Source organism: Microcystis sp. LEGE 00066, assembly GCF_015207925.1.
GTDB classification, from domain to species: Bacteria; Cyanobacteriota; Cyanobacteriia; order Cyanobacteriales; family Microcystaceae; genus Microcystis; species Microcystis ichthyoblabe_A.
The window spans coordinates 1-57,671 of record NZ_JADEVX010000005.1; the positions used below are offsets into that span (position 1 = coordinate 1).

A 57,671-nucleotide genomic window follows, 5' to 3' on the forward strand; every position below is an offset into this window, starting at 1 on the left:
CCCACACCCTACACCCCACTTCCCACTTCATAATTCATCCCTTGACTGACCCCAGCAATGGCAGCCAAGAGAAGCCAAACAATAGTATTAATCTTGACGTCGGAGAGGGTGACATCGACGAGATTAAATAAAACGCAAGCACCAAAGGCCACCAGATAGGTAAAGATAATTAACTCACCCCCGGCTTTTTGTTGCCGTAGAAAGATAAATAAACGCCACCCTTGGGCATAAATCCAACCCACCCAAACAGACAATAAAATTAAGCCAATAATTCCCGTTTCTGCCATTAACATCAAATATAAATTATGGGGATGACCTAACCATAATCCCTGACTTTTTTCGTAGAGAGGTGTAAAACTGCGTAATCCCCAACCGAATAGGGGTCTTTCTTGGGTCATTTCTAGAGTAAAACGCCATTGAGTTGATCTGAGAGTCGCTAGAGGACGATTGGGGAACATTTCATCGGATAATCGCTCCCAAATCGCCCTAGGAACCAAAAAACGCAGACTATCCCTGAAAGGATTTGGTCCCCAAGAAGCAAGAGAAATCACCCCCCCCAAGAGGACAAAACCAGCGACTAAGGCATTCCAACCCAGATAAAGGGCGAAAATTAGGCAACCTAAAAAGGCTAAGGCCCAAGCATTGCGAGAATTGCTTAAAAATAGCCCTACACTATCGATAAATATAGTTAAAGTTAAAAACCCGACTTTGAGATTTAAAAGCTTATTTCTTTGTCTGTGCCACTGCCGCCAAGTTAGAATTAATAAACCGATCGCTAAAATCAGAGTTATGAGTAAATAAGCCCCTAAAAGATTAGCATACATAAAAACCGAAGACATTCGCCCTAAAGGTTCGCCCCCCGCTCCGTAGGGCCAGGTAAAAATCCCTTTTAATGCTTCCGGTTTTTGCCAACCGAGAAAAATTTGTCCCCATCCCATCACCACTACCCAAACCGAGGGAATAACCATCACCCAAGCTAGTTGACGCAATTGAGAGGGTTTTTTAATTAATTGCCGAATATTGCTAAAAAAGAAGAAAAAAGGCAGAAAATTTCCTAAACCAATCCAAGCATCCCCCAGAGTTGGGGAAAGACTGGCACTAATCATTAACCAAAGAGTGACGATACCGAGACCTTGATTGAGACGTGACCGAATAATTGCCCGAAAATTGCCAGTAAAAACCCTAATTAAGACGATAATAATGCCGATACCCGCCAACTCCGGCAGAACCATGGCGATAAAAACTGAAAAAAGTATTAAATTCCACTCCCACCCTTGACAAAAAATCTTTTTCATGTTATGCAGGTTGCCAACAATCCTCACGAGTCAGACGAATTTGGGCAAGGGCAAAAATAGTCGGGATAATCCGGCCGTAATCGGTGGCGATCGCCTTCCAACCGAGATCAGCAATAAACCAACCCCATAAAGCCGGTCCTAGCAAGCTTAACGCGGTTCTGACGGCTCCGTAGCGGGCTGCCGCCCTCGTCATGCCCTGTTTAGCCGTTTGTAGGGCAATTTGATTAACAATTGTCCCACCCTGGACTAGGGCAGTTTTTGCCCCTTGATAGCGGGCAAAATGGAGAGCGAACTGCCCGGCGATATGTTTGAGCAGAATCGGTTTCAGGATAGAATTAACGGCGATGACGCTACTGCCTTTGAAGACTATATCAAGGGGATTGTGTTGTAAGTGAACCGGTAAGGGTTGGGGAGTGTGGCAATCCGCAAGCGCCTTTTGAATTTGAATCGAGAGGGATTTTTGTTCCGATGGGGGGAGACGTTTCCAAGCTTTGTTAACGAGGTGAAGATAGATTTCCGCTTCAATTTCCGTTGTCGGCATTTTTTGGGAGTAGGGAACCTTGAGGAAATGACAGACACGAACTAGAATTTGACGATAACTAACTTTTTCCGTTTGACCTTTTAACACTGTCACACCATCGGCAGCCAAATAACGAAAACGATCCTCGACGCTATCTAACCAACTATCCCAATCTTGACTTTGAACGGCGATTGCGTCCGGCGCTCGTAGATAATCGAGAGGGTTAAAACGACGGCAAAAGAGGATGTTAGTGATTTGCTGTAGTTCCTCCTCGGTGGCTAACTCCAAAGCTGTGCGTAATTCGTCCAATGTGGTTTGTCCTCCTCAGCCCCAATAATCAAATCAGTTTCGCTAGTGCTGATTACTAATAATATTAACTCAAGGGTTTACAGGATTAGGAAGGCTAGTGACAAATTTTTCGATTAAGGTTGGGATCATTGGTGCGGGTTTAGCCGGGTTAACCTGCGCTCGTCAGTTGTGCGATCGAGGTTATACTGTTAAGCTATTTGATAAGTCTAGAGGCATTGGTGGTCGTTTAGCCACGCGACGGGTTAATCGAGCTAATCAAGAGATGGCTGTGGATCATGGTTTGCCTTTTTTGACTGTTCAGGGCGAAAAAACGGCGGCTTTAATTGATAATCTCCTGAGAGAGAATATAGTTACTTCTTGGTTTGATTCTAGCTATGTTGCTCCTTCTGGCATCAACAGCGTGGCGAAATTTTTAGCTCAAGGTTTAGAAATTGAACGAGATTTTCTGGTTACTCGTCTGGAAAATCGTCAAGGAAAATGGGTTTTAAACAATAACGGTCAAATTCGGGGGGAGTTTTCCGTGATTGTCCTGGCTATTCCCGCCCCGCAAGCGGCGTTATTGTTAGAAAACTCTTGTATAACTACTATGCCAGAATTGCGATCAATCGTTTACGATCCCTGTTTAACGGTAATGGCGGGTTATGGCGATTCTTTACCCGCAGTTACTCCCTCTACCGCCATCGCTTGGTTAGGACTTGATAGCAGTAAACGGCAATCATCCCCTGATTATGTCTTTGTTGTGCATAGTAGTGGAGATTTTGCAGTTAAATATCTCGATAGCGAGGATTTAGAAGCAGTTAAGCTAGATTTGCTCGCTCGTGCTTCTTTGCCTCTCCCGGATTGGTCTCAGATGCACCGTTGGCGTTATGCTTTAGTCCGTCAGGGTTTAGCTGTACCCTGTTTAAGTGTTAATAGTCCTTTACCTCTAGTTGCCTGTGGTGATTGGTGTCAAGGGGGAGATTTATCGAGAAATTCTTCCCTAGAAACGGCCTTAACTTCTGGGATAGCGGCAGCTAATCAAGTTCAGCAGCTACTCTCTTAAGAATCTAGGGACAGGTTTAAATTCTTAGGTTAAGCCTAAGTTAACAAAAGTTTAAATATATAATAATGTAGATATCCTATACTGGGGGGTCGGTAACAATGGAAAAATTCAATTCTAAAGATAACTTTCTCTACCCTAAAACCAGCTACAGGGGTTTATTCACGCCACAAAATTTAGTTTTTAACGCTAATTTGCAGGAATTCGCCCTGAGAGTCTCTTTTATCGCTGGTTTACACAGTGGGGGAAAGCTTACCTCCACGGAAGCTTACGAGAAAATTAACCAGCTTTGGCAAGAGTTGAATACCAGTCAAAAATTCCTACTAGCTAATCATTTTGAGGATCACGGAGATTGAGAGATGGGGTTTTTCAGTGACCAGTAAACAGCATCTAGACTGCCACAGTAACAAAAGTGGGTCAAGTAGTTCTTAGTTATGTCAGAGCTTTCTGACCATAGCTGGCTTTCATCTTCTAGATAAAAATGTTATCAAAAGACAAAAGCGGGTAATTCTGCCGCTACAATATGATAGCGAGTTGTCAAGAGAACAGTAAAAGAACTGCCAATTGGATCTAGATGCCTCAATATACTACTAAACAAGCAACGGAAAACCCTGTTGTGTCCGACCAGTCCGCCAATAATCCCTTTTCACTATTTGGTCAATTTTGGGAAAGCCTAAAAATTGTCGCTCAACCCTATTGGTATCCAACGGAGTTAAATGGACGTGCCTTTGGAGATGTGATCATTTCTTGGGGAATGTCAGCTTTGATCCTTTTAAGTATCTTGGCAACAGTCGGGGTAGAAGCTTTTAGTAGCTACTGGAATCGTTATGTACTCGATATTATTATTGAAGATAGAGATCTTTCTAAATATCTAAATACGCTTTGGTTATCCAGTTTGTTGATTATAGGAACAACGGGGTTATTTGCTTTTTCTCAATTTATTCGTCGCAAAGTAGCCTTAGATTGGTATAAGTGGTTAACCAAACAAACCGTTAAAAAATATCTCAATTATCGCGCTTATTATAACATTGATTTTACCTCAGCTTTAAAAAATCCCGATCAAAGATTATCTCAAGAAATTGAACCAATTACGACCATGACCCTAAGGTTGTTAATTACCTTCGTGGAAAAAGGGTTGCAAATGATTACTTTTGCGATTATTCTTTGGACAATTTCTCGGCAAATTGCGGTTTATCTAATAATTTATACGATCGCAGGAAATTTCATAGCAATTTATCTAACTCAAGAATTAAACAAAATTAATCAATCGGAGCTTAATAATAAAGCTGATTATAATTATGCTTTAACCCATGTGCGTAACCACGCCGAATCAATTGCTTTTTTTCAGGGAGAAGAGCAGGAAGAAAAAATCATTGAAGACCGTTTTCAACGGGTTATTGAAAGCTCGGAAAAACTGATCAATTGGGAACGGTTTAATAATCTTTTTAATCGAGGTTATCAGTCAGCGATTAGTGTATTTTCAATGTTTATTTTGACCCCGATGTTTATTAAAAACGAAATCGATTATGGGGAAATTAGTCAAGCGAGTTTATGCTGTTTCCTTTTTTCTAATGCCTTGGGACAATTAATTACTGAATGGGGAACATCGGGTAAAGTTTCAAGTTATATTGAACGGTTAGCTACCTTGACAGATGCCTTAAAAGTTGCCAGTGAAGAGCCGAAAAACTTAAGTCGTATTACCACCCTGGAAGATAATCGTCTAGCTTTTGAAAATTTTACCCTACAAACTCCCGATTATGAAAAGGTAATTGTGGAAAATTTATCGGTTTCTGTCCCTTTGGGAGAAAGCTTACTGATTATTGGCCCCAGTGGTCGAGGAAAAAGTTCCTTGTTACGAGCAATCGCCGGTTTATGGAAAGCAGGTAGCGGCCGTTTAGTGCGTCCTCCTTTAGCTAAAATGTTATTTTTACCCCAACGTCCTTATATTATCCTTGGCACTTTACGCCAGCAATTACTTTATCCCCATACCAATGAGCAGGTGAGCGATGAAGAATTAGAAAACATCTTAAAAAAAGTCAACCTGCAACATTTATTAACTGACAAAAATACCTTAGATAAGCAAGTCAATTGGGAACAGATTTTATCCCTCGGAGAACAACAAAGATTAGCTTTTGCTCGACTATTAATCACTAAACCCACTTTTACTATCTTAGATGAAGCAACCAGCGCTTTAGATTTGGCCAATGAAGCCAGTTTATATCGGCAATTACAGGAAAGTGAAACCACTTTTATTAGTGTTGGTCATCGGGAAAGTTTATTTAATTATCATCGATGGGTCTTAGAGTTAACAGAAAATTCCCATTGGCAGCTGTCAACTGTAGAAGATTATCAGCGCAAGAAAGTTAATGACATGGTGATGATGTCAAAAAAATTAGAAGATTTTTCGGCGGTAAAAATAGAGCCTTTGTTTGAGGTTAAAACTGAGCATGATGCGGAAATTGCCGGAGTTTCTGAAATAGCAGAAGGTTTGTCCCATCAACAAATGCAGTCCCTAACTGATTATTCTTTAAGTAACGTCCGGAGTCGTGCCAGTTTAGGTAAAATTATTACTGCTAAAGATGGTTTTAATTATCGTTACGATAAAGACCCAAAAGCCTTAAAATGGGTGAGAATATAGCTAGGGGCTGCTGAAAAAGTTTTTCGTGGGGGTAGGGTGTGGGGTGTAGGGTGTGGGGAGTTTTCTCAGTGAACTGATAACTGATAACTGATAACTGATAACTGATAACTGGTATAGGAGTTTTATCAAATGAAAGCACTGGAAAAACTGGTGACGGAACGATTATATTTAGTCCCCTTAAAGCTTGAACTTCTCAAGGCCGCAATTATAGGTATCGATGAATTAGCAACAATTTTGGGGATAAAAGTTGCAGCTGACTGGGCCGAACAAGAATTGATTCAAGCTTTCCCTGATATTGCGAATATTTTGCTGCAATTCCCCTTACAAAATGAATGGGGATGGGGGAGTTTAATTATTCATCAAACAGAAAATACCCTTATTGGTCATGTGATGATCAAAATTATTCCTGATGTCACAGGTTTACCCACAGATGCTGTAGAAATTGGCTATCAAGTAGCGCCGTTATATCGACGACAAGGCTACGCATCCGAGGCGACAAAAGCAATGATGGACTGGACACTTTCTCAACCTGGTATGCAAACAGTGACCGCTGGCTGCGCTCCCGATAATATAGCTTCAAAGCGAGTTTTAGAAAAAATAGGCATGGATCTGATAGAAGTACGAGAGAAAGTCTTGGTCTGGAAATTAAGTAGGGTTTGCTGAAAAAGTTTGTTGGTGGGGTTAGGAGTCAGTTATCAGTTATCAGTTATCAGTTATCAGTTCACTGAGAAAACTCCCCACTTCCCCACTTCCCACACCCTACACCCCACACCCCACACCCTACACCCTCTTTCAAGTCAGTAGTCGGGGGGGAAATCTGGAGTCAGAGCCTCGTCGATGCGATAAAATACTCTGGCTCTGTTTTTGTCGGTTTATGAGTTGACGAGGACTTCAGCGATCGCCTGGGAGATGGGAAAATAAGGAGGATAAAGTTCTAGCCAGAAAAACTCGCCAACGGGATTAATTTCTAAAAAGATATAACGTTCATCTGGTGTGACAATCATATCAATTGCACCATAATTAAGACCGAAATATTTCACTAATTCAAGTAGTTGTTTTTCAATAGTTTTCGGTAAATCGTAGGGTTGCCATTGTTGATGGAGCGCTCTTCCCTCTTTTCGCCAATCGTAGATAGCACCGTCTAATTGTTGGGAATTAATCGCCGCCGTAAATATTTGTTCACCGACGATAGTGATGCGTAATTCCAAAGCTTTAGGAATGTTTTCCTGAAAAGTCATTGGACAAAATTGCAAACCTTCCAAATTATCTAAGTCTTCCTTAGTAACAGGACTGGTAAAAACAACCATTTCCTCTTGCTTGTCTCCATAAATAGCAAATTGAGACAGCATTTTAGTCACAATTCCCGTCGCTTCAAACTCCTGAGCAAATTGCTTGACAGCTTCAGGATTATTAGAAGTTAAAGTCCCCGGAATTAATAAACCTAATTGTTGCGCCACTTGTAACTGCAATTGTTTATGATTGGCATGATCTACCTTAGCAATTGGATCAAGATGAAAGCCAGATAAACTAGCAATCATTCCTCGAATACTTAACCGACATTCCTTAAGAGAAGCTTCGCGAAATTGACTATCCATTCCATCGGGTAATTTTTGTCCGTATCTCATGCGTCGATACCAGACAGCAGAAACTTCTTTTAGCTCTAATTTTTGTTCTCCATCGGTAATAATTCCGCCTTTTTTATACCCTGAGTAAAGATCAACTTTTACCTCTGTCGGGAAGAGATCGGTATCAAAACGGAAGGCTTTTTTACCCATGGCTTCTATGGCTTTGATTACCAGAGGAATACTTTCATTATCGTTGCTAAAAGTAACAAGTAAAACGGTCATAAATCTCCTTGAAAACTTAGGATTAACAATTTTTTGAGCGCAAGCTTTGCCGATCAACCGAAGACTAAAAAATCGGCGATCGCATGAGAAATAGGTAAATCTAAATCCCGTTCTAACATTCCCCACTCACCGACAGGATTAACTTCTAAAAAAACGTATTCTCCTGCGGGAGTTAAGATAAAATCAAAGACCCCAAAATTTAACCCTAAATTAGCCATAAAAATCTGAAGTTGCTGCAATAGTGAATCGGGTAAAGTATGATGTTGCCAAGCACCCGGATCAATACCCGGTCTTCGCCAATCTACGGCTGAATGATTATACTGAGAAGATTCTAAAGCACCCACAAATGTCTGTCCATTAACCACGACAACTCTCAATTCTAATTGTTTGGGAATTTCCGCTTGAAAAACCATAGGACAATAGCGTAAAGATTCCGCTTCCTCAAGGTCTTCTGCTTTCACCCTACTGGTATAAAGAAAAAATTCCGGCGACTCCATACTTCGGGCGATCGCAGTTAACAATTTACTCACCATTCGTCCCTGAACCTGGGAAAAAAACTCCCGGGCAGCATCAGGATTATTGGTCACTAAAGTGGGGGGAATAATCAAGCCAACTTCTGAGGCCAAACGAAGTTGTAATAACTTATTTTTAGCCTTCTCAATTTGCGCTAAATTATCTAACCAACGCGCTGACCTTAAACTATCCCAAAAACCAGCCAAAGTCGTCTGGGATTCTCGTACACAAACCTCCCGAAACTGAGGATCTAAATCCCCTGTTAGTTCAGGTTGCCAAATACGTCTTGTCCAAACAGATTGCACCTGTTGACTATCAATAGATTGATGGTTATAGGTTAATTGATAAAAACTTTTTTTACCATTAAATTGGGCTGCTAATTGAACCTCTAAGGGAAATTTATCGGTATCTAAGCGAAAAGGTGTGGCTCCTTTTTTTTCTATCGCCTCAGCCACGCGGTCAATCGTGAAAAAATCGCCGCTATGGGTCAACAATAAAACAACTTTAGGCGATTCTTTCATGTCAGTGGGAAATTCCTGTATTTAAATTTCTTTTTGTCTCTTTTAAGTGGCGACTAATTTCGGTTTAGTGGTCAGAATCGAATATTCGCAAGACTGGGGATTGTCCATCCGCTCCTGAGCATTGAGGATTTCTAACCCCACCACGTTCCCCGACTGATCATAGTCGAGAATCACCCCCGGACTCTGCTCGTCGCTTTCTGCAATTGGCACATTACTTAAGGTGATTTTGAGAGCATCAACGACCAGATCATAGGTCACTTTCATGGCGTTCTCCTTAGTACAAACGCTTACGGGGGCGATAATTAGCCACGGATTCCACTAAACCCAAGGCGATAAAATTGGTTAATAAAGATGAACGTCCATAACTTAACCAGGGTAGAGGAATCCCTGTAATCGGGGCTAATCCCACGGTCATGCTAATATTAAGAATTGCCTGAAAAGCGATCATCGAGAGAACACCGATCGCTATTAAAGAACCGAAGTTTTCTTTAGCAGTATTAGCAATGACTAACAAACGCCAACAAACTAACCAGAAAGCTATTAAAACTAGAATACTGCCGACAAAACCGAATTCTTCCCCGACTACGGAGAAGATAAAATCCGTGTGTTGTTCGGGAATAAAATTTAATTGGGTTTGGGTGCCTTGGTGTAATCCCCTTCCCAATAATTCTCCCGATCCGATGGCAATGCGGGATTGAATTAATTGATAACCTCCCCCCAAAGGATTCTTTTCTGGGTGAAGAAATAGGGTTAAACGATCTTTTTGATATTCTTTTAATAAACCCCAAAAAACCTCGCCTAATTTACCCACTGCCAGATTAGTTGCCACCACGATGAAAGTAGATAAAAAACGGTAGGGAAGGGTAAACCAAGCAAGTACAGCGATGATAATTGCTAAAACAATCCAAGCAGGAAAAAGTAAATTAAACAGAAAAACCGATGGGAGGGGAGATAAGAGGATAATCATCCAAGGTAGTTTCGCATTAGCCCAGTAAATCATGCCTAGGGTAATTGCCCCAAAGACTAATCCTGTCCCCAGGTCCGGCTGCGCCATAATTAACACCCAGGGGATGGCAGTGACGACAAAGACACGAGCGATCGCAAAAAGGTTATCGGCGGGACGATGATGTAGGAGGGCTGCTAGGGTGATAATTAAACCTACCTTGGCAAATTCCGACGGTTGCACGTTAAAACTGCCGATATTAATCCAACTTTGCGCCCCATTCGCCGTCACCCCTAGGACAATTACCGCAATTAGGGAGAGATTGGTAAGAAGATAGGTTAACCAGTGCCATTTGAGCAGACTTTCGTAACGACAACGGGCCAGAAATAAAGCGATCGCCACTCCCACGGCCCCGAATAACCAGTGTTGCCACCAATCGAGAGCAGTGGTATGTCTTTCGGCACTACGAATCATTAAACCACCGAAAACGGTTAAAACCGTCACCAAAACGAACAAAAGCCAATCAATTTGGGCTATATCACGGAAAATGAAGCTAAACTGCTCACCAAAACCGCTTAGTTTCCTACTAACAAGGGACTGTCTTCTCACCATTTCTTTCCCCACATTTACTAACTAACTAGGGTTTGCTCAATAAATCTAAAAACATTGTTCGATAATACTTTTAGACCTTTTTGAAATCCAAAAGTACCAGCCTTTGGAGTGATCGGGGAGAAAATTTAGGGACTTTTTCCCTGAAAATTGGTAAAACCCTACACCCTACACCCCACACCCTGCCCCTAGGGAAAACTTTTTGCCGCAAACCCTAACTATAGGCTGCTACGGATACTTTCGCCGCCACCTGACGAGCGATCGCTATCAGGGCTTTAGCTGAGGCCGATTCTGGTTGCCCTAAAACTACTGGTACACCAGTATCACCGCCCTCCCGTAGGGATATCTCCAGAGGTACACATCCCAGTAAAGGAATGCCCAATTCTTGCGAGGTTTTTTCCCCACCACCGGACCCAAATAGATCATAGGAGCGATCGGGCTGATCGGGGGGGATAAAATAACTCATATTTTCCACGATACCCAAAACCCGCGCCCCTAGCTGTTGGAACATTTTTAAACCCCGGCGAGCATCAATTAAAGAAACCGTCTGGGGAGTGGTGACAATCACCGCACCCGCTAGGGGGACCGATTGAATTAAAGTTAATTGTGCATCCCCGGTACCGGGAGGCATATCGACGATTAAATAGTCTAAATCGCCCCAATTGACTTGATAGAGAAACTGACGGATAATGCCGTTTAACATCGGACCGCGCCAGATTACCGGTTGATCGGGGTTGATCAAAAAGCCCATGGAAACCATTTTGATGCCATGGTTGAAAGCGGGTTCCAATATCTCGCCATTTGCGCCCTGTACGGTCACTTGTGCGTCATTTAAGCCCAACATTGTCGGGGCGTTGGGGCCGTAGATGTCCGCGTCTAATAGCCCCACTTTTGCCCCTAAATGAGCCAAGGCGACGGCGATATTGACAGCCACGGTACTTTTTCCCACACCGCCCTTACCACTGGAAACGGCGATAATATTTTTAACCCCCTCCACGCCTTGGCGATCGGGTAAAGCTTTTTGTTGCGGGGTTTCGGCAGTTACATCCACGGCGACACTTTCCACCCCGGGCAGCTGTTTAACGGCTTTTTGGCAGTCTTCCACGATAAATTCGCGCAAAGGACAGGCAGGAGTGGTCAAAACTAGGGTAAAGCTAACTTTTCCGCCATCGATCGCCACATTGCGGATCATGTTCAATTCCACTAGGCTTTTTTGCAGTTCTGGATCTTGAACGGGACGTAATACTTCTAAAATCGATGCGGTATCAAGGGGCATGGTTTCAGTGTCTCTAGTCAAGTATTGTTCTTATGGTTATTTATCTTAACCTTGTGGGGGTTGGGTGTTGGGGTTTTAGGGTTTTAGTTGAAATTCCCCCATTCCCCTATCTCCCTAGATATCTAGATCTCTAGATTACGGTAATAGGATCGCCGACTTTAATTGTACCTGTCTTTTCGGGGATGACATTTTCTCCGAACATAATGCCCCCGGGGAAACGGCGAAAAGTGCTTAAGGTTTTTAAAGGTTCTTGCTGGGGATTTCTCCTACCTGTTTCTTGATCGGTGGTGGTGATAATACAGCGACTACAGGGTTTAACTAGGGCATAATTTATCTCTCCAATTGTGATCTTTTGCCAACTACTTTCGCTAAAAGCTCGATCGCTACTAATAACAATATTAGGCCGAAAACGATTCATCGGCACTGGTGTGACTAAACGCCGATTTAAGTCCGCTAAAGAAGCAGTATTAGTTAATAGAATTGGATAACCATCGGCAAAACTGACGGGAGTATGATCGTTCCCTGCATAGCGAGGATTCGCAGGACGTGGATAATCGGGAGATTGTCGCACTAAACGACAAGGAATGTCGAGAATTTTCTCAAACCATTCGGCGATTTCATCTCCTTGATCCATGGCTATGGTTTGGGATTCCCAGATTTGAACCGCTCTTTTTTCTCCTGTGAAATTAGGCTGAAAAGTCAGGGAATCTTGAGATGTTTTCAGAGAAAAGTTATCCTCTGTTATGGTGACAGAAACGGTGGCTAATTGCGGATATTCCCTTTGGGTGATAAATTTACCCTTACCATCCACTAACATCATTTCTCGATCCCAGAGTAACCCTTTAGAAGTCACTTCAGCTTGGGATAATTGAATACCTCGACAGGATTTAATCGGGTAGATATAGAGATCAGTAACCTGCATTTTCTTTCAGTAGTTCTACATATTTTTTAGCCACATCTTCCCACGTCCAGAAATTAATTTTATTGGGAATATCTTCGGGTAACAAGCGAGGAATTGGATTGAGGATAAATTGTTCTAAACAATTGGCTAAACTGTCCGCATCTCCCCTAGGATAGAATTGCACTCTTTCGGGACAATTATATAATTCTACCTGTTCTTGAAACACTTCTAAATCGGAAGCAATAACGGGAATACCTTGTAAAATTGCTTCTGCTATTGCTAATCCAAAACCTTCGTATTTTGAGGGAAATACCACACAGGAACAGATTTGATAATAAAACTGTAAGGTTTCATAGTCTTGATAACCTAATCCCTTGATGTGACTCTGGAAAATTTCTTTATTTTCCTGATAAAGTTGGGTACATTCTTTGAGATAGTCTTGGTATTCTTGGGTTTGGGACTGTTGAGACAATTGCAGATTTCCATTAACTAGATTATCGGTTTCTTTACCAATAAAAACTATTTGAAATTTTAAACCTTTTTTCGCTAGTGTAATGGATGCTTTAAGCAAAGTTGTATGATCTTTGTAGATACCAAAAGAGGAGGGAAAATAAAAAGTAACTAGCTCACTTTTGACTAAATCGCTCTTGGGATTAGACTCCTCGATAAATCCAGCTAAAAGTACAGCTTTTAATTTACTAGCATAGGTAACATTAGGAAAAATTTTTAAAACATCTTCTTTAGTTTTTTGGGAAATTGTGAACAGTAGATCAGCCCGATCTAACCATTCTTTTAACGCTTCATTGTAGGGTTCTTGATAAGATTCTGAGTAAGTTAAGGGAGCAAATTGCCAAAAAACATCATAAATAATGCCACTTAAAGTAACCTTGACATTAGGAGGAGAAATCCGATTATTCATTCCATACAAACAGTGATCAGCTTGGTAACGCTTGATAATCTGATTAATTCTTGCTTCGATGCGTAAAAGTCCAATTCTACGAGAGAAAATATGATGAATAGAAGTTAGTCTTAGGGTTTTATAAAAATTCGCTAAAAGACCATAAAAATAGATTAATTTTGTTTCAAAACTATGGGGATAAAAATCAAAATTCTCGTAGATAAGTTTATCGGAATCGGGCATTAAAGATCTAAAATATTCAATTTCCTTACGAGGGAGGAGGATAATAATCTGTTCGACGTATTCTAATAAGCTAGGTATCAAAGAGATAATGACTCTTTCTACTCCTCCTTTGCTATAAAATAGGATCGGGATGACAATTTTCATAGATTTCCTTGCAGATAGATGGCAATAAAAAGATTGATTCTTGACTCGAACCTAATTATATTATAGGCTCGAATTGTTCTAATGAGTCGAGAAATCGAGTTAAATTCAAAAAAATAAGACCCTATCAACCATTGAAAAGTAGTCTCCGAGCCAGTAGTCAGCATTCAGAGAAGAAAAAACGAATAGATTGTTTACTTAGACTAGAAAAATGACCTTTTTGCCTATATGTCCTTAAATTAGGGATTTTAGGATTAAGTGCGCCCTTAAGATCTCACTTATGCGGGATATATATGAGCATTTCCTCTAAAACCCTGGCTACCCTTAGGATTAAGTCTTCGCGATCGGGTGCGGCGATGATTTGCAAACCTAAAGGTAGCTGGGATGGACGTTTAATCGGCAAAGAAAGGGCAGGTAAACCGATAAAAGAAAAAGGTTGGGTAAATCTGCCTAAATTGGGTCTAATTAATAGCTCTTGCCCGTCAATAATCATTTTTTCTACTCCTAATGGTGGCGCAATACAGGGAATCGTCGGGGTGAGGATAATATCGACTTCGGCGAAAATCTCTCGCAGACGATCGCGATACCAACGGCGAAAACGTTGAGCCTGTAAATACCAGCTAGAGGGAATTAATGCCCCTGCCAAGAAGCGATCCCGGGTTGCGGGGTCAAAATCCTCTAATCTGGTCTGTAAACGCGGTAAATGCCAATTTGCGCCCTCGGAAGCGGTAATTATATAGGCGGCTGCCCTGGCGCGGGCGGTTTCGGGAATGGTGATTTTTTGGCTCACTCCTAAACGTTCAGCGATCGCTGTCACTGCCTCGAATACTTCCGGTTCGGCTCCCTGCTGAAAATAATCATCGGCAAGGGCTATTTTTACGACCTCTAAGCCATTTAAAGGAGCTTTAAGGTTATTTTTGGCAAAAAGACTCCAAATAGCCGCCATATCCGCCACATTGTCGCTAAAAAATCCCGGATGATCCAAACTACTGACGAACAAAAATAGGCCCTGACGGGATACGCGCCCAAAGGTGGGTTTTAGCCCCACCACGCCACAGCAAGCGGCGGGAACCCTCACGGAACCATTAGTGTCGGAACCGAGGGCGAGAGGCGCTAAATTAGCGGCAACGGCAGCGGCGGAACCGCCAGAGGATCCCCCCGATATACGACTAGGATCGCGGGGGTTGGGAGTGGCTCGATAATGGGCATTTTCGGTGACAAAACCGTAGGCGTACTCATCCATATTGGTCGCCCCCACCAAAACTGCCCCGGCTGCTTCTAGGGTTTGAATAGCGATCGCATCTTGTCTGGCGGCAGGGTGATCTCGATTGATTTTGGAACCGGCAAGGGTGACAATACCCTCGATATCAAAGAGATTTTTGACGGCGAAGGGGACTCCTGCTAAGACACCGACGGGTTCACCGTTGGCGATCGCTTGATCGATTTTTTGGGCTTGAGCGAGCGCTCTAGGCTGTAAAATGTCGGTAAAGCAATTTAAATGGGGATTTTTTGCCTCTATCTCCGCCAGAGTCTGGCTAATAACTTCTAAGGCTCTAGTTTGACGATTTTGGATCGATCGAGCTAAATTGATCGCAGAAATAGTCATGGTTCAAAGCTGAGGGCGCTTTCCCCGTCATCCTCTAAGGGAAATTCTGTCACTAAACTGGCGATTTCTTGCAAGCGTTGCCAGTTTTCAACCACAGAATTTAAATAGCGATCGGGAATGGTTAAATCTAGGATTTTCGCCATGATTATAACGTATTCTTCCGGATTATTCATAGATTTCGTTCTGGTTGGGGTTAAGGAGATCAATCGACACCTAGTTAAGCTGTGAAAATTGCTAGGATATAAGAGAAAATCTCCTGTAAATACAATAGCTATCCCTAGGGAGGAAGTATAACTTAAATTTGTTCTTGACCCCCGACTCCCCAGCATCATAACCTGAGATATGATCCTAGAACTGTATATTGATACTAAATCTGGTTATTAAAAACTGATTATTTATTCCCCTTTGCCTTTTGCCTCTTGCATGAGTGCCTCTCCTCATAACTAGCCTGTACTCAACGGATTTAGTATGAGATATTTTCCTCCCCTTCACCTCCAGATTAAATTAAACTTATATATGACCAAAAACAAGAGGTAACAAGTCTCCCCTTTCAAGAGAATGAAAATTAAAAGCTACTGAAGACTACTGGTAGTCACTGATAACTCGACCGAATCTCAGACATAATTGGTTAAGCTAAAAGCTTTGATGTGCTTAGTTTCCAACCCTCTTTTTAGGTAGGATAATTGTCAGATTCTGTCCTTTGCCTCTAGCCTTCAGAAGCTGATAACTGGTAACTGATAACTGATAACTGATAACTGAAATGACCATCTTACAAGACGAAAAACTCCTCTTTACTCCCGCAATACCCCACAGTGATGCCCTTAGAACTATTTTTGCCTTTCCTAATCAGTATTCTGTGGGTATAACCAGTTTAGGTTATCAAATTGTTTGGGCAACTTTAGCCCTGCGATCGGATATACAAGTTAGTCGTTTATTTACGGATTTTCAAGAATCTTTACCCCGTTATCCCGAATTAGTTGGCTTTTCCTTTTCCTGGGAATTGGACTATGTTAATATCCTCTCGCTGTTAGAATCTTTAGAAATTCCTTGTCACAGTCATCAACGGCAAGATCAGCAGGCGATAATTTTCGGAGGTGGACCAGTTTTAACCGCTAATCCCGAACCTTTTGCTGCTTATTTTGATGTAATTTTATTGGGAGATGGTGAAAATTTAATTGCTGATTTTATTAATGCCTATCAAGAGGTTAGAAACGCCGATCGACCGACAAAACTCCGTCATTTAGCCCAGGTTCCGGGGGTGTATGTTCCTAGTTTATATACCGTTAATTATGACAGTCCTGAAGGTGAAATTACGGCAATTCTACCCATAGATAATAATGTTCCTACCTTTGTTAGTAAACAAACCTATCGCAGTAATACCCTTTCAGCTTCTACGGTGGTAACAAAACAAGCGGCATGGGAGAATATTTATATGGTAGAGGTGGTGCGAAGTTGTCCAGAAATGTGCCGTTTTTGTTTAGCTAGTTATCTAACTTTACCCTTTCGTACCGCTAGTTTAGAATCTTTAATTCCCGCCATTGAAAAAGGTTTAAAAGTGACCGATCGCTTGGGTTTATTAGGTGCTTCCGTCAGCCAACATCCTGAATTTGAAACCTTACTTGATTATCTTTTTCAACCAAAATTTGAGGGAGTTAGACTCTCGATCGCTTCAGTTAGAACTAATACTGTCACGGAAAAATTAGCCAGAATTTTATCCCTAAGAGACAGCAAATCAATTACTATTGCCGTAGAAAGTGGTTCCGATCGCCTGCGGGAAATTATCAACAAAAAGTTAGCCAATGATGAAATTATCCAAGCTGCTATTAATGCCAAAGCGGGCGGTTTAAAAGGGATAAAACTCTATGGTATGGTGGGAATACCGGGAGAAGAAACTGAAGATATAGCGGCAACTGTGGAAATGTTAATAGCCTTAAAAAAAGCCGCCTCTGGACTGCGAATCTCTTTCGGTTGCAGCACCTTTGTGCCTAAATCCCATACTCCTTTTCAGTGGTTTGGAGTTAATAAAATGGCCGAAAAAAGATTAAAATATCTAGAGAAACAATTAGGTAAACAGGGCATAGAATTTCGACCAGAGAGTTATAATTGGTCAGTGATTCAAGCCCTATTATCTAGAGGCGATCGCCGCTTAACTTCCCTGTTAGAATTAACCCGTGGCTATGGTGATTCTTTAGGCAGTTATAAACGCGCTTTTAAGGAACTAAAAGGACAAATTCCACCTCTAGATTATTACGTTCATCAACAATGGCGTTTAGAACAGGTTTTACCCTGGAGTCATTTACACGGTACTTTATCCTCAAATGTTTTAATAAAACATTTAGAAGATTCCCAAACAAAAAGGTAAAATATTGCTAATAAGCTAAGACACATTTAAACAATGTCTTGACTATCAGACCCCAAATGAGGTATTCTATCAAGGTAGATCGGATATTGGTGCAATTCAGAATTGAATTGGTGCTTTTATTAACTATCAATCTCGATTAAACCATTAATTTAATCTTAGTTATCAGCCCATGAGCCAGAAAAATGATACAGTTACCCTGCTTTTATCCCTGCTGATTACCCTAATATTTTTTGGGGCTGGTAGTTGGTGGTTATACAATCGTTTTCAAGGATCAAATAACCCAACCAATCTTTCTGAAATCGAGAAAATATCACCAGAGCAAAAATCGGTATCGCCACAAGCAAGATTTAGTCAAGGTGAAAACTTATTAATAGTTGAAGGGGCTGCTTCTGACAAACAAGCTGCTATACAGGCACTCGGAAAAGGGGACTTTCAGCAAGCAGTTTACCTTCTAGAAAAATCCCTGCGAGCTAATCAAAATGATCCCGAAGCTCTCATCTACTTAAATAACGCCCGTATTGGTGAAGCTAAGTCCTATACTATCGCCGTTTCCGTGCCAATTGGGAACAATGTCAACACCGCCCTAGAAGTTTTACGAGGAGTTGCCCAATCTCAAAATCAAATCAATCAAACCGGGGGAATTAATGGCATTCCTTTAAAAGTTCTCATTGCTGATGATGCCGATAATCCCGAAATTGCCGCTCAAATTGCCCAAAAATTAGCGGCTGATAACAGCATTTTAGGAGTAGTAGGACACACTAGCAGTGACACCTCTTTAGCGGCGGCTGCTATCTATCAAAAAGCGGGATTAGTAATGATTTCCCCCATCAGTACCTCAGTTAAACTCTCCAATTTTGGTGACTATATCTTTCGTTCTGTTCCCAGTGATTTTGTGGCAGCACGGGCATTAGCCGAATCTAGTTTGCAAAAAATTCCTAACGTCAAGGCAGTGGTATTTTTTAACTCCCAAAGTGGTTATAGTCAATCCCTAAAATCTGAATTTACCACCGCTTTAGGATTAGGAGGAGGTCAAGTGGTGAGTGAATTTGATCTATCTTCCCTCACTTTTACCCCTTCTAAAAGCCTCCAACAAGCTCAACAGGAGGGAGCAAATCTCATCGCCCTTCTTGGGGATAGTGGTACCCTAGATAAGGCTTTACAGGTGGTTCAAATCAATGGCCAAAAATTACCGATTGTGGCGGGTGATGACGTTTATAGCCCCAAAACTCTGGATGTAGGCGGAAAAAATGCCCTGGGCATGATTGTCGCTGTCGCTTGGCATTTAGGGGCTAATCCGAACAGTCCTTTTGTAAAAAATTCCCGCCAATTGTGGCAAGGAGACGTAAATTGGCGCACCGCCACCGCCTATGACGCTGCTCAGGCTTTAATCGCCGCAATTAAGGCAGAATCTAGCCGAGAGGGAGTTCAACAGGCGTTAAGAAGCAGTGATTTTTCTGTACCCGGGGCGACTAATCCCGTACGATTTTTACCATCTGGCGATCGCAATCAATCTGTGCAATTAGTGGTAGTTGAACCAGGTTCTCGTTCTAGTTTTGGGATGGATTTTGTGCCAATTTCTCGATAAAATAACAACTAAATCAAGATGAATTGTAAGTAAGTATTTATAATTAAATTGAAGATAGATTTTGCCTCTGATCCCCCCTTAATAAGGGGGGTATCTGACAACTATTAGCCCCTACCTACTTATGTTAGAAACTCCCCCTAAATATTCTGTTCTCGGTTTACCAGTTCATCTTCTCGATAACTACAGTCGTTGGTTAATTAATCGCCTCTATCAAGGTTTTGGTTCCCACGTTGTCACTCTTAATGCAGAAATGGCAATGTTAGGGGAAAATGATGCTAAAGTAGCCCAAGTTATTCGAGAAGCAGATTTAGTTATTCCCGACGGCGCTGGGATTGTTATTTACTTAAAATTAAGGGGCAGAAAACAAACCCGCTGCCCCGGTATTGAATTATCAGAATCCTTAATTACTGAGTTAGGAATGCAGGGAGAAAGTTTTCCTATTGCTTTTTTTGGTGGTAAACCGGGGATTACTGAACAAGCGGCAAGTAATTGGCAAAAAAAGATACCTAATATCCGTATTCTGACTAACCACGGTTATCTATCCTCCCAGGAAATGTCCGATTGGATCGAGGTATTAAAAGATCAACAACCGCGGTTAATTTTAGTTGGTTTGGGAGTACCCCGACAAGAATATTGGATTAGGGAACATCGCCATCTCTGTCCCCAAGCTATCTGGGTAGGTGTGGGGGGGAGTTTTGATATCTGGTCCGGGACAAAAATCCGCGCCCCTCGCTTTTTCTGTGACAATAATTTAGAGTGGTTGTATCGACTCTATCAGGAACCTTGGCGTTGGAAAAGAATGTTAGCTTTACCTAAATTTTTCTGGCGCTCTCTTTTTTATTCCTAGTAATAGTTATTATAAATTCTTTTCGATAAAGGCAATCACTCGCTCTAATCCTTCCCGTGTTTTTAAGTTGGTGAAGATAAAGGGTTTATCCCCGCGCATCTTTTTGGCATCTCTATCCATCACCCCTAAATCTGCCCCCACCATCGGGGCTAAATCTATTTTATTGATTACCAATAAATCCGATTTGGTGATACCCGGTCCACCTTTGCGAGGGATTTTATCCCCGGCTGCCACGTCAATCACATAGATGGTTAAATCTACTAATTCCGGGCTAAAGGTTGCCGCTAAGTTGTCACCACCACTTTCCAGAAAAATTAGCTTTAAGTTAGCAAATTTTCTCTCTAACTGTTCAATGGCAACTAAGTTAATTGAGGCATCCTCGCGAATAGCTGTATGGGGACATCCTCCCGTTTCTACTCCTAAAATTCTTTCCGGAGCCAAAGCTTGCGATCGCACTAAAAATTGGGCATCTTCTTGAGTATAAATGTCATTGGTGACTACGGCGATCGGATATTGATCCCGCAAATTTTTACACAGGGCATCGAGCAGGGCTGTTTTTCCTGAACCCACCGGACCGGCAATTCCCACGCGCAAGCAAGACATAGTTTTTTCGGGAAAAAGTGAAAAGGAAAGGGTTAAAAATTTTGGGGCTATCGGATAGAAAAAAGAGGGGTTCGCAGGGCGACACGGATTCCCATTATAATAAAAGGTTAACGCAAATCCGAGAATTTGTCAAGCCCTTTCGCCAATAAAGTTGGGGAAATTATCGGCAAAAAGATCACCAAAAGTCAGTGATTTGGTAGCCAAAATCCGTTAACATCTGCCTAAACAGGGGCAAGCTTAAACCGATAACATTACTGTGACATCCCTCTAATCTTTCCACGAATAGACCCCCCTTTCCTTCTAGGGCAAAACAGCCGGCACATTTGAGGGGTTCTTCGGTGTTAACGTAGGCAATAATTGTTTCATCGCTGATATTGGCAAAGTGAACTTTAGTAATCCCACAACGAGTCAAGGTTTGATTATTAACTCGATCAATTAAAGCATGACCTGTATAGAGTGTACCCACCTGACCGCGCATTTTTTGCCAACGATCAATCGCTTCTGATTTATCCTTGGGTTTGCCATAGACTTCCCCCGCTACTTCTAAGACGGAATCACAACCAAGAATTAATCCTGTATCAAATTGGGGGGCGATCGTTTGTGCTTTACATTGGGCTAAAGTTTGGACAAGATGGAGAGTATCATCAGCATTAATTGTCGATTCATCAAAGTTACTTACCCGCACAATCGGATCGATTCCCACCATTTGTAATAGTTTTTTACGCGCAGGAGAAGCGGAAGCAAGAATCAAGGGAATGGACATAAGTTTTTTCAGTAAACAAGATAGGAGATAGTTAGGTAGGGTGGGTTAGGCAATGACAAATTATTAGACTTAATTATCAATTTATCTATTTGCCGTAACCCACCATCAGTTATCAGGTTTTTAGCTATTTCTGCTAGGAATTTGTAGGATTTTCGGGGGGAAAATAACGATCTAAAATCTCAACCATGCGTGATTCTCTTTCTTCAATTTTGTCAAATCGATTGTAAAAATCTGACTGAACCTCATAAAAATCCGACATCGATCGAGTTAATTGTCCTAGCAGTTGATAAAGTCCCCGTCTGTCTTTTTCCCATTCTTTTTTAGACTCAGCAAGACTATTAGTTAACGCTTCGATCAATTTGGCGTTAGAATTAGCGATCGCTCTAGTTTCTTTTAATCCCTGATTGGTTTCCTGTAGTCCTAATTTAATCTCCTGTAATCCTAATCTAATCTCCTGTAGTCCTGATTTAATCTCCCGTAGTTCTGTTAGGGTAGTTTCAGCAAGAGATTCGATTCTATCTAGTCTATTTTCTTCCGAGTTACTCATATTCAGTTATCAGTGATCAGTGATCAGTTATCAGTGATCAGTTACCAGTGATCAGTTACCAGTTATTAGATTTGAGTTTTAAGTGACAGTATTAAATAGAAGTTTCCTACTGTCTTTTCACTGTTTACTGATTACTAATTACTGATTAAGTAAGTATTTTATCTTTAATTGTAACCAGCTACCTATTTGATGATAGGTGGTGCGTTATGACGGATTGTTAACTTTAAGTCAAAACAGGAATTTTTGCCGTCTAACGCACCCTACATTTTACTGAAAATTTCCTATCCTCTGACATTTAACTAACCGAGAAAGAATCAACGATAGTTTCAAAGAGTTCTTGAATTTGCGTCCAACGTTTTTGGGAAGTGGAAAGATTAAAAGAATAGAGTTTATGATTATTAACCGTGACGCTGGCCAGATTATGACGTTCTTGGCCGTTGGCTAATTTAATTTGATATTCGAGGATATAATAATCTTGGCCGTCGATTTGATGGGATTCTGAGCGAATTAATTCTACTTCCTTATCAAGATTGGGGTTAAGACTGTTATTTTTCAGGAGACGATAGCCAACTTCCGAGGGAGTCCCTAAATCTGTTAAGGTTTTATTGTCGGGGACGGGATTGATAATAACGCTTAAATTTTCGCTCGTTTCGATCAGGTCATGAAAAACCACATCTACTCCCGCAACTTTTTTCACATCCACCTGCGTCCAACCCTTAGGATACAAGAATTGATAGCCTTGGCTGCCACTGGTGTATCCTTGCAGTCCAGCGATGGGAGTTGCACAAGCGGTGAAGAGGAGGGTGGTAATTAGGAGGAAAGTCGCCAAAAGAGATTTAATCATGATATTTTGACCTGTAAGTAGGGCTGTTTAATTTTACCTTGAATTGTTTAGGTGAAGGGATTATGAAAATTAAGAAAAAATTGACAATTATTATCGCTATAGCCAGTTTTTTACTGACTATCTCTCCCCTAAGCGCTCAAACTACCGCTAACCCCGTGAAAGCTGTAGAATTTTATAATCGGGGGGTGGATCGTTTAACCGCAGGGGATTACTCAGGAGCGATCGCCGATTTTACTCAAGCTCTACAATTAGAACCCAAGGATGCCGATGCTTACTATAATCGCGGCTATGCGGAATTAGTTCTCGGCCAGTACGAGCGAGCGATCGCAGATTATACCCAGGCCTTGACAATCAACTCTAATTATGTTAATGCTCTCGGTAATCGTTGTTATGCCTATTATCTGACGAAAAAATACGAGGCAGCCGTGGAAGATTGCACAAAAGCGATCGCTTTAAACGGAAATTTTGCTGATTTCTTTATTTATCGCGGTAATGCTAAGGATGACTTGGGAAGACACCTAGAAGCGATCGAGGATTACACAAAAGCTTTGAGTTTACAGGGAACTAGAGGACAAGATCGCATTTTCTATAATCGCGCTCTAGCCTATAACCGAGCCGGACAGCAGGAAATGGCTTTAAGGGACTACAATGAGAGTCTGAAAATCAATGCTAATTTTGCCGAAGCGTACCACAATCGGGGTTTGACCTATTATAAATTGGGAAACAGGGAAAAAGCGATCGCTGATTTAGAGGCAGCAGCTCGTCTAGCGTTATCTCAGGGTAAACAGGGGACTGCGGCTAAGTCTCAGTCAGCAGTGGCATTAATTCAGGGTCAAAAGCCCTAAAATAGGGAGTAGTTGTGATTTTAGCGCTAAAGAGGAGTGAAAGGGGCTAAATCGCAACTACGAGGGACTAAATTTTAGCCAGCTTGAGATGCGTAAAAAGCGACGGCTAACAGTCCACCCACAAGTGTGATCGCAGCAACACCCCAGAAAATATAATTACGTTGTTGCGATTTAGTCGGGGGATCCGCTTGATAAACTTTCGGTTCGGCGGCGAAATTATTTAAGCGTCCACCTTCTTCATTTGTATAAGGCATAATCAAAACCTCAAATATGACAATTTTTCAGGAAAAAAATCCTCTTATTACAATCGTACAACATATTAGTAACCGAGTCGGGGATGTTGGAAATTCTCACGGGGATAACAATTCTTAGTCTTGGGGTAACTGCCGGACTCTGCTATTTTTATTTGCGATCGCATTTCCAATGATTGAAACTGCGAAAACAAGTTTAAAAAGGCTAATCATACCAAATCCGTTTTTAATACAGAATTTAGTATTAGGTGTTGGGATAGGGGGAGGTGGTTGCGTTAATATTAGTTGCTGTATCTAATAACACTGGAAAAAAACTATAGATGAATTCTCCCTATGCAGATGTCTCTCCTAGTAATTGGTTATCTATCACCCAAGGACTTGTGGAAAGACATCCCCTATCTACCGATGCAATTGTTGATGTTGTTTTAACATCTTGGCAATCAATTTTTAATTCTCAGTTAGGTACAAAAGGTTTTAGAATTGGTAGGGATATCTTCCCTAAACCTCAAATTATGGGTTTTCTACTTCATGAGTTAATTCCTTTAGAACTAAAAGCAAAATATCCCGATCTCTGGAGAGGAGATATCAGTATATCTGATAAAGATATTGTCTATATACCTGATGACTTTTTTTCAATTGAAGTCAAAACCTCCTCTGATCCTAGACATATATATGGCAATAGAAGCTATGCTCAAAATTCTAATAACAGCAAAAAAGGTAAGTCTGGATACTATTTAGCAGTTAACTTTGAGAAGTTTTCTAATACTACTAATCCTCAGATTAAACTAATTCGTTTCGGTTGGATTGATTCTGGGGATTGGATTGGGCAAAAGGCAGCTACAGGCCAACAATCGCGTCTTTCCTCTGACGTAGAAAATTATAAATTACTCCAATTGTATCGAAAAATCTAGAATAATGATCCTTGAATATAAGTATTGCTTCTTTCTTTTTTAAATCTTTTAAATCTCTCTGCAGCTATCTCGCAATAGTCTTGTCGAATTTCAAAACCCACAAAAATTCTTCCTAATCCCAAGGCCGCTATTCCCGTAGAACAAGAACCAGCAAAGGGATCAAGAATTATTTCTACGGGATTAGATGAAGCTTGTATAATTCTCTCGACAATTGCTAAAGGAAATTGTGCGGGATGTCCGGTTCTTTCCTTAGAACTGCGCTTTTCTCCTGTAGTGACTTTAGGAACTTCCCACACATCAGAAGGATTTTTGCCGAGGGGATTACAACGATATTTACCATTTTTCTTTTGATTGGGATACTTAACGTTAGGGTCACGAATATTATCTAAGTTAAAAGTATATTCTTGGCAATTTTTGAGATAAAAAAGCCATTTTTCATTGCGAGGACTAAGACGATTTTTTGTAGAAACACCGGCCCCATATTTCCAGACAATTTCTTGTAAAAGATAAAAGGGAGACTTATCCCAAAGAAGATAGGGAATCGGAACACATAATCCCTTTTCTGGTACTTCTAAATAACCAACATTTAGCCAAAAAGCACCGTTATCTTGAGTAATCTGATAAATTTGCCCCAGCCAATTAGCACACCAATCAACATAGTCATTGATTGAAAGAACTCGTTCATATTCTTTGCCAATATTATAAGGTGGTGATGTAACAGTGAGGTCAATTTTTATGTCACTATGAGATAGTTTAGACAAAAAGTCTGTGGCATCTCCTTGATAAAGAATAAAGCCGTTGTCCGAGTAAAAAGGTTGACCAAGATGACTAACCAGAATTTCTTTAAGAGAATTAAATTTGTTGGCTCTATCTTTTTCTAACTCTGGAGAAAATGGCTGTAGTAAGGAGGAAGGAGCAATCTGAGTTGATTGATGATCGACAATTCCCTCTGCTAGATAAGAGTTTTGTTCCTTGCTGGCAATTGGACGAGACTCATCTTCCCTAGACGATAGTTTTTTTTGTTTCCCCTGGGACTCTACAACCATAATTTCAAAGGACAGGTAAGTATTTTGATAGTTTCAATTATGCCCTTATTTTACCAAAATATCACTGGAGTTGTGCTTAATTTAATAACTTTTGTAATCATTCTCCTTCCCTTACCCTGGATGGGGAGGTAGAACCCCACCAAGAGTTAAAGATTGACTGATAAGGCAGCGAGTTTTCCTTGAAAAATCTCAACTGAGTAGATTGATAATTAGGAGATGCACCCGAAAATTATCCCTAAAATGGTGGTAAATAACCCATGGCATTTTTGACTCGATCGAGAGTTTGATTGGCCACCGCTTCTGCTTTGAGACGACCTTGCCGTAAAACTGTGGCTAAATAATCTTTATCCTCTCTAATTTCGGTGTATTTTTCCTGAATAGGTTGCAGAGATTCTATGGTGACTTCTGTTAACATCGGTTTAAATTGTCCCCAACCTAAATCGGCACATTCTCCCGCGACCACCTCTTGACTTTTTCCCGATAAAATGCTATAGAGAGTTAATAAATTATGGCATTCGGGACGTTCTGGATCATCGAAAGTTAAACCCTTAACTAGATCGGTTTTACAGCGTTTAATTTTCTTGGCAATGACATCGGGACTATCGAGAATATTAATCCGACTCATCTCGGAAGGATCGGATTTAGACATTTTATTCCGGCCATCGGTTAAACTCATCACCCGCGCTCCTTCCTTGCGGATCATCGGATCAGGAAGTTTTAAAATTGGTTGTTTCGGTTGCCCAAAAAGATGATTAATTCTAACGGCTATATCGCGGGTTAATTCTAAATGTTGTTTTTGATCTTCTCCCACGGGTACTTTATCGGCATCATAGAGTAGGATATCGGCAGCCATTAGTACGGGATAATCGAGTAAACCTGTGCCAACATTTTCCCCCTGTTTAATTGCTTTTTCTTTAAATTGAATCATATCGGTTAACCAATTTAAAGGGGTGATACAATTCAATAACCAAGTTAATTCTGTATGAGCTTTAACGTGGGATTGGACAAAGATCGTCGCATATTCTAAATCAATTCCGCAGGCTAAATATAGAGCGGCAATTGCTAAAGTATCCTCCGCAAGAGTGGCGGGATTATGGGGAACGGTGATCGCGTGTAAATCGACCACACAAAAGAAATTATCGTAGTCTTGTTGTCCCTCCACCCAATTGCGGATCGCACCGAGATAATTGCCTAAATGTAAATTGCCAGTTGGTTGCACACCAGATAAGATTCTTTGTTTACCCATAACTCATGCGATCGCTTTTTATCATAATTTTATTGTATCAGTTTTTGGTGCTAATTTCATCCTAAATCCAATTGGGAAAAATCATTCTCAGATAATAATCCCGCACTGACAGGGGAATGCCTAAATAAATTGGTAGCCAATGGATAAAAGCAAAAATTATCAAAATTATCAGCGAGCGTGAGCCATTTTTATAAATAGGACTGGAACTTTCTAAACCATCGGCTAAGAGCCAAGCTAGGGCAATCCAAGTGAAGCTATAGGCAGCCATATAATGATAGAGAAAAGTACAGCGACTAATTTTTAACCAGGGCAGCAGATTAGCAATATAGTTACAGATAAGATAGGCAGAAATTACTCGCTCTTTTCGGTTAAATAATCGACTAAAAACCACTAGAATCGCTATCGTAGAAAACCACCATAACAACGGATTTCCCATCGCGTGAACATCATAAATTTTATCACCTACTCTCTTAAAATAATAAGCCACAGGTTGCCCCATTACTAACCAACTATACCAAGGAGAACAATAGGGATGAACATCAGATTGATTACCCTTGATTCTCTGATGAAATGACCAAATTTCTTGATGTACTTGCCAAAAATTATATTGATGGTTGACGAGAAGATGAGGTATCCACAGCAAACTATAGGTAATAAGAGGAAAGACAATTAAGGCGATAAAAATGTCCTCTAATCTCAGGTTAGTTGCCTTTGTCCAAAGATGATCTTTTGACTGCTCTTGATTAAATAATTTTATTAACCAAGCAATACCGATAAAAATAAATATTCCCAGTAAAAACCCTAAGCCATTCCATTTAATATTTGCCGCTAAACCGAAAGAAACTCCCGATAATAATAACCAATTGAGGTTTGAATTTTTCTGGAGTGCTAATAAAAAAAATAATTGTCCAGACAAACCGAATAAAATTAAGTAAATATTATTGAGAGCGTAGCGGGATTCTACCAGAAATAATCCGTCTAAACTAGCGAGGAAAGTTGTGATTAAAAATACATTTTTTCTCTGGGTTAATTGATAAGCAATTGCGCCAATAATTAGGGGAATAAAAGAACCAGTCAAAGCATTTAACCAGCGATAACTAAAAGTTGAGCGCAGGGAACCCGTTAAATTATTAATGGTTTCAGGATCGGCAGGAAAATGGGAACCAATCCAGATACTAATAGCAATTAAATATTGACTTAACGGTGGATGAGACTGGAAAAATTCTTTACCGATTAGATATTCATTGCCGTATTTAGCATAATAAACTTCATCGAAAACAAGAGTATTAAACTGACTGAGATTCCAGAATCTTATTCCTAGGGAAAATACAAATATCCCTAGGATAGATAGGTTAAATTTTACTTGAGAATTCATGGAAAGATAATAGTTATGATAACTGGGAATTTTCTGTTAAACACAAGCGAAATTCTTTGACAGCAAGACGGGGATTAGGATGGTTGACGTATTCGGCTAATAATTCTAAATTTAAATCCGGTAATAAAGCACTTTTAGGGATTAAAATATATTCGCCATTCTCTTGCAAAGAATAAATTTTTAACTGATTATCTTGCCAAAACCAAACCTCTTGAGTTCCTAATCTTTGATAAACTTCTAAAACTTTCAGGTTGCCACTGGTTAAGATGATTTCAATCGCCAAATCAGGAAACTCTTTTTCTGTAAATAAACAAAAACATTCATCTGGTTCTTTTCCGGCTTCTTTTTCCTGTTTTCGCAAAGTGGTGGAACCTAATCCCCAGAAATCAATTTCAGCATATTCTAAATAAACTTCTACCAATCTACCGATATTTTTTTTGCTAACTTCGTGACGACGACTAGGAGCCATAATTTCTACCATTCCATCTAGGTAAGTAATGCGATAACTGGAACTATCTTCTAAATGTTTTAAGAGGGTTTCGTACTGTTGCCAATTAACCCCAGAAATAAACATCCTTTGTTCAGGATCATTAGCTTTTAACTCGAAACCTTCTAATCCTTGCAACCGAATCGTAGTCATCATAAAATTAATTACCTCATCTATTTTACTTAATTACTCAGGAAGACTTATTTTGATTTCTTCTGGCGTTAATTTTAGCGCGTAAAATCCTAACTTTATAGGGATCGGCATCTTTTCGCCACAGAATTTGATGGCTTTTGATTGTAGCACAATGCTCCTCTAAACATTTTTGCCAACCCTGTAAACGTTCGATCGCTTTTCGATCTTCTAACAATCCCCAATCCTTTTCTAATTGAGTTAAGCGAACCAATTTATCATAGTTGGGATAATCCGCCGTTACTAAAAGCTCTTTTTCGTGTAGAATTGGCGGATTAGGACTATCCCGGTAATCGCGAAAACTAAAATCAGCCGAACCTAAATATACATCCATGCTAGTAGCTAAAATCGGATGAATTTCTGTATCAAAATTGGGGTAATAGAGATAGGAAATTTTGGGTTGACGAAAAGATAAACGAACAACGTTAGCATTTTCTAACCGTCCGATAGTTTGACTAGCACAACCTTCATATAAGCGTAATAACATCGGTAATTTTTCCAGAATGCTAATATGAATAGTTAGGGAATAACGGGAAAGTTTGCCTAGGGAACTATTTTCACAAGCACGAGCGATCGCTGGCAGATTTCCCGCACTTATTAACACTTCTTCTGCTAAAGCGCAAGCATTGCGATAACTTCCAAATAAAGCTTTAAAATCGGCACGGGTAGCGGGGGATAATTCCCGTACTTTCGGACAGTGGCTAAATTGACTTAAAGCTAAATAAAGTAAAAGATCGGCGCGTCTTTTGTCGGCAATTATCTCCCATTCTTCCCCTTCTGTTACTTGTAGAATCACTTGAAAAGCACGTCTAAAAGTGCCAAATTCTGCCTTAATTTCTTCCTCTTGTAATAATTCTCCTGCGACGGGTAAACGTCCCTGCTGTGTATAAAATTCCATCAGGGGAGTTAATAAATCTTCGTAATCTTCAAAGCGTTTGAGATGGGTTTTAATTTTAGGAGTGGTAGCGCGGGAACGACATCTGGATAAACGAAAAGTTTCGGCTTTTTCCTCCTCTCGAAAAACCAGATAAATTCCCAAAGTTATTGGAATAGAATCAACCCCCAAAGTGCTATCAATATACTGTTTTAGTTCTTCCTGTTGATAGTATTTTTGAAAAGTATTGCGACGGGTTATAATTCCATCTTCATAGGCCATTAAACCCCGTTCGCTATCATCAATTAGAATCTGTGCTGAAACAATTAAAACTTGACGGGTTAATTGCCAAGCTTTTAATAAAGCTTCCTGCCTTTCTTCGGCAGATTCAATAACATTAATTACATAGCCTAAATTAACAATATCAGATTCAATTAAAGGACTATCGGTACGATAATAAGGATCCCAACCTTCACTTTGATAACCCTGTTCAGCTATGCGTTCTATATCACCTCCATAACCACAACCGTAATCAAAAAAAGTGGTTTCAGGAAGGAATAATCCCGCCGCTAATGCTAATCTTGCTGGACGAGAAAGGGTTTTGCGAACAAGAGCAGCCTTGTGGCGATCAATTATTATCGATTTTTCCCTTTGTCCCTCTAAATTACAAACTAAATAATCTCCTGCAAAATCAAGGTGATGCTTTCTTAAAAGCCGTTGCCATTCCTGTTTAGTACCGATGGGATGAGAACTGTTTAAAAGTCCTAAAGCACTCTCGATTTTTGTGAGATGCTCGAATTGTTCATAAAAAGGATAGTCCCTAGTAACAAAAGTTTCTTTTCGGTGTAAAATAGGCGGATTATCAGCATTTTGATAATTCCATTCACTTAAGATTAATGTCCCCAGATCTACCACTAAACTTTTAGTTAAAACTGGGTGAGGTTCCCGATCAAAATCGGGATAAAAAAGATAGGATATTTTCGGTTTATCGGTGCTAAATTTAATTATTGTTGCCTCAGATAAATGCTGATTAATTCTTGCTTGTTGTTCGTAACTCTGGAGGATAGGATCCAGTTGATGTAATGCTTCTCGATGAACATAAAGCGCCCCCGGTAATAGTTTACCGATGGGACTAACTTGACATAGTTGCACGATTAAGGCGAAATTCTCAGCCATGGCAATTAATCTGTCTAATAACAAATTCTAGAGACAGAAAAAACTAAATAAATCTGGTTAAATGAACCCGATAGCGTTCTTTTTTGGTCACAGTAACCTCACCCACTTCTAGACGACCTTTTCCCCGAAAAGAAATCAAATCACCAGTTTTAACATTATAACTAGATTGACTGATATCTTTCCAGTTAACTCGCACATCCCCAGAGCTAATTGCTTCGGCCATTTTACTGCGAGAAATGCCAAAACCCGCCGAGGCGATCGCATCCAAACGTAAGGAAGCTTCCACGGTATTAATTTCTTTTTTTTGCGGTGGTCTAACTTTTAATGCCGTCAAAGGAATCAGGCTAGTTTTCACGGGAACCGAACGCACTTGTCGCAAATTAGCAGATAAAAAATCTGCTAATTCAGGCACTACAATCGCCTGCGCTCCTCGCTCACCTAAAACGATTATATCGCCGACTTTTTCCCGAACGATACCCGTCCCCAACATCGCCCCTAAAAAATCCCGGTGGTTAGCGGTATCAAAAAGAAAATTACCGGCAATATCAAGGGCAGATAGGGGAATATCTGTTACTGTCAAAGGTAGATCAACTCTAGCAATACCGAGGCGCTGTCTTTCTGCTTGGGGATAACCGCCCCATTTTTCCATTGACACATCGGTTAAACGCTGAAAAACTCGTTCTACTTCCGCTAAAACCGCAGGAGAAAGAAAGTCTGTCGTCGTCACTTCCCAAGTCTTAATCGCTTGTTCGGCTTTATCAATAACTTTCGCTATCTCCTCGCGGTTCTCGACACCCTTTAGTAATTCTTCTCTTGGTAACATTGTTTTCTGGTAATTAATCAAAAATTCTTAGGAAAAAATCAAATGACCGATAACTTATTCCCGATAACCGTTCACCGTTCTAGGGCGTATCCTTGCAAATTTTCGGGGTTAAATTGACGCAGGATAAGAGTCGCTTGATTTTTCAGGTTTTCCGAACCCTGCACGATAATAATATATTTTCCCGCACCGAGACGATTGCGATAAGGAAGTGCATCGCCACTGCCGGACGATAAACCCACGCCACCACCGACAAAAATACTGCCCATCGCCCCCCCCATCGCCCCAGCAATGCCGCCGACGATATGATTGCCCGGTTCTCCGGCCCAATCAAAGGTATGCAATCCCGTAATCAGGTTAAAAAGGTAGCCGCCGGCAAAACCGAAGGGAATTAACCAAAAAGCCATGAGAGTAGCCCGTTTTTTGGCCTGTTGGAAGGGATCGATCAAACCGAACTCATCAGCACTTTTATAGCCGCGACCGAGAATGGTCACTTGAGATTGGGGAATTCCCGCCTTTTCCAGGGCAACGGCAGCTTCTTCTGCTTGTATGCGATCAGCTAACACGGCAATGAGATAATTCATATTCTCCAACTTTTTAGGCTATCTTCATCTCCTATTGTAAGGATTTTGGGGACTGAAAAGCCGCTCGATCGAGAAAATATGCAAGGGGATGCGTTAGTCAATCTTGGATAGGATTGATTAATGTGGAATTATTAGCAATTCAAGAAATTGCTCTATCTTGGTTATTTCTGGCACTAATTAACCATAAAGAAAGATAGTTTAATTATTATTAACAAGAAGTTTTTTAGGACTATTACCATTGGGATTAGGCTGTAAAGTTCGACTCACTCCTGTCATTATCTGAATGTTTTCATCGGCTACATCTGAGGTAAAAACTAAAAGAGAGATTAGATTTTTGGTAATAATATCTAGTCTTAAGTAATTCACTTGTACGCCAATTGAATTTATGAAAAAAAGAGAAATAAATAGCGCAGATCCAGCCTTCTCTTATAGATATAGACCAATTTAGATGCGCGGCAGCTTATTAGTTAAAACCGACTTGACTGCTGAAATAGGGAATTGATTCCCTGACCGAAGATTGACTTCTCTCTTGTGTTTAGTTGTGGCGCTGGGATTTCTAACCGTTGTATGATGGAACAATGCGAAGACTCACAATCACTCGACCCGACGACTGGCACCTTCATCTCCGCGACGGTGCGGCACTGAAAGCGGTTCTACCCCATACGGTGCGTCAGTTTGCCCGTGCCATTATCATGCCAAATTTAAAGCCCCCAGTGCGCTCAGTCGCCGATGCCGCCTCCTACCGCGAGCGCATTTTGGCAGCAGTTCCAGAGGGTCAACAGTTCGAGCCACTGATGACCCTCTATCTCACCGATAATACCAGTCCCGAAGAAATTATGGCGGCGAAAGCCTCCCAGTTTGTCAAAGCGGTGAAATACTACCCAGCTGGTGCGACAACTAATTCCGACTTGGGGGTGACGGACCTTCGTCGGTGCGATCGCGTTTTGGCAGCGATGGAGCAGCTGGATCTGCCGCTACTACTGCACGGAGAAGTTACCGATGGTGATATTGATGTGTTCGATCGCGAGAAAGTGTTCATTGAGAAGCAATTAATCCCACTGATAACCAGATTTCCGAAACTGCGGGTCGTCTTTGAACACATTACCACTGCCGATGCGGTCAAGTTTGTTCTATCTGCTAACAACAACGTCGCCGCCACAATTACGCCCCAACATTTATTATTTAGCCGAAACATTCTCTTTACCGGTGGCATTCGTCCCCATTTTTATTGCCTGCCGATTTTGAAACGAGAGGATCATCGTTTGGCACTTTTGCAAGCGGCAACATCGGGCAATCCCAAGTTTTTTCTAGGGACTGATAGTGCGCCCCATTCTCGCTACAGCAAAGAAAGTTCCTGTGGCTGCGCGGGTTGTTATTCGGCTCTGCACGCCCTAGAGTTGTACGCAGAAGCATTTGAGAGCGTCGATGCGCTTGAGCAACTGGAAGGGTTCGCCAGCTTTCACGGGCCAGATTTTTATCAACTCCCCCGGAATACGGAACAAATCACATTAAACAAAACCCCTTGGCGCATTCCCGATGAATTGCCCTTTCCCGAATCTGGACTGGTACCGTTACGAGCGGGTGAAGAGATAAGCTGGCAATTAGGGCAATAAAAACCGCCAGTCTTGATAGTTGCGGTCAAGAATTCACGATTTATTAAAGACTGATTATTTATTCCCCCTCTTGCCCCTTGCATGAGTGCCTGCCCTGATATGTAGCCTATACTCAAGGGATTTAGTGTCACATCTGAAAACCCTAAGTTAAATAAGCGATAGTTACCCCCGAACCCCCCTCATTTTGGGGTGCTAATTGAAAGCGTTTTACCTGGGGATGACGGGATAGGAAATCGTGAACACCTTGACGCAATTTCCCCGTACCTTTACCGTGAATAATCCATAATATACCCGATGGGGTGGCTCTGACGATCGCCTGTTCGATATCCGTTTCTGACTCTGCCACCCTGGAACCGCGAATATCGACGGTATTATTAGCAGTACGAATTAAAGGAGTCTCCTGGGGTTTTGTGGGAGTTTGGGGCAAATTTTTGGCAGGTTTTGGCGCAGTTTCCACTTTTTGACCATCCAAAGACTCAATCTGATCCAAGGGTAGGGTCATCTTCATCATACCGAAACGCAGGGAAATCTCGTCTGATTCCGGTGAAATTGCTAAAACTTCGGCAGTTTGTCCCAAATTGGGCAAGCGGACTCTTTCCCCCACTTGCGGACGATAATTAACCTTAGTTTTTTCCGTTTTTGGTAATAACCTTTCTGCGATCGCAGTTAACTCCTCTGTGGCTTTTTGGGCATCTCTACCGGTTTTTGTTCCCGCTTGCAATCGGCGAATAACATCATTAATCTCTGCTTTTGCCGATAATAAAGCCTTTTGTATCTCCTGCTCCTGATAACGTTTTAATTCTCGCTCTCTCTCCTGTAGAGAATTAGCCCGTGTAGAAACCTCTGTATAAAATTTCTCTGTTTGTTGGAGTAATTGACTAGCTTCCTTAGCTTTTGACTCCTGTTCCCGTCTTTGCGCTTCCAAACCAGCAATTACTTGATTTATCTCCTCCGATAACCCCCCCAGATGATTTCTCGCTTCGGCCACAATTTCGGGATTTAATCCCAAACGCTGGGCAATAGTTAAAGCATTAGAACGCCCCGGAATGCCCCATAATAGTCGATAAGTGGGGGAAAGAGTGCGATCATCAAACTCTACCGAGGCATTTTCAAAGCGAGAATCTTGATACTTTAACGCTTTTAATTCCCCGTAGTGAGTGGTAGCCACCGTCAGTAAACTATGATCGGCGAGGTATTGTAAAATAGCGATCGCTAAAGGACTTCCCTCGGCCGGATCCGTACCTGCTCCCACCTCATCGAGTAAAACCAAGGAACGAGAATTTAAAGCCGCTAAAATGCGGACAATCCGGCGAATGTGACCCGAAAAAGTCGATAAACTCTGTTGCAAGGACTGTTCATCTCCGATATCGGCCAAAACCTGATCGAACCAAGGTATCTCCACCGGTTCCCGCGCTGGAATAAACAAGCCTGCTTTCGCCATTAAAGCCGCTAATCCGAGGGTTTTTAAAGTAACGGTTTTTCCGCCGGTATTTGGTCCGGTGATGGCAACAACGCGAATTTCTGGGGTAATCTGCACATTTATTGGTATGACCTCCCCCCCCTGTTCATGGTGTTTTTGCCACCAGAGCAAAGGATGACGCAAATTCCGCAAAGTAATCGTTTCCGAACCATCGATAAAGCGGGGGGGATTACCCTCTAACCATAAACTGTAACGGGCCCTAGCGGTGGCCAGATCGAGCCTAGTAGCGATCGCTAGTAAATATTCTAAATCCTCAAAAGCTTCGGCGATCAGATTACTTAACTGCCGCAGGATTTTTTCTTCTTCGATTTGTTCCTGACGACGATATTGCCGCAGTTGATTGCCTTGGTCAACGATAGAGTGAGGTTCAATGTAAAAAGTCGCCCCTGTGCTGGAAGTATCGTGAATTATCCCCGGTATTTGCTCTTTTTGTGCTGCTTTGACGGGAATCACCCAGCGCTCGCTTCTTTGGGTAATGACTGCTTCTTGGATAGCACCGCCCTGCTTTTGCATGATATCCTGTAATTTTCGGTAAATTCGCTCTTTAATCACCTTTATTTGTCCCCGAATTTCGCGTAATTGGGGACTAGCGCGATCGGATATCCGGCCATCTTCATCGATACAACGGTGTATTTCCTGTTCTATCTCTGGATAGGTGCGAATTTCGGCTACTAACTCCTTTAAAACCGGTATATCTTCCTGTTCGTCAATTAAACGCCGTAAACGTCGCACTCCGGCTAAAGTCGTGGCAATATTTAAAAGTTCCTGTCCCGATAATAAACCCCCCAGATGCGCCCTTTCTAGGGCATCGCCGATGTCGCTAATCCCATCAAAGGAAAGACGACTATCTAATTTTTGTTCTAAGCTATAAACTTCTTTGGTTTGGCAGAGTAGGTTTAAACTTTCCTCTTTGCTTTCCGGTAAAGGCAATTGACGAATCGCGATCGCACCTAGTTTAGTCGCTGCAAAAGTAGCTAGGTGTTGACATAGCCGCGGCCATTCCAATAATTCTAGGGTTTCGTCTTGAATCAATTTTGTAGTTTTTTATAATACGCTTTGTATTTCTAGTCTAACCAGATTTGGCCCGATTTTTACAGGAGTCATTTCAGTCAACAGTAATCAGTCATCAGGGAAAAGACAGCACTGTTACTCGCACCTAATACCTGTCACTTAACAATCCCACCAATCTGTTGACTATCTAAATTACTCGTTAAGACTGCACTGGAGTGCCGGAGTTGGAAGCAGGGAGAGGAAGTTCGAGCATTTGTACTAAAATTTTTAATACGCAGTTTAAATTCAGTACAGCTTATAATATTAGGTCGAGTTCTACTGATAACTGATAACTGATAACTGATAACTGATCACTGATCACTGATCACTGATAACTGATCACTGTATCTAAATTCCTTTCTGGAGAGAGAATTGCACCTGTTTAAATTCTTGTTTTAAACGTTGTTTGAGTTTGTCGGGGACAGGACGGGAACCGTAGGCGGTATAATAACCAGCTAGAGAGTTTAAGGCTGTTTGCATAGTAGTGAAAGAACGCAAACCCCCGGATTTTTTATCTCGTCGGTAGAGGGAGATGTAATCGTTGATTTGTTCCTTTGCTTGCGACTCAACTGCCGCTTTATTCGGGTCATCTTTGACCACATCAAGGGCTGTGGTTAAAGTTTCAATCACCGTCAGGGTATCCTGTCCATAATTGCCCGTTAACCCCGAACTACTAGAACAACCCATCAATCCGATGACCAGGACGAGAACCAAAGCTAATAAGCGAGAAATGTAAGGTTTTAGAGACATATTTTCAACACCATAAGTTAATCCCAAGTCACCTTATCCTATCAGGAAACCGTGACCAGTTCCCCAGGAGAGTCAACCTGCTGCAAAAATCAAGGGTCAACCGGGGGGTAAATAGCCAAAATATAGGCTTTTTTGACGGGGAAAGCCCTATTTTTGTCTAAAAGTTGCGATGCCATCAACCCGGAGTGAGTTGATTCTGGACTAATTCGGGCCGCAATCAGGCACTGGTGGCGGTTTCAGGGTCGATCGAGATTGGACTTTGCGATCGATTTATCTAGAAGATAAAAATTCTTCGTTGCTTTCGTCCTGTTTCGGAAGAAAGAAAGTTACATTTTGTAATCTTTAGACCGCTCAAGCTGAAACTAGGGTGAAATGGGCAGTTTGACAGTAAAGCTTGTTCCCTTATCCACTTGGCTATCTAGGGCGATTTCGCCACGGTGGAGTTCGACGCATTTTTTAACCACTGCTAACCCCAATCCCGTGCCGATAATATTTTCCACATTCTGACCCCGATAAAAGGGTTCATAGATCTTACCTCTATCTTCCTCGGCAATGCCGATCCCGTGATCCTGGACTTGAAAAACAATGCGATCGCTATCCTTCCACAAAATCAAACTAATCCCTGCTCCTGTGGGGGAATATTTAATCGCATTTAAGAGTAAATTACTTAAAATCGAGTAGAGCAGTTTCTCATCTAGATAGGGACGAATCATCAATCCCTGACTGACAAATTTAATCGGTGTATTATTTTTATTGATAAATTGAAAATCCTCGACTAAATTTAAACAAAAAGCTTCAATATCGAGCGGCTCTAGTTGACAACTGAGATTACCAGATTCTGCCCTTGTCAAAATCAAAATATCTGTTAAGAATTGATTCATTAGCTTGACAGAAGACTGGATTCTATATAGATTTTTTTTGCTCGATTGATCTGCATCTCTTAAGCCATTTTCTAATAACTGCGAGGCGGAAAGAATCACGGTTAAAGGGGTTCGGAACTCATGGGATATCATAGAAAAAAGCTGAATTTTTAGATCAGAAATTTCTTTTTCCTGTAGTAATAATTGGTGGATTTTCTCACTTTTTTGTTGCCGTTTCTCTTGCCAAAAAACCAAAAAATAAACTCCGCAAATAATCCCAAAGCTAGTAAAAGTTCCCAGTAAACCTAACAGAGAATTTTCACGAATACTATCCCTAGAACTAGCGATGCTACTTCTTAAATTCCTTTTCTGACTAGCTTGTAAATAGGTAAGAAGATTTTGAAACTTATCCCGGATATCGACACTTTTAACCGTGATTGCATCTTGAGAAATATCATCAGATTGATCGGATTTATAGGTGGCGATCGATTGATTAAATAAAGCAATTCGCCGATACATTAAATCCCCGATCTGAGTCACCATTTCCCGCTCAAAATCCGTGCCGTTTTCTAATTGTTTAGCTAGGAGTTGCCAGTTAGATTGCATCAAAGCGATCGCCCGACGATGACGGCCCAATTCACTAGGGCTGCCAGTTTTGATATAACCCCGTCTTCCCGATTCGGCCACCGCCATGTTAGCGTAAAGATTAGCGAGATTATCGATGATCTCGTAGGTAACTTCCACCTCGGCAGCGCGCTGACGCAGAGCGAGGGTATTGCGATAGGAAACTAGGCTAATAGTTCCCATCAGTAAAACAGTTAGCCCGAAACCCCCCGCGATCCATTTTCCTTGTTTGAGCCAATTCATCAGGAGTTAACCGACGCTATTTCCAGCTTACTCTATGTCTAGACCATGCGAATTTTAGTAGTAGAAGATGATATGCAACTAGCCGAGATTTTGCGAGAGGCCTTGAGCGAGCGACAATACGTTGTTGATGTGGCTAGAGACGGAGAAGAAGGCTGGAATTGGCTAGAATTAGGCAAATATGATCTTTTAGTTCTCGATGTCACCCTGCCAAAATTAAGCGGAACCTTACTCTGTCAACGTCTGCGACGAGCGGAATCCCATCATCCCGTTTCTGCTAATGCCACCGTTCCCGTCCTATTATTAACCGCAAGGGATACGGTAATCGATAAAATCGACGGATTAGACGCAGGGGCCGATGATTATGTCACTAAACCCTTCGATTTGGGCGAATTAATGGCGCGGATTCGGGCCTTGATCCGGCGCGGCAGCAGCACCAGCAGTGTTTTATTATCTTGGGGGGGTTTGCAGTTAAATCCCAGTACCCACGAGGCCAGTTATAACGGTCAACTTCTTTCCCTCACCCCCAAGGAATTCGCTCTCTTAGAATTACTTGTTACCCATGGGCGCCGGGTCTTAAGTCGATCGGGTATTATTGAGCGAGTTTGGTCTTTGGACGATTCTCCGGCCGAGGAAACCGTTACTTCCCATATTCGCGGTCTTCGTCACAAGCTAAAATCCCTCGGCGCGCCGGAAGACTTTATTGAAACCGTTCATGGTCTTGGTTATCGCTTAAAGTAATATCTGCCTTGGGACAGTGGACAAAATCATTTCTGCATGAAATCTGCACGAAGTTTGCAGAGGGTTTCCATAATCACCCGTTAAATTAGAGAGTTAGACAGGTGCGGGACTTCTAAGACAATCAGAGCGGTCAAACCTGTGACTTTCCTCTCCTAAACGGGGCTGCTTGAGATGATTTACACGCGATTTGACTATCACGGTTGGCAGATTGAATTGAGCGCAGAAATGCAGGGTTATTCTTTTCAATGTTGGCGAGTGGATGGCAGGGAAGGAATTAGCGATTGCCTAGTTTATGCCACCTCTGAACAAGCTTTAGCGGCTGCCCGACACAGAGCGGATCTAGAGTCCGCTTGTCTTGCCCTACTGCGGTTTCTTAATGATATCGGCGGCCGGAATTATTATCTCACCCGCGATGATCGCGATGCTCTTAGCCAGTCAATTTTAGAATATGCCCGTATGGGTGGTGTTTCCTAATTTCTTCCCCGGAAGTTTTCCCCCCATTGAGAATCATTCTCGCTCCGATTTATTTATTTTCCGGTCACTTTCGGTAATAGAATCGTGACAGTGATTCCATTACAGGAGATACTAGCAATTTCGATCGAGCTACCGTGTAGTTCCACGCATTTCTGCACCACCACCAAACCCAACCCTGTCCCAGCGATGTGACGGACATTTTTATATAACTGTTTTGATCTTCTCTGCTTGGAGAAATTGCGATAAAATTAACGATCATAACGATCAATAAAAAATTTTTATGGTTGTAACTGTTAATAATTCCCTGACACTAAGGGAATTTCTACAATTACCAGAAACTAAACCCGCCAAGGAATTTATTGACGGTCAAATTATTCCTAAACCAATGCCCCAAGGTAAACATAGCACTATTCAAGGTGATTTGGTTCCGGCTATTAACGCTAGTCTAAAACCCCAACGAATTGCCCGTGCCTATCCTGAATTGCGTTGTACTTTTGGCAGTCGTTCTCTAGTTCCTGATGTTTCAGTTTTTCTCTGGGAAAATATTCCTCGCGATAGCGAGGGAAAAGTATTAAATAATTTTGCGATCGCTCCTGACTGGCTAATTGAAATTCTCTCTCCAGATCAAAATCAGACTAAAGTTGTTAAAAATATCCTTTATTGTCTGGATCACGGCACTCAAATGGGTTGGTTAATCGATCCAGAAGAAGAAATTATCTTTGTTTATTTTAGTGATCGAACTATCGCTATTTTTGAATCAGAAAATGCTCTTTTACCCGTCCCCGCTTTTGCTACGAATTTTCAAATCACCCTCGGTCAATTATTTGACTGGTTAAGAGGTTAACGGATTATCAGTTATCAGTTACCAGTTATCAGATATGAGTTTTTAGTTTCCACATTTGGGTTATCATTTTACTGATTACTGTTTGCTGATTACTGATTACTGATTACTGATAACTGTTTAGCCGACACTTTGAAACAATTGAGTCCAATCGAGATTGGGAGCATCTGAGGGGGCAACAATTTCGAGAATTTTATTGTTAGCGGCGGGATAAAATAGGGATTCTACGCAAACCGAGGCCACTTTTGTGCGGGGAATATTGCCCTCAGAAAGGGTATCGGCGGATGACATTTTAATGGCATTAAGATTATCATCGTTTTTCAGTCCGCCGGGGCGCACAATCGTGTAGGTTAGTCCACTATTGATTAAATAGGCTTCCGCTTGTTTTTTCCAGAATAAAATTAACCAAAAGAGATTGAGGGGATGGAAAAAGTTCGATACACAGAGGGAAGTAACCAGAACAAAATGCTCGATTCCTTTCTTTTTGGCGGCATCGATGAGATTTTTAGTTCCCAAGTAGTCCACTAACAAAGGTTCCGTGGGATTAAAACTCGGTCTGGCTCCCGTGGCGCATAGCAAAACGCTACAATCAGCGATGAGTGCCTCTAACTTATCGGCCTGTTGCACATCTCCGACGACGATTTCCACCCCTGCTGGCAAAATTTCCGCCGCTTTCTCTGGGTTTCTCACCAAAGCACGCACGGGAATCTGACGTTCGACTAATTGGGCAACGATTCGCCGTCCCGTTTCCCCTGTGGCTCCTGCTACAAATGCTTTCATCGCTTCTTGACCTAATAGTTTTTAACAATACGTTACACTAATCTCGATTCTACAAATTTCCCTGATCCTTTGGCGGTTAATCCCCAAATGTTTCTAACACTATCATTTGCCAGGTTTATAAGTCATGCAGTGTCCCCCCATTAACTCCCTAGCTCGCGAATCTGTAGAAGTCAAAGAAGACAATCAATTTCTCGGTTTTCAAACCCATTTTGCCGGCTCTATGGATATGTATAGCAATCAGGACAAGGTTGCCGATTATCTCCGCGCTCACGAGGGTTGGTTTTGTCGTTGTGCCGAACCGATGAAAACTCTGCCCTTCGGTGACAATGGTTATATCATCACCATCGGTAAATATGGTGCTTTTGGCTATGAACTGGAGCCGAAAATCGCTGTGGTTCTAGAGCTGCCCGTCAATGGAGTCTATCATACTCGTAGTGTTCCCATTCCCGATCAACCGTTTTTGGGCTATCTAGTGGATTATCAGGCAATTATGAAACTAGAGGAAATGCCCCTATCTTCTCCTAGTCAGGAAATTGAGGCAATTTTTCGGCAACAGGGACGGGATATTCCGGCGGTTATCACCCAAGTCACCTGGGAACTGCGTATGGATGTTATGGTTAAGTTTCCCAAGTTTATTTATAAGATTCCCCGTCCCATTCTCCAAAAAACTGGTGATAAACTGTTGACGCAAATTGTTCGCCAAGTTTCCCCTCGCTTAACCTACAAAGTTCAAGAGGATTTTCACTCTAGCTTTAATTTACCCCTACCCCCTGCCTCCAGTCGTCTTTTCTATCGTCTCGACTCATCCGAGGGTGGGTTGCTTGCCTAGGGTTTGGGGGGGTCTGTCAACAGTAATCAGTAGAGCTTGCTGATGGGAAAGCAAGGAAAAATAAAGATTTGCTAACGGTGCTGGTCAGTCTAAGCTAGAATTATTAAGAAATGTTTACTCGTAAAAATAAACCTAAGACTACTTAAATATTTTATGTCTCTGCCTATCCGTAACGTTGCTATCATTGCTCACGTTGACCACGGGAAAACCACCCTCGTCGATGCACTCCTCAAACAGTCGGGAATCTTTCGAGAAGGGGAAGATGTACCCACCTGCGTCATGGATTCCAATGACCTCGAAAGAGAACGCGGTATCACCATTCTGGCCAAAAACACCGCCGTTCGTTACCAAAACACCCTGATTAACATCGTCGATACTCCCGGTCACGCCGACTTTGGTGGCGAAGTGGAACGGGTTTTAGGTATGGTGGACGGTTGTATCCTGATTGTCGATGCTAACGAGGGGCCGATGCCCCAAACCCGTTTTGTGCTGAAAAAAGCCCTAGAAAAGGGATTAAGACCAATTGTCGTGGTCAATAAAATCGATCGCCCTAACGTCGATCCTAACCTAGCCGTGGACAAAGTTTTCGATCTGTTTGTGGAACTGGGCGCCGATGACGACCAATGTGATTTTACTACTCTGTTCGCTTCCGGGATGCAAGGATTCGCCAAAGAAAGCCTCGAAGACGAAGACAAAGATATGCAGCCCCTGTTTGAGGCGATTTTACACCACGTTCCACCACCGGCCGGGGACGTTAACAAACCCCTACAGTTGCAAGTAACCACCCTCGATTATTCGGAATACTTAGGACGCATCGTTATCGGCCGCATCCATAACGGCGTAATTAAAGCTGGTCAACAGGCTGCTTTAGTAAAGGATACGGGCGCAATTGTCAAGGGTAAAATAACAAAACTTCTTGGTTTTGAAGGCCTCAAACGGGTGGAACTAAACGAGTCCAGCGCCGGTAATATCGTCGCTGTGGCTGGTTTTGCCGACGCTAACATCGGGGAAACGGTAACTTTAGCCGATGACCCGCAAGCTTTACCCCTAATTAAAGTCGATGAACCGACCCTACAAATGACCTTCTCGGTTAACGATTCTCCCTTTGCTGGTCAGGAAGGCACTTTTGTCACCTCGCGGCAAATTCGCGATCGTCTGATGCGAGAATTAGAAACTAACGTCGCTCTGCGGGTGGAAGAAAGTGATTCTGCCGAGAAATTCCTGGTTTCGGGCCGGGGAGAACTACATTTAGGCATTCTCATCGAAACCATGCGTCGGGAAGGCTACGAATTCCAAGTATCGCAGCCGCAGGTTATCTATCGGGAAATTAACGGTCAACCCTGCGAACCCTACGAATACCTCGTTTTAGATGTACCCGAAGAAGCGGTGGGTTCCAGTATCGAACGTCTCGGCCAACGGAAAGGGGAAATGCAGGATATGCAGACGGGCAGCAATGGCCGTACTCAATTGGAATTCGTGATTCCGGCCCGAGGTTTAATCGGTTTCCGGGGCGAATTTATCCGTCTGAGTCGCGGTGAGGGGATTATGAACCATAGTTTTCTCGAATATCGTCCTTTCTCCGGGGAATTAGCCACCCGTTACAATGGCGTGATTACTGCCTTTGAGGAAGGAGTGGCCACTTTCTACTCCCTCAAAAACGCCGAGGACCGGGGGGTATTCTTTATTACTCCGGGGACAAAAGTGTATAAAAACATGATTATCGGCGAAAGTAACCGGCCGCAAGACGTGGAGATCAATATCTGCAAAACTAAACAGTTAACTAACCATCGTTCCGCCACCGGGGATGAATTGGTTCAGTTACAATCCCCCGTGGATATGAGTCTCGAACGCGCCCTCGAATACATTGGACCAGATGAGTTGGTGGAAATTACCCCGAAATCGATCCGTCTGCGTAAATTACCGGTGAAAAAGTTAGCCAAACGTTAATCGGTTTTGACAAAATCCGGCGGCAATTTTGCCATGGCCGTTGCTGCTAAAAGGGGCTGCAACGGCTCGAAAATGATCGGTAATTGGTTATGATTGAGATCTAACAAAGAAATCCACTCAGATTTTCAACAAAACTGAGATGATAGAAAAAAGTGCCTTGAGTTTGAGGGTAAAGAATCTGCTGTGAGCTATTCTGCTACTTTGATGCGACATCCGATGTTTCCCGCCGCGTCGGACAGCAATCGTCTGCGTCTCTTTTCGGGATCCGCTAATGTATCTCTCGCCCAAGAGGTGGCCCGTTATCTGGGTATGGATGTGGGGCCGATGATTCGTAAACGTTTCGCCGATGGTGAATTGTACATCCAGATTCAGGAATCGATCCGGGGCTGTGATGTCTATTTAATTCAACCCTGTTGCAATCCCGTCAACGATCATTTGATGGAATTGTTAATCATGATTGATGCCTGTCGTCGTGCTTCTGCCCGACAAATTACCGCCGTAATTCCCTATTATGGTTATGCTCGCGCCGATCGCAAAACCGCCGGCCGGGAATCGATCGCCGCTAAACTGGTGGCTAATCTGATCACGGAAGCGGGGGCAAGTCGCGTGTTGGCCATGGATTTGCATTCGTCCCAAATTCAAGGTTATTTCGATATTCCCTTCGATCACGTTTACGGTTCCCCAGTGGTGGTGGACTATCTTCTCAGTAAAAAATTACCCGATATCGTGGTGGTTTCTCCCGATGTGGGTGGGGTGGCCAGGGCGCGGGCTTTTGCCAAAAAACTCAGTGATGCGCCCCTAGCAATTATTGATAAACGCCGGCAAACCCATAATGTGGCGGAAGTGATGAACTTGATCGGCGATGTTAAGGATAAAACGGCGGTTTTAGTCGATGATATGATCGATACGGCTGGTACGATCGCTCAAGGGGCGCAGTTACTGAAAGCCAAAGGGGCGCGGCAGGTTTATGCTTGTGCCACCCATCCGGTTTTTTCCGGTCCTGCGATCGAGCGTTTATCCAGTGGCATAGTCGAGGAGGTGATCGTTACTAACACGATTCCCGTCCCACAAGACCATTTTTTCCCGCAACTGAAAGTCTTGCCGGTTGCCCCGATTCTGGGTGAGGCCATATGGCGCATCCATGAGGACAATTCCGTGAGTAATATGTTCAAATAGATGGCCGAATCCCCCTAAAACTAGGGGGAATTTTTATATTGATTTTCTTGACGTTAATTCTGATTTGTGGCAGCGTCGGGGTTGTCAAGTCCTCCCAGACGATTGAAGGGCCAAAAACGCACCACGGCGCGACCGATTAAGTTTTCCCGAGGAACGAAGCCCCAAGCGTGGGAATCATAACTATTATTGCGATTATCGCCCAAAACCAGATATTGATCAGGGGGAACTGTCACCGGCCCGAAAGTATAATTAGGTTCTTCGGCAATATAGTTTTCCGCTAAAACTTTACCGTTGACGTAAACTAAACCGTTTTTGACTTGCACCTTATCCCCCGGCAGTCCAATCACCCGTTTAATAAAAGCATCCTGAAAATTTTGAGCTTTTAGAGCGGCTGTCGGACTAAAAACCACTATATCACCCCGTTCTGGCTTATGAAAATGATAGCTAACTTTCTCGATAATTAGGCGATCGTTAATCTGGAGAGTGGGTTCCATGGAAGAAGAGGGAATATAACGGGCCTCGGCCACAAAAGTGCGGATGCCAAAAGCCAAAATTCCAGCCGTGACAATGGTTTTAACTGCTTCTAGCCAAGGATTTTCTTGGGGTACGGGAGGGGGAGAAGGTTTTTCGGATTTATGGTTCAAGCTTTCAGCCATAGAATTTTAACTTTTGAGAAGGATTAAGCTAATGCGCTCTTTAATTTTTTAGTTTAGTGATAGTAGCAGCGTAGATAATATTTTAAGACAATTTTCCCACACATACCGGATCACTGTTAATTTGTCAAGGCCCCATTCTGCTGCCGGAAGGGGAATTTCCTCGGGGGTAGAAAACGGTAAGATTAGTCTATCAAAAAGAAGAGTTTTTCGCCACTATTAAAGTAAAAGCTTGAGAATTCGAGGATTAGACTGGTATCTCCCTTAAAAGTCGCTTCTACATCACTACTTAGACCCAATTTCTAAATTCCTGACAGACATAGAGCTTCTAAAATCCAAGACTATCCCGTTAAATACCCGATAGTGTCATTGGATAAACGATTTAAAAGAGCATCGAGTTTATCTCTTAAAGCATCAAGAGATTCAAAAGTTTCCCATGCCAGAAAATTTTTCAGGTACAGCCAAACTCTCTGTTGCGGGGTTAACTTCAGGACAACAAGAAGGTTGATAAAACAAGATAATATTGTCGGGAATTTCTAAGTGTCCCGCCATATGTGCAGGAGCGTTATCTACTTGTAAAATATGTAATTCATTGGGAAAAGCTTGCGATAGTTGTAATAGATGTTCTCCGAAATAATCCCCATCTAGAGGGGAGAATTCATAGAAGAAGCTTCTGCCCTGTCGAGGCTCTACAGCCCCGTACAGCCAAAAGCATTAGAAGTTATATTGAAAATTACCAATCGGCTTAACTCCGAAAAGAGTTATTTTATTCCGAGCAATAGTGTGACAACCAAATCTACTTTCATCCTCGCACCAAAAACTTACTTTCTCGTAATGCTTTACTTTCTCGCTTTCCCTGTCTAGTAAAGCTTTTAGTCGTTTAGATAGGTTCGCTTTCAACTCATCTACTTCGCCAGGTAATTGTCTCTGATTTCGTGGTCTAGGTACTTTTAATTGAGCTTCCTAATTCCTGTCTAACGAGACGATAAACTGTTGTATAGCTGACGGAAATTTCTCGAATGACCGAGAGCCAAAAATAAATCTCTTTATAGCTGGTAAAACCCACTGGGTCTTTTAATTCGTTTTGTAAAAGAGCGACTTCTTCTACCAAAATCTTTTTCGGTCTTCCTGGTGGGTTTCCTTCAGATAATAATCGCTCGATTCCTCCTTTTTTTGTAGAAACTTACTTAACCAGCGATGGATTGTTCTTTCCCCTCGTCCCATTAATACCGCTAAATGGCGAACCGTCTCTACCTCCCCCATCTTCAAAAAATATAAGGACTGTACTTTAGCGTAGGCTAAACTACTTTTTTGTTGTTTCATTAATTCTTTTAAATCTTCTACTGACTCAACAATATCAATTTCGGGTACGACCAGCATCGCCAATTTATCCACTTAATCATCTTTTCTATAAGTATGCCATAGTTTTTGAAATTTGGTATGAGTCCAAAAACGATCTAAATCGCGACTAGCGGCGACTAAAAAGCTATTTTCGCCGATAAAAGATAATGCTCCCACGGGAACAGATAAAATTGGGGCTCTCCCAGGTTTGGTGGGTAAAATGTATTCTAAGATACATTTCTCCTAGCGAGGGGGTGGAACTAACCACAAAGACACAAAGAACACGAAGATTGATCGATCCTATGTGAGTTAAACTTATCACACAGAACCTAGAAGAGCCAAATTGGTGCTTGGTTATCCTGTCCTAAGACTCCAATTAAGGCCGAACGCGCACCCTTTTCAAATCCTATAGTAATCATAGCAATTACGGCTCTTCGGTTTGTGTTATGCAATGGACTGGGGTTATAGGGGATGTAACCCTTATGTAGAAAGGCATTTGGCGATTTTTGTCAATTGTTTTTCATCTAAAGCGAACTCATCAATTAAGTCTCTTGCCAGATAAGGATTTAGTCAATTTATGCCCCCCTATCGAACCATACCAAGTAACGAAGAGCCGCAATTACCGTCGGTTGGATTGATCCAAGGAAACCCCACAAAAAGCCATGGCAGGAGGAGAATAGCGTTCGCTCATTCAGACGGATTGAGGTTTTGGCTGTTGGGTTTCGTTTTCCCCCTAAAATTGAGAGGTTTTCTTTAACCTATTGATTCGCTCAACCCGAGAAAAAGGACTAGACCGCGCCTAATTGCCGTAGGATTTCCATAACCTTTTCATAGGCCGCAGCGTTTCCTTGCTGGCGGAACAGTTCGGCGGCTTGTCGGAAATCTCTTACCAAGAGTTGGCTGAATATCGGTGTAAGTTCTGCTAAAAAATGGTTTTGGGCTTTTTTTGCCCAAAAAGTGGCAGAAACAATGGCGAAGAGTCCTGCTTCACAGTGTAAGAGGTTATTCTGTTATTCTGAGTTGCCCTGCTGACGACCGACTCCTAACCCCATCAACAAACTTTTTCAGCAAATCCTATGTAACAAATTGTTTCAGTTTAGTATTTATATTTAGTAGCCGAGCCTAGAATGGTTGTAGGTCTAAACGAGGATAGTTTTGAAACTCCTTGTGGATGACTTGCTTGAGTTAATTGTTGGATTATATATCTGGATTGACTCAAAATTGGTGGCGCAAAAAATCTCAGATACTTTCATCATCTTCTTGGTAGCGAGGTGAGGTACTGACTGGAAGAAGGGCAAAGGGGGAGTGAGTGTTTTCGTTTTTTTGTCTCTCTATACAAATTGAGGATAGATTTATATGGATACTAAAATATTATTTCTTAATCTCTCGAACGATGATGATAACTTTAGCAAATATCGTCAAGAAATGTTGGGAACGATAGAAAATTTATCAAACAATGATAAATCAATCGAACTCGAAATATACGAAAAAGATCAGGCTAAAGAAAAACTATCTTCTACTAATCTGAGTGATATCGATCTTTTGATTTTATGGGTTGATAGCGAACATTGTAATGACTGGATTTACTTTAGCGAAAAGATAGAGAAACAGAACCAGATTTTGGGATTTTTTGTCATTTTTGGAATTGAAGAAGACCAGATAAAAGATAATATGGAAAAAGCGATGATGAGGAACATATATCCTTTCATTTGTCCAATAAATTATACGAATTTTAAAGCATATCTACAGGCAGTTGTATCGGAAATAAAATATAAAAAATCTCTGGAAAAATTTAAGCAGGATATATGGAGAACTGATAACTTAGATTCTTTGGTCAATAGGGCTTTTGAATATTTAAAAAGGGATCCAGTCGGGTATGATAGGGCTAGTATCTCATTAGTTGATAACCGAACTGAAGAAGGTAATCGATATTTATTTAGGTATGATCCTCAACCAGATTACGATCAACAAAGTAGAGCCAGTTATCGTGCTGATCGAAAGCTTCAGAAAAGTATCGAAAAAGACAAGCTAATCAAGAATGTTGATAGAGACACAGTATTAATCATAGATAAGATTCGAGACAAAGACAAAGAAAAGGAACTAGATAAATTAGGTTGGACGCAAGAGGCTGCAACAGAGGATATTATTTCTTGGATTGGATTAGCGGCCAAGTATCAAAATAGGACAATAGCTATTATTACTCTCGATCAAACACAGGGAAAACCTTATGAACCGTCAGACTACAGACTTAGAGAATTTCTTAAAGATTTTGGTAGAATTTTTGCCCAAGCGATCGTAGAATTCTTCAAAAAAAGAAATCAAGAAGTCTTTGAAGAAATTATTAATGAAATGGGAGATGACTTAGAAAGCGAAGTTCTGATTACACAAATACTGCAAAAATTGAAAAATAAGCTCGGTTGCGATAACTGCAATTATTTTTCGGTAGCTTATGACTCTGACAAAAAGGAAATATTTCTTAAAGAATATGCTTCTGCTAAAGGTATTTTTTCCAAAAAAACAGAAAAAAGTACACATCCATTTAAAAAAGGTGTCGGGATTGTCGGTGCTGTGTTAAAGGATGGTAAAAGTAGAATTGTTCCTCACGCTTTTGAAGATGAAAATTTTGTTCCAACCCTCAAACACCCTGGTGATAAACTTTCTTTATTAGCGGTTCCGGTGATACCAATCAATAACAAAAATAAACCTAATCGTATAATTGGGGTGATTTGTTGCTATAAGAAAAAACCAGATTATTTTACTGTTTACGATCGAGACTTGATCGAAAATATTGCTCTCAGTGCCGCTACAGTTATTGAGCGCACACAAACTTTAGAATTCTCGAACGAGATTAGTTCAGAAATGGCTAAATTGGTGGTCAATCCAGACAAAACAAAATTACTTAGCCAAATTTGTGATTATGCGTTACAAGTTACAAGTGCAGGTTCGGCTAGTATTCATCTGCTTAAACATTTAGGTAATAATCAATATCGAGCTACGGGAGAACATTATACTTATCCACCTGGAAAAGAATCACCCCCTCGCTTAGAAGGAGAAAATACTGGTACTACTTTTCAAGCGATAAAGCTAAACAAAACTCTAGAATTTTCTAGAGAGAATGATAAGTTAGTTCTAGTATCTTCAGAGCAACCAGATAAGATAAGTGTTACTCCCGCTCCAGAACATCCGGACGTCAAATACAAGCTAGTTGTTCCCCTGAAAATCGCCGATGAAAAACAGAAAGAATGCCTTGTGGGAGCATTATACTTAAATAAATATTCGGAAGAACCATTTTCCCAAGTTGAAAAATTTGCCGTGAAGCTATTCGCTAGTCAAGCGGCCAGCATTATCAACGATCAGAACATTTTATTGGAAAATACCTTCAGATCTAAGGCTCTCGAAGATTTTGCTGAAGCTATTCAAAACATAGCTACAACAGATAATACAGATAAATTGTTAAAAGATGTAGCTGAATATTCCTACTCACTGGTAAAAGATGATCTTAGATTTTTAGGCTATCCAAGTTGTTCTAATCTTGAGAAACAACAGGAAACTGAACAACAATGGAATAATTATGTATCAATACTATCTGAATTATTTAGCTATGTGGTAATCCGTAATACTAAAGGAGAGTGGCAACTTAAAGCCAATTGGCCTATGTATTCTTTGACGGGATATTTTGACTCAAATAAATCAGAAGGCATCTCAAAAGAAATTGAAAAGAGGAAATCTAATATTTTTACCCATGATGGTTCTGAAGTTGAAGGAGAAAACCAGAATGATGGTGATATTTTGAAAAAATATGCCTTAAAAGATACCTCTCATTCGCTTTTAGCCGTACCCATAAAAGACAAGGACGAAAGGATAATTGGTGTGATTTGTCTCGAACATTCTCAACCTTATGCTTTCAAGGAATTACATCAGGAGGTTATTGAACATTTTGCTGGACAGGTGGCCATTGCTTTTCAAAAGAAAAACTTTGTGAATCTTTTAAGTAATCACAACAAAATTCTCGAAAGTCTTCACACATCTCTCCATAAAATAGTCCGAGAATCTCCTAAAAATATGCTATATAAAGCAGTTTCTGAGACTCGTGAAGCTTTAAAAGCTGAATCGGTTATTGTAATTCCATATAAGAAAAATATGATTAGCCAAGCATCTTTTTCCATAGATATAGATGACGTTGTACCTACTCCAGATGAAGATTTAAGCAGTTTCATCAAAGCTTTTGAAGAAATATCTTCAAATGTATACAATAGCAGACCTGCACAATGGTTAGAGCCAAATAAAACCAGAAAAGAACAACAAGAACTTTTAGAAAAATTATCTATCTCTCATGGATTGTGTCTGCCATTTTCTGCTGGTTCTAGTAATAAAATAGGAGTTATGTGGATACTATTCTCTAAATCTCTTGATCGAGATCAAAGCGAGAAAGAGACTTACACATATACACTGTATGCTAATCAGATCGCTTTAGCCTATGCTAACTCTATGAAATTTGAAGAATTAAAATATAAAAGTGAAAAAGACCTATCGAAAGAGATAGATGAGGATCACAAACGTGTAAGATGGCAAGCGGGAGCATGGTTTTTAGGATCAATACTAGCTTCAATTGCTGGATTTTCTTTGATTGGTTTTGGTATCTACGATTTGTCGAAAAATAATCCGGGCTTTCTAAGTAGTGGAAGTGCGGCTATTTTTAGTGGTATAGTTCTAGAAGCCGTGACAGTGTTAACTTTTAATCAAGGTAAAGCTGCTAATGAGCGTTTGGATCATTATCATAAAGAGCTTTACAACACTGGTCAGTTAAATATTTTACTATCAGCGACGGAACAACTGGAACCAGAGATTGCCTTAGAAGAAAAACGAAAAATTATTCAGTCTGTTGCTAATTCTTGGTTAAAATCACCCGATGAAACTAATAACAGTGAAAAAACTCAAGAGGTTAAGAGCGAGAATACACAAAATAAAACATGATCAAGGGATGTGGGTTATAGCGAATAATCCGATTAAGCGATGATTTGCAGAAGTGATGATCACCTAACCCCTCCTCAACTTACGATTTCACTCCCAGATTAAAGAAAATCGTTCCCCGACGCACAGAATTTTCACTACCTTGGCTGCTAATAGCAAGAGAACGCAGATTATTAAATAAAGGCTTAATCGATAATTCTAACACCCGCACGATCGGGAATTTTGCCTCGATTACCGGTTGCAATTGTCGTCAATCGACGTAAAAATAACCATCATTTTCTGCGGGTAAAGCAGTAATCGCCTGTCGAAACTTACCACTACTTAAGATGGGGTTTTTCTGTGCAGATAAAGCTAAACCCATCGCTTCCACAGAACTAGCGATAATTTCATAATTATCGACCCTAGTATGCACTCCCGTTACGATCGTCTCTAGTTGCGCTTTTCCTCCCGGGACCGCCGTGGTTAACTTTGTCCAAGCTGTCATCCTTTTAACCACATTATAGCCGCGACTGCGGGCCAACTCATCCAAATGCTCGATCGCACTGTCCACCTCTACCCCCATCACCCGTTCCCCTACAAAAACACTATCGGGTTCCATCCCTAAAAACGTCTTCAGGCAAATTTAAACCTAAAGGCGACTGGAAACGGTTTAAGACCTGTGTTATTAATTCCTGTAGGGGGTGGTGATTCGGTAGTAGTGATGGTGGCTTAATCCTTTGCTTTGCTGTGCATTGTAGTCATGGATAAAATACCAAAGGGTTCCCCAAGGTGATTATCCATTTTTTTAGAGAAAGATAGACTCCCTCTCACCAGTCGAGAAATCCTTTGTCAGGTAATTATTTTTATTAGTCAATATTCTACACAACTCAGGCTAGATAAGCAAGATAGCTTACCGCTACTATCGGATCACTACCTAGCGGCTAATTCATCGGCAATAAGAAACTCCCCCGCTCTTTGAAGGCTTGAAATAGCCAAATCTTGAAGCCTTTGTCAAAAATGAGCTTATTTTTTAGACAAATTACTGCATTTTTAACATCCATTCTACCGCGCGTTCATACAGTTCTAAATTACCAGTTTTTATCAAAGCATTAGCGGCTTTTTGCAAATAGTTAAGGCTCCCTACTCGACTACTAGGATTTTTATCATCGTAGGTGGCAAGAGCCAAGTTATAATAAGCTTCGCCATAATTGGGACGATAAGTAATTGCTAATTGATAATCCGCAATCGCTCCCTTCTTATCGCCCATTTTTTCCTTAACTAAACCTCGATTATAGTAAGCTTCAGCATAGTTAGACTGGAGAGCAATAGCCATATTTAAATCCTCCAAAGCACCAGTATTATTTCCCAAATCAAAGCGAATAACTCCCCGGTTATTATAGGGGATTGGGTTATTGGAATTCAAGCTGATTGCCCTATCTAAATCCTCTAAAGCACCCTCTTTATCACCAGTTTGTCGTCGAATAATACCACGATTATTATAGGCGATCGGATTCTCCGATATTCTCGGTGTTATTTGTACATTATCGGGAATAGTAGCGGTATCAGTGCGTGCATTTCCCCGATTACTATACACTGTCACATCGATAGGACTAATGCTCAAAGATTGCAGATAATCTGTAATTGCTCCTTGATCATCTCCCACGTCAGCGCTACTATTACCACGACTATAGAAAATTCTCGCATCGCGGGCTTTTTGTAGAAATACATTATAATCCTCGATCGCTCCCTGTTTGTCCCCTTTTTCAAAACGCGCATTGGCCCGTTTATGATAACCTTCTGGATCGTTAGGATAGGCAACTATATAAGTAGTATAATCTCTTTCGGCTGCGGCAAAATTTTTCAAAGCAAAATAAGCATCTCCCCGCGCTTGAGCATGACAATAGATATTATAATTAGGACGAAAATCGGTTTCTCTGGAGTTATAAAAATAATTTTTGTCGGCAGATTCTTGGATATTTTCGCTACAGACAGAGCGAGAAGTAAAACTAGGTGTATTAATCCGATCATCTTGGGCTAAGGCAATATTATAATTATCTACTGCCTCCTGATAACGCCCCAATTTATACAGCACTAATCCCCGATGATAGTGAGCGGCTGCATCATGACGATTTCGTGCCACTGCCGCAGTAAAATCCTCTAAAGCTCCTGCGTATTCTTGATATTTATTGGCTCGCATTAACCCGCGATATACATAGGCTTTTGCGTCTTGAGGTTGCAGATAAATTGCTTCGTTATAATCTTGAATTGCCCCTTGATTATTGTTGAGTCTTAGGTGAGCATAACCCCGTTTAAGAAATGCTCTAGAATGGGGAACTTTATCGTAGTTGGGATTAATACGGATGACAAGTGCTAAATCTTTGATAGCTCCATTATAATACTCGATCGCTGTTTGATATCCTTCGGGGGAATTATTTGATAAATTGGCTAATTCGACTTCCTCGTCAGCCATTTCAATTTGTATTCTGGCACGGTTTTGATAACTGCTAGGAGCATTCTTGGCTAAAAATAATTTAGGTGAGCATTTTAAAACGATTTTATAATCCTTAAAAGCCTTTTGTTTTTTCCCTATCTTTTCTAAAGCTATGGCCCGATTATAATAGCCTTCAATTAGATCGGGTTTGTATGAAATGGCCAGATCATAATCTTTGATAGCCTCTGCATAATTTCCCCAGTAAGAGTATAGCTGTCCTCGATGATAATAGCCGCGATAATCTTCAGTTTCATAACCGATGAAACGCCGGTAATAATCTAAAGCCAAGGATTGATGATTGAGCAAAGATGCAATAATTGCTAGGTTAAAGTAAACTTCGCTTTTATTGGGATTATATTTAAAGGCTTGCTGAAAATCTGAGCGGGCAGCTTCTAATAATTTTAGCTGATGCTGATCCTTGGCCATGGCTAACTTTAACACACCTCTTTGGTAATAGGCTTCAGCTAGTAACTGTCTATCTTTGAAGGCGGGAGCATGATAATTACTATACCAAATGTATTGACTAAAATCATCGATCGCACCCTTTTGATCGTTGATTTTTTCTCGGGCCATTCCCCGTTGAAGATAAAGTTTAATCGTACCCAGATCGCTAGGATAGACTCGCAGAGTGGCCGAATAATTAGCAATTTCTCTTTGGAGAGCATTAGTATCAACCTCTTCCCTAGAAATGACAGGACATTGTAGGTTTTCTACTGCTTTAACTGAGCTAATTTCTAAACTAAATAATCCCCAAAACAACAGGGGAGACAATAAGAATATTTTTCTAAAAAGCTTGACATTTAAACTATTTTGTGCTATGGGGGTGGGAATAGCTTGATCTGTCAGGGTTTTAGCGATTAAAGATTGTTGTGGCATGATGATTAAAAAAATTTGTAGTAAGGTCAAATCTGAATTGCATCACTATTCGATCATATTTGATAAAATACATCAAATGGGGTTCGATAGTCAAGATATTTTCGGGAATGATTGTTAATTGACTCCACAGCTTTTGCAGCTTCCTCTCGTTGGCTCTCTAGACTGGTTATGGCAAATTAGTAGTTTTAATGAGCTTAAAAACTTAGATAGTATGGAATCGAATAAGGCCAAAATATTTTTTGTTAGAATTAATATCCTGCAAAAGTAAGTTCTCGATCCGCTATCGGGTCAAAATATCTAAAAGCACAGATAAATTTGACATCATCTTCGGTTTTATGGGTAGGATAGTTGTCTCTTGTCTTTTTTCTCCTCCTGTCTCGGATTTTCCTCACCTAACGGAAGATTTTTGATTTTTACAGGAGAGCTTTTGATCTCAAACAGCCAAACTAACTCGATAAAATAAAAATTAATGGCAGTAAGGAGATAAAATTTATGGCTGGGTCAAAAAACTGGGATTTTCAGAGATTTTGGCAAACTCTGGACTATTTTGATAGTATTCCCCTCTGGAGTTGTCTGCAAAAACTGCTCGGTTTCGGGGAAGATAAAAAAATTCAGCTAACAAATGAGCAAGGCATGAAGACTATTTTAGTCATTGGTGGTGAAAACGCGATCGGTAGAAAGGTAATCGCTCAACTACAGCAGCAAAACTATCAAATTCGCGCTTTAGTCGATAATATCGAGTCTGCACGTCAATTATTTGCTGAAAATGTCGATTTATTCGCTCTGCAAACCCCGCAATTGTTCATGGGGATTGATGAGATTATCTACTGTCAAGGAGAGAATAACCGCCATAGTTTAGCTAATTTACTTGATTTACTGAAAAATGCCGGTATAACCGCTGAAAAAACCCTCTTTGACTTTAGCAATCCCAGCAGTGATATAAAAGAAATCTGGGGTGCGGTGGATGATGTGGTAATGGGAGGAGTGAGCGAGAGTCAGATAACCCTAACCGGAGGACGCGCTCTCTTTTCCGGTATCGTTAGAACTGAAAATAACGGCGGTTTTGCCTCAGTTCGCACCAGAAACCTGAATCCTCCCCTAAATTTATCTAACTACGAGGGAATAGAATTACAGGTACAAGGGGACGGAAAACGCTATAAATTAATTCTGCGTTGTGAAGGACGTTGGGACGGCATCGGTTACTGTTATTCTTTTGATACACTTGATCGCACTTGGCAAACGATTTCTATTCCTTTTGGCGATTTAATCCCAGTGCTGCGGGCCAAAACCCTGCGGGAGGC

50 protein-coding genes and 2 pseudogenes (1 of these 52 running past the window's edge) are annotated in these 57,671 nt (G+C 41.3%); 19 read left to right on the plus strand and 33 right to left on the minus strand.

Translation table 11 applies throughout. From position 1 onward, the window contains the following. Positions 1-8: 8 nt before the first annotated feature. Positions 9-1,295, minus strand: coding sequence for an O-antigen ligase (locus IQ224_RS01520; protein WP_194032414.1), 1,287 nt, complete (start codon positions 1,293-1,295; stop codon positions 9-11). Position 1,296: 1 nt separating this feature from the next. Further along, positions 1,297-2,124, minus strand: coding sequence for a YaaW family protein (locus IQ224_RS01525; protein WP_194032415.1), 828 nt, complete (start codon positions 2,122-2,124; stop codon positions 1,297-1,299). A gap of 97 nt (positions 2,125-2,221) precedes the next feature. On the opposite strand from IQ224_RS01525, the gene IQ224_RS01530 reads away from it, so the two are divergent. The 4 genes from IQ224_RS01530 to IQ224_RS01545 all read left to right on the plus strand — a co-directional run bounded on the left by IQ224_RS01530 (position 2,222) and on the right by IQ224_RS01545 (position 6,464). Then, a complete protein-coding gene (locus tag IQ224_RS01530; RefSeq protein WP_194032416.1) occupies positions 2,222-3,166 on the plus strand; it encodes an NAD(P)-binding protein in 945 nt (314 codons plus the stop codon). Positions 3,167-3,264: 98 nt separating this feature from the next. Then, complete coding sequence (locus IQ224_RS01535) at positions 3,265-3,519, plus strand: hypothetical protein (RefSeq protein ID WP_002740468.1); 255 nt, start codon at positions 3,265-3,267, stop codon at positions 3,517-3,519. Positions 3,520-3,737: 218 nt separating this feature from the next. Beyond that, positions 3,738-5,801, plus strand: a complete 2,064-nt coding sequence (locus IQ224_RS01540) for an ABC transporter ATP-binding protein/permease (protein WP_194032417.1) — start codon at positions 3,738-3,740, stop codon at positions 5,799-5,801. A 129-nt stretch (positions 5,802-5,930) separates the two neighbouring features. Beyond that, positions 5,931-6,464 carry a GNAT family N-acetyltransferase gene (locus tag IQ224_RS01545; RefSeq protein WP_194032418.1) on the plus strand — a complete coding sequence of 178 codons (534 nt, stop codon included), beginning with the start codon at positions 5,931-5,933 and terminating at the stop codon, positions 6,462-6,464. Between the two features lie 209 nt (positions 6,465-6,673). Here the strand turns inward: IQ224_RS01545 and IQ224_RS01550 are convergent, their stop codons facing one another. Genes IQ224_RS01550 through rodA form a run of 4 tightly spaced genes read right to left on the minus strand, consistent with a single transcriptional unit; the run spans position 6,674 to position 10,237 of the window. Then, positions 6,674-7,648: an MvdD family ATP-grasp ribosomal peptide maturase gene (locus tag IQ224_RS01550; protein ID WP_194032419.1), complete on the minus strand. Its 975-nt coding sequence runs from the start codon at positions 7,646-7,648 to the stop codon at positions 6,674-6,676. 53 nt (positions 7,649-7,701) lie between these two features. Further along, complete coding sequence (locus IQ224_RS01555) at positions 7,702-8,682, minus strand: MvdC family ATP-grasp ribosomal peptide maturase (RefSeq protein WP_194032420.1); 981 nt, start codon at positions 8,680-8,682, stop codon at positions 7,702-7,704. Between the two features lie 42 nt (positions 8,683-8,724). Then, positions 8,725-8,946, minus strand: coding sequence for a DUF2283 domain-containing protein (locus IQ224_RS01560; RefSeq protein WP_194032421.1), 222 nt, complete (start codon positions 8,944-8,946; stop codon positions 8,725-8,727). A 10-nt stretch (positions 8,947-8,956) separates the two neighbouring features. Beyond that, positions 8,957-10,237, minus strand: a complete 1,281-nt coding sequence (gene rodA / locus IQ224_RS01565; RefSeq protein ID WP_194032422.1) for a rod shape-determining protein RodA — start codon at positions 10,235-10,237, stop codon at positions 8,957-8,959. Positions 10,238-10,317: 80 nt separating this feature from the next. Between rodA and IQ224_RS24480 the strand changes: the two genes are divergently transcribed. Continuing rightward, the gene (locus tag IQ224_RS24480) at positions 10,318-10,452 is read left to right on the plus strand and encodes a hypothetical protein (RefSeq protein ID WP_255527394.1); all 135 of its coding nucleotides are present in this window, start codon (positions 10,318-10,320) and stop codon (positions 10,450-10,452) included. Here the strand turns inward: IQ224_RS24480 and IQ224_RS01570 are convergent. The 5 genes from IQ224_RS01570 to IQ224_RS01590 all read right to left on the minus strand — a co-directional run bounded on the left by IQ224_RS01570 (position 10,449) and on the right by IQ224_RS01590 (position 15,472). Beyond that, on the minus strand, positions 10,449-11,510 hold the full coding sequence (locus IQ224_RS01570; protein ID WP_002740457.1) for an Mrp/NBP35 family ATP-binding protein: 1,062 nt from the start codon (positions 11,508-11,510) through the stop codon (positions 10,449-10,451). The two genes, IQ224_RS24480 and IQ224_RS01570, sit on opposite strands and share 4 nt — an antisense overlap. A gap of 130 nt (positions 11,511-11,640) precedes the next feature. Then, positions 11,641-12,432, minus strand: coding sequence for an MOSC domain-containing protein (locus IQ224_RS01575; protein ID WP_194032423.1), 792 nt, complete (start codon positions 12,430-12,432; stop codon positions 11,641-11,643). After that, positions 12,419-13,696 carry a glycosyltransferase gene (locus IQ224_RS01580; RefSeq protein ID WP_194032424.1) on the minus strand — a complete coding sequence of 426 codons (1,278 nt, stop codon included), beginning with the start codon at positions 13,694-13,696 and terminating at the stop codon, positions 12,419-12,421. The genes IQ224_RS01575 and IQ224_RS01580 overlap by 14 nt, the downstream gene beginning before the upstream one ends. 271 nt (positions 13,697-13,967) lie before the next feature. Then, a complete protein-coding gene (locus tag IQ224_RS01585) occupies positions 13,968-15,299 on the minus strand; it encodes an AtzE family amidohydrolase (protein ID WP_194032425.1) in 1,332 nt (443 codons plus the stop codon). After that, positions 15,296-15,472: a DUF4089 domain-containing protein gene (locus IQ224_RS01590; protein WP_002740449.1), complete on the minus strand. Its 177-nt coding sequence runs from the start codon at positions 15,470-15,472 to the stop codon at positions 15,296-15,298. Before IQ224_RS01590 ends, IQ224_RS01585 begins: the two co-directional genes overlap by 4 nt. A 587-nt stretch (positions 15,473-16,059) precedes the next feature. Between IQ224_RS01590 and IQ224_RS01595 the strand changes: the two genes are divergently transcribed. From IQ224_RS01595 to IQ224_RS01605, 3 genes are all read left to right on the plus strand, one after another. Then, positions 16,060-17,661 (plus strand): radical SAM protein, encoded by a 1,602-nt coding sequence (locus tag IQ224_RS01595; protein ID WP_002740447.1) that lies wholly within the window; start codon positions 16,060-16,062, stop codon positions 17,659-17,661. 169 nt (positions 17,662-17,830) lie between these two features. Next, positions 17,831-19,246, plus strand: coding sequence for an ABC transporter substrate-binding protein (locus tag IQ224_RS01600; protein ID WP_194032426.1), 1,416 nt, complete (start codon positions 17,831-17,833; stop codon positions 19,244-19,246). 121 nt (positions 19,247-19,367) lie between these two features. After that, the gene (locus IQ224_RS01605) at positions 19,368-20,093 is read left to right on the plus strand and encodes a WecB/TagA/CpsF family glycosyltransferase (RefSeq protein ID WP_194032427.1); all 726 of its coding nucleotides are present in this window, start codon (positions 19,368-19,370) and stop codon (positions 20,091-20,093) included. A gap of 9 nt (positions 20,094-20,102) precedes the next feature. Here the strand turns inward: IQ224_RS01605 and ureG are convergent, their stop codons facing one another. From ureG to psbP, 4 genes are all read right to left on the minus strand, one after another. Further along, positions 20,103-20,696 (minus strand): urease accessory protein UreG, encoded by a 594-nt coding sequence (gene ureG, locus IQ224_RS01610; protein ID WP_002792251.1) that lies wholly within the window; start codon positions 20,694-20,696, stop codon positions 20,103-20,105. A gap of 175 nt (positions 20,697-20,871) precedes the next feature. After that, a complete protein-coding gene (locus IQ224_RS01615) occupies positions 20,872-21,459 on the minus strand; it encodes a nucleoside triphosphate pyrophosphatase (RefSeq protein ID WP_194032428.1) in 588 nt (195 codons plus the stop codon). 133 nt (positions 21,460-21,592) lie between these two features. Further along, positions 21,593-22,006, minus strand: a complete 414-nt coding sequence (locus tag IQ224_RS01620) for a hypothetical protein (protein ID WP_002740439.1) — start codon at positions 22,004-22,006, stop codon at positions 21,593-21,595. 295 nt (positions 22,007-22,301) lie between these two features. Next, entirely contained in the window at positions 22,302-22,850 is a 549-nt protein-coding gene (gene psbP / locus IQ224_RS01625) for a photosystem II reaction center PsbP (protein WP_002740438.1), read from the minus strand. A gap of 62 nt (positions 22,851-22,912) precedes the next feature. On the opposite strand from psbP, the gene IQ224_RS01630 reads away from it, so the two are divergent. Then, the gene (locus IQ224_RS01630) at positions 22,913-23,695 is read left to right on the plus strand and encodes a tetratricopeptide repeat protein (RefSeq protein WP_194032429.1); all 783 of its coding nucleotides are present in this window, start codon (positions 22,913-22,915) and stop codon (positions 23,693-23,695) included. 74 nt (positions 23,696-23,769) lie between these two features. Here the strand turns inward: IQ224_RS01630 and psb34 are convergent, their stop codons facing one another. Continuing rightward, positions 23,770-23,949, minus strand: a complete 180-nt coding sequence (gene psb34 / locus IQ224_RS01635) for a photosystem II assembly protein Psb34 (protein ID WP_002740432.1) — start codon at positions 23,947-23,949, stop codon at positions 23,770-23,772. A gap of 317 nt (positions 23,950-24,266) precedes the next feature. Here psb34 and IQ224_RS01640 point away from each other — a divergent pair, with 317 nt between their 5' ends. Further along, the gene (locus IQ224_RS01640) at positions 24,267-24,857 is read left to right on the plus strand and encodes a ScaI family restriction endonuclease (RefSeq protein ID WP_002740429.1); all 591 of its coding nucleotides are present in this window, start codon (positions 24,267-24,269) and stop codon (positions 24,855-24,857) included. Here IQ224_RS01640 and IQ224_RS01645 read toward each other — a convergent pair. From IQ224_RS01645 to IQ224_RS01675, 7 genes are all read right to left on the minus strand, one after another. Beyond that, the gene (locus IQ224_RS01645; protein WP_002740428.1) at positions 24,854-25,903 is read right to left on the minus strand and encodes a site-specific DNA-methyltransferase; all 1,050 of its coding nucleotides are present in this window, start codon (positions 25,901-25,903) and stop codon (positions 24,854-24,856) included. The two genes, IQ224_RS01640 and IQ224_RS01645, sit on opposite strands and share 4 nt — an antisense overlap. Positions 25,904-26,138: 235 nt before the next feature. Further along, positions 26,139-27,149, minus strand: coding sequence for a tryptophan--tRNA ligase (trpS, locus tag IQ224_RS01650; protein ID WP_002740424.1), 1,011 nt, complete (start codon positions 27,147-27,149; stop codon positions 26,139-26,141). Positions 27,150-27,210: 61 nt separating this feature from the next. Further along, positions 27,211-28,524, minus strand: coding sequence for a dolichyl-phosphate-mannose--protein mannosyltransferase (locus IQ224_RS01655; RefSeq protein WP_002740423.1), 1,314 nt, complete (start codon positions 28,522-28,524; stop codon positions 27,211-27,213). A 13-nt stretch (positions 28,525-28,537) separates the two neighbouring features. Beyond that, complete coding sequence (locus IQ224_RS01660; RefSeq protein WP_036399258.1) at positions 28,538-29,167, minus strand: Uma2 family endonuclease; 630 nt, start codon at positions 29,165-29,167, stop codon at positions 28,538-28,540. Positions 29,168-29,201: 34 nt separating this feature from the next. Then, positions 29,202-31,250 (minus strand): DNA phosphorothioation-associated putative methyltransferase, encoded by a 2,049-nt coding sequence (locus IQ224_RS01665; protein ID WP_194032430.1) that lies wholly within the window; start codon positions 31,248-31,250, stop codon positions 29,202-29,204. Positions 31,251-31,293: 43 nt separating this feature from the next. Then, positions 31,294-32,073 carry a photosystem II S4 domain protein gene (locus IQ224_RS01670; protein ID WP_194032431.1) on the minus strand — a complete coding sequence of 260 codons (780 nt, stop codon included), beginning with the start codon at positions 32,071-32,073 and terminating at the stop codon, positions 31,294-31,296. Positions 32,074-32,144: 71 nt separating this feature from the next. Beyond that, entirely contained in the window at positions 32,145-32,654 is a 510-nt protein-coding gene (locus IQ224_RS01675; protein WP_002740417.1) for a hypothetical protein, read from the minus strand. A gap of 578 nt (positions 32,655-33,232) precedes the next feature. Between IQ224_RS01675 and pyrC the strand changes: the two genes are divergently transcribed. After that, positions 33,233-34,267 (plus strand): dihydroorotase, encoded by a 1,035-nt coding sequence (gene pyrC / locus IQ224_RS01680; protein ID WP_002740413.1) that lies wholly within the window; start codon positions 33,233-33,235, stop codon positions 34,265-34,267. A gap of 142 nt (positions 34,268-34,409) precedes the next feature. Here the strand turns inward: pyrC and IQ224_RS01685 are convergent, their stop codons facing one another. The 3 genes from IQ224_RS01685 to IQ224_RS01695 all read right to left on the minus strand — a co-directional run bounded on the left by IQ224_RS01685 (position 34,410) and on the right by IQ224_RS01695 (position 39,274). Continuing rightward, on the minus strand, positions 34,410-36,779 hold the full coding sequence (locus tag IQ224_RS01685) for an endonuclease MutS2 (RefSeq protein ID WP_002740411.1): 2,370 nt from the start codon (positions 36,777-36,779) through the stop codon (positions 34,410-34,412). Positions 36,780-37,145: 366 nt separating this feature from the next. After that, entirely contained in the window at positions 37,146-37,547 is a 402-nt protein-coding gene (psb27, locus tag IQ224_RS01690) for a photosystem II protein Psb27 (RefSeq protein WP_002740409.1), read from the minus strand. A gap of 362 nt (positions 37,548-37,909) precedes the next feature. Beyond that, a complete protein-coding gene (locus IQ224_RS01695; protein WP_002740407.1) occupies positions 37,910-39,274 on the minus strand; it encodes an ATP-binding protein in 1,365 nt (454 codons plus the stop codon). Positions 39,275-39,319: 45 nt separating this feature from the next. Between IQ224_RS01695 and IQ224_RS01700 the strand changes: the two genes are divergently transcribed. Beyond that, positions 39,320-40,012 carry a response regulator transcription factor gene (locus tag IQ224_RS01700; protein ID WP_002758477.1) on the plus strand — a complete coding sequence of 231 codons (693 nt, stop codon included), beginning with the start codon at positions 39,320-39,322 and terminating at the stop codon, positions 40,010-40,012. A gap of 171 nt (positions 40,013-40,183) precedes the next feature. Then, complete coding sequence (locus IQ224_RS01705) at positions 40,184-40,486, plus strand: hypothetical protein (RefSeq protein ID WP_002740405.1); 303 nt, start codon at positions 40,184-40,186, stop codon at positions 40,484-40,486. A 53-nt stretch (positions 40,487-40,539) separates the two neighbouring features. On the opposite strand, the gene IQ224_RS24785 is transcribed toward IQ224_RS01705, so the two are convergent. Beyond that, entirely contained in the window at positions 40,540-40,650 is a 111-nt protein-coding gene (locus tag IQ224_RS24785) for a hypothetical protein (RefSeq protein ID WP_334311582.1), read from the minus strand. 116 nt (positions 40,651-40,766) lie between these two features. Between IQ224_RS24785 and IQ224_RS01710 the strand changes: the two genes are divergently transcribed. After that, the gene (locus IQ224_RS01710) at positions 40,767-41,330 is read left to right on the plus strand and encodes a Uma2 family endonuclease (protein ID WP_002740404.1); all 564 of its coding nucleotides are present in this window, start codon (positions 40,767-40,769) and stop codon (positions 41,328-41,330) included. Positions 41,331-41,447: 117 nt separating this feature from the next. Here the strand turns inward: IQ224_RS01710 and IQ224_RS01715 are convergent, their stop codons facing one another. Continuing rightward, positions 41,448-42,107, minus strand: a complete 660-nt coding sequence (locus IQ224_RS01715; protein ID WP_194032432.1) for an SDR family oxidoreductase — start codon at positions 42,105-42,107, stop codon at positions 41,448-41,450. Positions 42,108-42,231: 124 nt separating this feature from the next. On the opposite strand from IQ224_RS01715, the gene IQ224_RS01720 reads away from it, so the two are divergent. The 3 genes from IQ224_RS01720 to IQ224_RS01730 all read left to right on the plus strand — a co-directional run bounded on the left by IQ224_RS01720 (position 42,232) and on the right by IQ224_RS01730 (position 46,059). Beyond that, on the plus strand, positions 42,232-42,936 hold the full coding sequence (locus IQ224_RS01720) for a DUF1997 domain-containing protein (protein WP_069474612.1): 705 nt from the start codon (positions 42,232-42,234) through the stop codon (positions 42,934-42,936). Positions 42,937-43,089: 153 nt separating this feature from the next. Beyond that, positions 43,090-44,883, plus strand: a complete 1,794-nt coding sequence (typA, locus tag IQ224_RS01725) for a translational GTPase TypA (RefSeq protein ID WP_194032433.1) — start codon at positions 43,090-43,092, stop codon at positions 44,881-44,883. A 204-nt stretch (positions 44,884-45,087) separates the two neighbouring features. Next, positions 45,088-46,059, plus strand: coding sequence for a ribose-phosphate pyrophosphokinase (locus IQ224_RS01730; protein WP_043998328.1), 972 nt, complete (start codon positions 45,088-45,090; stop codon positions 46,057-46,059). Positions 46,060-46,112: 53 nt separating this feature from the next. On the opposite strand, the gene lepB is transcribed toward IQ224_RS01730, so the two are convergent. The 3 genes and pseudogenes from lepB to IQ224_RS23725 all read right to left on the minus strand — a co-directional run bounded on the left by lepB (position 46,113) and on the right by IQ224_RS23725 (position 48,230). Further along, positions 46,113-46,715 carry a signal peptidase I gene (gene lepB / locus IQ224_RS01735; protein ID WP_194032434.1) on the minus strand — a complete coding sequence of 201 codons (603 nt, stop codon included), beginning with the start codon at positions 46,713-46,715 and terminating at the stop codon, positions 46,113-46,115. Positions 46,716-47,053: 338 nt separating this feature from the next. Beyond that, positions 47,054-48,092 (minus strand): annotated as a pseudogene (locus tag IQ224_RS01740) (IS630 family transposase). 15 nt (positions 48,093-48,107) lie between these two features. After that, positions 48,108-48,230, minus strand: a complete 123-nt coding sequence (locus IQ224_RS23725; protein ID WP_002792209.1) for a hypothetical protein — start codon at positions 48,228-48,230, stop codon at positions 48,108-48,110. A gap of 1,179 nt (positions 48,231-49,409) precedes the next feature. On the opposite strand from IQ224_RS23725, the gene IQ224_RS01745 reads away from it, so the two are divergent. Further along, positions 49,410-53,027, plus strand: coding sequence for a GAF domain-containing protein (locus tag IQ224_RS01745; protein ID WP_194032435.1), 3,618 nt, complete (start codon positions 49,410-49,412; stop codon positions 53,025-53,027). A gap of 79 nt (positions 53,028-53,106) precedes the next feature. On the opposite strand, the pseudogene IQ224_RS23730 reads toward IQ224_RS01745, so the two are convergent. Together IQ224_RS23730 and IQ224_RS01760 are read right to left on the minus strand one after the other, a co-directional pair. Next, positions 53,107-53,704, minus strand: a pseudogene (locus IQ224_RS23730) (DUF3352 domain-containing protein); the annotation flags it as partial. A 338-nt stretch (positions 53,705-54,042) separates the two neighbouring features. Next, on the minus strand, positions 54,043-56,370 hold the full coding sequence (locus IQ224_RS01760; protein ID WP_194032437.1) for a tetratricopeptide repeat protein: 2,328 nt from the start codon (positions 56,368-56,370) through the stop codon (positions 54,043-54,045). 492 nt (positions 56,371-56,862) lie between these two features. Between IQ224_RS01760 and IQ224_RS01765 the strand changes: the two genes are divergently transcribed. Further along, positions 56,863-57,671, plus strand: partial view of a CIA30 family protein gene (locus IQ224_RS01765; protein ID WP_194032438.1) — the 5' portion only. 253 nt of this gene lie beyond the right edge of the window; 809 of the gene's 1,062 nt are visible here — the first part of the coding sequence; it begins with the start codon at positions 56,863-56,865; its stop codon lies off the right edge, out of view.

What these genes read in the sequence shown, in the direction of transcription:
- IQ224_RS01520 (WP_194032414.1), bottom strand. Translation starts at nt 1,295, where the DNA reads ATGAAAAAGATTTTTTGTCAAGGGTGGGAGTGGAATTTAATACTTTTT.
- IQ224_RS01535 (WP_002740468.1), top strand. Translation starts at nt 3,265, where the DNA reads ATGGAAAAATTCAATTCTAAAGATAACTTTCTCTACCCTAAAACCAGC.
- IQ224_RS01540 (WP_194032417.1), top strand. Translation starts at nt 3,738, where the DNA reads ATGCCTCAATATACTACTAAACAAGCAACGGAAAACCCTGTTGTGTCC.
- IQ224_RS01545 (WP_194032418.1), top strand. Translation starts at nt 5,931, where the DNA reads ATGAAAGCACTGGAAAAACTGGTGACGGAACGATTATATTTAGTCCCC.
- IQ224_RS01550 (WP_194032419.1), bottom strand. Translation starts at nt 7,648, where the DNA reads ATGACCGTTTTACTTGTTACTTTTAGCAACGATAATGAAAGTATTCCT.
- IQ224_RS01555 (WP_194032420.1), bottom strand. Translation starts at nt 8,682, where the DNA reads ATGAAAGAATCGCCTAAAGTTGTTTTATTGTTGACCCATAGCGGCGAT.
- IQ224_RS01560 (WP_194032421.1), bottom strand. Translation starts at nt 8,946, where the DNA reads ATGAAAGTGACCTATGATCTGGTCGTTGATGCTCTCAAAATCACCTTA.
- rodA (WP_194032422.1), bottom strand. Translation starts at nt 10,237, where the DNA reads ATGGTGAGAAGACAGTCCCTTGTTAGTAGGAAACTAAGCGGTTTTGGT.
- IQ224_RS01570 (WP_002740457.1), bottom strand. Translation starts at nt 11,510, where the DNA reads ATGCCCCTTGATACCGCATCGATTTTAGAAGTATTACGTCCCGTTCAA.
- IQ224_RS01575 (WP_194032423.1), bottom strand. Translation starts at nt 12,432, where the DNA reads ATGCAGGTTACTGATCTCTATATCTACCCGATTAAATCCTGTCGAGGT.
- IQ224_RS01580 (WP_194032424.1), bottom strand. Translation starts at nt 13,696, where the DNA reads ATGAAAATTGTCATCCCGATCCTATTTTATAGCAAAGGAGGAGTAGAA.
- IQ224_RS01585 (WP_194032425.1), bottom strand. Translation starts at nt 15,299, where the DNA reads ATGACTATTTCTGCGATCAATTTAGCTCGATCGATCCAAAATCGTCAA.
- IQ224_RS01590 (WP_002740449.1), bottom strand. Translation starts at nt 15,472, where the DNA reads ATGAATAATCCGGAAGAATACGTTATAATCATGGCGAAAATCCTAGAT.
- IQ224_RS01595 (WP_002740447.1), top strand. Translation starts at nt 16,060, where the DNA reads ATGACCATCTTACAAGACGAAAAACTCCTCTTTACTCCCGCAATACCC.
- IQ224_RS01600 (WP_194032426.1), top strand. Translation starts at nt 17,831, where the DNA reads ATGAGCCAGAAAAATGATACAGTTACCCTGCTTTTATCCCTGCTGATT.
- IQ224_RS01605 (WP_194032427.1), top strand. Translation starts at nt 19,368, where the DNA reads ATGTTAGAAACTCCCCCTAAATATTCTGTTCTCGGTTTACCAGTTCAT.
- ureG (WP_002792251.1), bottom strand. Translation starts at nt 20,696, where the DNA reads ATGTCTTGCTTGCGCGTGGGAATTGCCGGTCCGGTGGGTTCAGGAAAA.
- IQ224_RS01615 (WP_194032428.1), bottom strand. Translation starts at nt 21,459, where the DNA reads ATGTCCATTCCCTTGATTCTTGCTTCCGCTTCTCCTGCGCGTAAAAAA.
- IQ224_RS01620 (WP_002740439.1), bottom strand. Translation starts at nt 22,006, where the DNA reads ATGAGTAACTCGGAAGAAAATAGACTAGATAGAATCGAATCTCTTGCT.
- psbP (WP_002740438.1), bottom strand. Translation starts at nt 22,850, where the DNA reads ATGATTAAATCTCTTTTGGCGACTTTCCTCCTAATTACCACCCTCCTC.
- IQ224_RS01630 (WP_194032429.1), top strand. Translation starts at nt 22,913, where the DNA reads ATGAAAATTAAGAAAAAATTGACAATTATTATCGCTATAGCCAGTTTT.
- psb34 (WP_002740432.1), bottom strand. Translation starts at nt 23,949, where the DNA reads ATGCCTTATACAAATGAAGAAGGTGGACGCTTAAATAATTTCGCCGCC.
- IQ224_RS01640 (WP_002740429.1), top strand. Translation starts at nt 24,267, where the DNA reads ATGAATTCTCCCTATGCAGATGTCTCTCCTAGTAATTGGTTATCTATC.
- IQ224_RS01645 (WP_002740428.1), bottom strand. Translation starts at nt 25,903, where the DNA reads ATGGTTGTAGAGTCCCAGGGGAAACAAAAAAAACTATCGTCTAGGGAA.
- trpS (WP_002740424.1), bottom strand. Translation starts at nt 27,149, where the DNA reads ATGGGTAAACAAAGAATCTTATCTGGTGTGCAACCAACTGGCAATTTA.
- IQ224_RS01655 (WP_002740423.1), bottom strand. Translation starts at nt 28,524, where the DNA reads ATGAATTCTCAAGTAAAATTTAACCTATCTATCCTAGGGATATTTGTA.
- IQ224_RS01660 (WP_036399258.1), bottom strand. Translation starts at nt 29,167, where the DNA reads ATGATGACTACGATTCGGTTGCAAGGATTAGAAGGTTTCGAGTTAAAA.
- IQ224_RS01665 (WP_194032430.1), bottom strand. Translation starts at nt 31,250, where the DNA reads ATGGCTGAGAATTTCGCCTTAATCGTGCAACTATGTCAAGTTAGTCCC.
- IQ224_RS01670 (WP_194032431.1), bottom strand. Translation starts at nt 32,073, where the DNA reads ATGTTACCAAGAGAAGAATTACTAAAGGGTGTCGAGAACCGCGAGGAG.
- IQ224_RS01675 (WP_002740417.1), bottom strand. Translation starts at nt 32,654, where the DNA reads ATGAATTATCTCATTGCCGTGTTAGCTGATCGCATACAAGCAGAAGAA.
- pyrC (WP_002740413.1), top strand. Translation starts at nt 33,233, where the DNA reads ATGCGAAGACTCACAATCACTCGACCCGACGACTGGCACCTTCATCTC.
- psb27 (WP_002740409.1), bottom strand. Translation starts at nt 37,547, where the DNA reads ATGTCTCTAAAACCTTACATTTCTCGCTTATTAGCTTTGGTTCTCGTC.
- IQ224_RS01695 (WP_002740407.1), bottom strand. Translation starts at nt 39,274, where the DNA reads ATGAATTGGCTCAAACAAGGAAAATGGATCGCGGGGGGTTTCGGGCTA.
- IQ224_RS01700 (WP_002758477.1), top strand. Translation starts at nt 39,320, where the DNA reads ATGCGAATTTTAGTAGTAGAAGATGATATGCAACTAGCCGAGATTTTG.
- IQ224_RS01705 (WP_002740405.1), top strand. Translation starts at nt 40,184, where the DNA reads ATGATTTACACGCGATTTGACTATCACGGTTGGCAGATTGAATTGAGC.
- IQ224_RS01710 (WP_002740404.1), top strand. Translation starts at nt 40,767, where the DNA reads ATGGTTGTAACTGTTAATAATTCCCTGACACTAAGGGAATTTCTACAA.
- IQ224_RS01715 (WP_194032432.1), bottom strand. Translation starts at nt 42,107, where the DNA reads ATGAAAGCATTTGTAGCAGGAGCCACAGGGGAAACGGGACGGCGAATC.
- IQ224_RS01720 (WP_069474612.1), top strand. Translation starts at nt 42,232, where the DNA reads ATGCAGTGTCCCCCCATTAACTCCCTAGCTCGCGAATCTGTAGAAGTC.
- typA (WP_194032433.1), top strand. Translation starts at nt 43,090, where the DNA reads ATGTCTCTGCCTATCCGTAACGTTGCTATCATTGCTCACGTTGACCAC.
- IQ224_RS01730 (WP_043998328.1), top strand. Translation starts at nt 45,088, where the DNA reads ATGCGACATCCGATGTTTCCCGCCGCGTCGGACAGCAATCGTCTGCGT.
- lepB (WP_194032434.1), bottom strand. Translation starts at nt 46,715, where the DNA reads ATGGCTGAAAGCTTGAACCATAAATCCGAAAAACCTTCTCCCCCTCCC.
- IQ224_RS01745 (WP_194032435.1), top strand. Translation starts at nt 49,410, where the DNA reads ATGGATACTAAAATATTATTTCTTAATCTCTCGAACGATGATGATAAC.
- IQ224_RS01760 (WP_194032437.1), bottom strand. Translation starts at nt 56,370, where the DNA reads ATGCCACAACAATCTTTAATCGCTAAAACCCTGACAGATCAAGCTATT.